The following is a 55,067-nucleotide window of genomic DNA, read 5'->3' as shown; positions in this document are numbered from 1 at the left end:
CCACCGCGCCGCGCGGCGAGATCTACACCTCGGCGACGCCGATGGAGCCACCAGCCCGGCGCGGCGGCGGCCGACTGTGGCAGGTGCTGATCGGCGGCGCAGCCGTCCTGGTGCTGCTCGCCCTCTGCGGCCTGGGTGCCGCCGCGCTACTCGCCGAACGCGACCCGCAACCGCAGTCCACCCCGACGTTCCAACCGAACGCCGCACCGACGTCCGCCCCGGCGGAACGGCTGACGCTGGACTCCCGGGACACCGACCAGGCCCCGCTCACCGCCAAGGAACTCTTCCCCGGCAAGGAGTTGAAGCTCGGCGACGGCCAGCCGACCTACCAGGTCCTCAAGACCCAGTCCAGTGGCAGTTGCGCCGTCGCCGCCACCGGCGAGGTCGCCGACCTGCTGGTCCGACTCGGCTGCAACCAGGTCGTCCGGGCCACACTGCGGACACCCGACGGGAACCACCTGGTCACCGCCGGGCTGTTCAACCTCACCGACAAGGTCAGTGCGGAACGAGCCCGGGACCGGATCCGACAGCTGCTCGACGAGCGGCAGGGTCGGTTCCGTGGCCTCACCGGCAACGAAGGCGACAACACCGGCGTGCTGGCCAGCGCCCCGGCACGGGTCGGCTGGCAGGTACGAGGGCACTACCTGGCGTACGCCCTGGTGGTCCGCGAGGACGGAACAGCGATCAAGGCGGGTGACGCCAAGGTCGGTGAGATCCTGTTCGACATGATCGAGCTGCACCTCAGCCGTGGAGTGCTGCAACAACGCGCCGACGGTGGCACCGCCGCACAGCCGACGGCAGGGCCGACCGACAACGGCACCCAGGGCGACAGCAGCGGCGAGGGCGACCTGCCGGGCAACTGACCCGACGGTCAGTCCTCGATCGGGACCCGCAGCCGGCGGGTGAGGTCGGCGCGGCGGGCGTAGTCCGCCGGATCGGCCGGGTAGCCGACCGCGACCAGCGTCAACCCCCGCGCCGGCGCCACTGTCACCTCGCTGGAGCGGGCCGCACGGGTGAGCAGGCTGCCCGGCCACTCGACCGGGCGGCGACCGTCGCCCGCCACCAGCATCGCCCCCACCAGGCTGCGCACCATCGCCTGGCAGAACGCGTCGGCCTGCACGGTGGCGACCAGGATGCCGTCCGGGTCGCGGCGCCAGTCCAGCCGGGTCACCTCGCGTAGCGTCGTCGCGTTCTCCTTGCGCCGGCAGTACGCGGCGAAGTCGTGCTCCCCGACCAGGCCGCCCGCGGCGGCGTTCAGCGCGGCCAGGTCCAGCGGCTTCGGCCAGGCCAACACCTCGTGCCGGCGCAGCGGCTCCGCACCGAAGGGCGCGTCGGTGACCCGGTACTCGTAACGTCGGAAGGTCGCCGAGAACCGGGCGTCGAAGTCGGCCGGCACCTCGGTCATCGCGCGTACCCGCACGTCGGTGGGGAGCAGCCGGGCCAGCCGCCGCAGCAGCCGCCCCTCGTGCTCCCGCCACACCTCGGCGGGCAGGTCCAGGTGACACACCTGCCCGGTGGCGTGCACACCCGCGTCGGTCCGCCCGGCCACCGTCAGCCCGGTGACCGTGCCGGCGCCGAGGACGAGGTCCAGGGTCTCGACCAGCACCCCCGCGACCGTGCGCCGGGTCGGCTGGGCGGCCCAGCCGGAGAAGTCCGTGCCGTCGTACGAGACGTCCAGCCGCAGCCGGATCCGCTCGTCCACCTCGTACCTCCTGTAACGGGTCGGGCCCGACACCCCGATGGGGTGCCGGGCCCGACAATGCCCTTGATCAGGCCTTGTTCTCGGTGGCCTCGTCGCTGTCCTCGCGGGCGGCGTCGGTGTCACCGGACGCCGACACCGGCGCCTCGGAGTCCTGGTCGGCCTGGGCCGACTTCGGGGCCTCGTCGGCCGGCGCGAGCGCCTCGACCTTGTCCTGCTGCGCGGCCTTGCGGGCGGCGGTCTTCTTGTTCACCTTCGGCTCGGCGACCTGAAGCTCTTCCACCAGCTCGATGATCGCCATCGGCGCGTTGTCACCCTTGCGCGGACCGGTCTTCACGATCCGGGTGTAACCGCCGGGGCGGTTGGAGTACCGGGGCGCGATCTGGTCGAACAGGGCGTAGACGACGTCCTTGTCCTTGACGACACCCAGCACCCGCCGACGCGAGGCGAGGTCACCGCGCTTGGCCTTGGTGATGAGCTGCTCGGCCAGCGGACGCAGCCGCCGAGCCTTCGTCTCGGTGGTCTGGATCTTGCCGTGCTGGAACAGCGCAGTGGCCAGGTTGGCCAGCATCAGCCGCTCGTGCGAGGGGCTGCCGCCGAGGCGGGGGCCCTTGGTGGGCGTGGGCATTTTTGGTGCTCCTCAGTTGTGGCGGCAGCGCGGACTAGAGCTGCTCGGTCTCGCGGTAGTCGTCGGTGTCGTAGTCGGCCTCGCCGAAGGTGTCCACGACGTGCGCCGGGTCGAAGTTCGGAGCCGAGTCCTTCAGCCCGAGACCCATCCCGGCGAGCTTCATCTTGACCTCGTCGATCGACTTCTGACCGAAGTTGCGAATGTCGAGGAGGTCGGCCTCGGTACGCCCGATGAGCTCACCAACGGAGTTGATGCCCTCGCGCTTGAGGCAGTTGTAGGAGCGGACGGTGAGGTCCAGCTCCTCGATCGGCAGAGCGAGGTCCGCCGCCAGCTGGGCGTCCTGCGGGGACGGCCCGATGTCGATGCCCTCGGCGGTCTCGTCCAGCTCCCGGGCCAGCCCGAAGAGCTCCACGAGCGTCGAACCGGCGGAGGCCAGCGCGGTACGCGGGCCCATCGACGGCTTGGTCTCGACGTCGATGATCAGCCGGTCGAAGTCGGTGCGCTGCTCCACACGGGTCGCCTCGACGCGGTAGGTCACCTTCAGCACCGGCGAGTAGATCGAGTCGACCGGGATCCGGCCGATCTCGGCACCGGACTGCTTGTTCTGCGCGGCCGTCACGTAACCCCGGCCCCGCTCGACGGTCAGCTCCATGTCGAGCCGGCCCTTGCCGTTGAGGGTGGCGAGCTTCAGATCCGGGTTGTGCACCGAGACACCGGCCGGGGGCTGGATGTCGCCCGCGGTCACGTCGCCCGGGCCCTGCTTACGCAGGTACATGCTGACCGGCTCGTCGTGCTCGGAGCTGACGCACAGCTCCTTGATGTTCATGACGAGCTCGACCACGTCCTCCTTGACACCGGGGATCGTGGTGAACTCGTGCAGCACGCCGTCGATCTTGATCGAGGTGACGGCCGCGCCCGGGATCGACGACAGCAGCGTGCGCCGCAGCGAGTTACCCAGGGTGTAGCCGAAGCCCGGCTCCAGCGGCTCGATGGCGAACCGCGACCGGGTCTCGTTGATCGACTCCTCGGACAGGGAGGGTCGCTGGCTGATGAGCATCTTTTCTCTTCTCTTCCGGGGCGCCCGCTATTTGACGCCCACGACACAAACTGTTCCGGTGGCCCGCCCCGAAGGGCGGGCCACCGAACGAGCTCGGACTACTTGGAGTAGAGCTCGACGATCAGCTGCTCCTGGACCTGCGTGTCGATGACCTGCCGGGCCGGGAGGGAGTGCACGAGCACCTTCATCTGGCTCGGGATGGCCTCAAGCCACGCCGGAACCGTCTTCGAGCCGGCCTGAGCCTGCGCGACGACGAACGGGGTGAGCTCCTTGCTCTTGCCCCGAACCTCGATGATGTCGTGCTCCTTGACGCGGTACGACGGGATGTCGACCTTCTTGCCGTTCACCGTGAAGTGACCGTGCTTGACCAGCTGGCGGGCCATGTCCCGCGAGTGGGCGTAGCCGGCCCGGTAAACGACGTTGTCCAGCCGCGACTCGAGGATCTGCAGGAGGACCTCACCGGTCTTGGCCTGCTTGCCGACGGCTTCCTCGTAGTAACCCCGGAACTGCTTCTCCAGCACGCCGTAAACCCGGCGGGCCTTCTGCTTCTCACGGAGCTGGAGCAGGTACTCCGTCTCCTTGGTGCGGCCGCGGCCGTGCTGCCCGGGCGGGAACGGCCGGGACTCGAACGGGCACTTCGGACCATCGCACTTGCTGCCCTTGAGGAACAGCTTCATCTTCTCCCGCCGGCAACGGCGGCAGTCTGCACCGGTGTAACGAGCCATCTCTCTCTACCTCTCAGACCCGGCGACGCTTCGGCGGACGGCATCCGTTGTGCGGCTGCGGGGTGACGTCGGCGATCTGCCCGACCTCGAGGCCCACGGCCTGCAGCGAACGGATGGCGGTTTCCCGGCCGGAGCCGGGGCCCTTGACGAACACGTCGACCTTGCGCATGCCGTGCTCCATGGCGCGACGCGCGGCAGCCTCGGCGGCCAGCTGCGCAGCGAACGGAGTCGACTTGCGGGAGCCCTTGAAGCCGACCTGGCCAGCGGAGGCCCAGGAGATGACCGCACCGGTCGGGTCCGTGATGGACACGATGGTGTTGTTGAACGTGCTCTTGATGTGCGCCTGCCCGTGGGCGACGTTCTTGCGTTCCTTGCGCCGGACCTTCTTTACAGCGGCTCCGGCACGAGCCTTCGGTGGCATAAGTCTGTGCGCTCCTAGTTGACTTTCCGGATTGGGTTGCGGCCTGACCCACCTCGGTGGCGGCCGACCCCGTCATCCGGTTAAGAACTACTTCTTGCCGGGCTTCTTCTTGCCGGCGACGGTCCGCTTCGGGCCCTTGCGGGTCCGGGCATTGGTCTTGGTCCGCTGGCCACGCACGGGCAGGCCCCGGCGGTGCCGGATGCCGGCGTAGCAGCCGATCTCAACCTTGCGGCGGATGTCAGCGGCGACCTCGCGGCGCAGGTCGCCTTCAACCTTGTAGTTGCCCTCGATGTGGTCGCGGAGCTGCACGAGCTCCTCGTCCGTGAGGTCCCGAGCGCGCTTGTCCGGCGAGATGCCGGTGGCGGCGAGCGTCTCCAGGGCGCGGGTGCGACCGACCCCGAAGATGTAGGTGAGCGCGATCTCCAACCGCTTTTCGCGGGGGAGATCCACGCCGACTAGACGTGCCATGTGCGGGCGTACTCCTTGTGATGTGTGGCGGAGGTGTGGACCCGTCCCACCCCGCTACCGGCCGTCCCGTCTTTCCGACGCGATAAGCGCCGGCGACCGGGATCGGTCGCTGCCCAAGCGGGCCCCGGCCTCCGACCGGGGGTCAGCCACGAAGGGAGTACGTCTCGCGTACCGCTCGCGGCTGGGACGAGCATGTGTGATGTGTGGGCTGACTCAGCCCTGGCGCTGCTTGTGGCGCGGGTCGCTGCAGATGACCATGACCCGGCCGTGCCGGCGGATAACCCGGCACTTCTGGCAGATCCTCTTGACGCTCGGCTTGACCTTCACGGTTGCCTTACTTCCCATCTGGCCCGGAGACGCGCGATGCGCGACGCCGGACGTCGAAGACGGACACGGGACTTCCCGGCCGCCGTCAGGACTACTTGTAGCGGTAGACGATGCGCCCGCGGGTCAGGTCGTACGGCGAGAGTTCGACGACGACCCGGTCCTCCGGAAGAATGCGGATGTAGTGCTGCCGCATCTTGCCGCTGATGTGAGCCAACACCTTGTGACCGTTCGCGAGCTCCACCCGGAACATGGCGTTCGGCAGGGGCTCGATGACCCGACCCTCGATCTCAATGGCTCCGTCTTTTTTCGGCATGTCCTCCGCTGTCCTGACGTCGATTGCTCCGGGCGGCCCACAACGTCTTACACGGAAATCTGACCATGATCAGAAGCCCGCGCCAGCCGCGGCTCCAGGTCCCACCGAAGCGCAGGGTGGGCATGCCGGAGTGGACGCTGTGCGCCGATCTGAAAGTGTACGCCCGCCCGCAGTCCCCCGCCAAACCGGCCACCCACAACACACCACCCCACCTGGTTGATCATGAGGTTACCCGCCGTCACGCCGCCGATTCGACAGGACAACCTCATGATCGACAGTGTGGGTGAGGGTCGGGCGCGGGTGGGATGGGGTGTGGTCCGGGCGGGCGGGGTCGGGCTGGGCCCAGCCGGGCTGGGCCGAGCGGGGCCGAGTCGGGCTGGGCCGAGCGGGGCCGAGTCGGGCTGGGCCGGGAGGGTCGGGAGGGTCGGCCGGTGGCTCGCTGGGTCGCCTTGATCCACTCGGCTTTGAGGAAACCGGGGTCTCGAACAGCCCCGGACACCACGATTTCAAGCAACCCGAGTCGATCAAGGATGTGGCCGGGTGCCGCGCGGCTCCGGTCTGGGCCAGGCCAACCCGCCGCCCCGCCGGGTGCCGTGCGGCTGCAGACCCAGGCGAGCCAACCCACTGCCCCGCCGGGTGCCGCGCGGCTGCAGACCCAGGCGAGCCAACCCACTGCCCCGCCGGGTGCCGCGCGGCTGCAGACCCAGGCCAGGTGACCGGCCGCCCGCCCGACGCCGCGCGGCTGCGGACCCAGGCCCGGCCAGCCCACTGCCCCGCCGGACGCCGGCGGAGTGCGGTTGGGTGAGGTCAGTCAGTTGCGGTGGGGTTGTTCGGTTCGTCTGATTCGGCGGCTCGCAATTCGCGCCTGCGCTCTCGCTTGGCCCGCTTGCGCTGCCGCCGGCGCTCCCGCTCAATGGCCTGACGCCGAGGCTCTCCCCCCGTCAGCCCCGTGAACGTGCGTACCACCAACACCGCCCCCCACGGCCCGGCCACCCAGACCGGCCAGAAGTAGAGCAGCTCCCCGCTGAGCAGGGAGGTGACCGCCCAGATGGTCACCACGATGGCGATCACGCGCAGGTACGGCAGCCAGACCTCGGTCAACCATCGAGCGGTCACGCCACGCGCTGCGGCGACGGGTTGGTCGCCGGGAAGGCCGGCCGGCACACCGGCGGCCGCCGCCGGGTCCAGGGCCGACCGCTGCATCGGCGTCACCGACGGCAGGTCGGTGAGCAGGGCGTCCAACTCGGCGTACGTGCGTGCGGCATACGCCCGCTGCAACCGCTCGTCGTACTCGTGCAGGTCCAGACGGCCCTCGTTGAGAGCTACCCGCAACCGTTCGGCCGCCGCCTCCCGGTCCGCGTCTGCCGCCCGCATCCCGTCGCGCCCCTCCATGCCGGCAAGCATGCCACCGCCACGCCAGTCACGCCGACCCCCGTGATCCACGCCGCGACGCTCATGATCCACACCAGGTAGCCGACCCGGCGGTATCAATTCAGCCGAATTTCGCCACATCGGCGACATGGAGTCGATCAACGGCATGCACCCGCCCGACAGGTCACGACCACGGCCCAGCCGGACCGACGCGGTCACGCACAGCCCACCCGGCCCGAGCGGTCACGACACAGCCCAGCCGGCCCAGCTGGCCGACCAGTCACGGCACAGGCCAGCCGACCCACCGGTCACGGATGACCGGCCGGGCTCGGCCGATCAGGGGGTCGTCGAGGCGGCTGACTGGCGTGCGGTGACCAGGTCGCCCAGCCGGGCGCGGCCCCCGTCGAACGCGGTCAACACCCAGACGCCGTCGGGGAGCAGAGCCATCGAGTGTTCCACGTGCGCCGCCACCGAGCCGTCCCGGGTGACCACCGTCCACCCGTCGGACAACTCGACCGTACGCGGGGACGCCATCGTGATCATCGGCTCGATGGCCAGCGCCATGCCCGGGACCAGACGGGGACCCTTGCCCGGCCGCCCGTGGTTGAGCACGTGCGGGTCCTGGTGCATCTCGGTGCCGATGCCGTGCCCGCCGTAACCGTCGACGATGCCGTACCGGCCGCCCTTGCGAACGGCGGTCTCCACCGCGTGCGAGATGTCCGTGAGCCGGCCCTTGCCGCTCGCCGCGCCACGGGCAGCGGCGGCGATGCCGGCCCACATGGCGTCCTCGGCGACCGCAGCCATCTTCAGCAGTGCCGGGTCGACGTCGCCGACCCCGACAGTGATAGCGGAGTCGCCGTGCCACCCGTCCAGCACCGCGCCGCAGTCGATGGAGATGAGGTCGCCCTCGGCAAGCACCTGCTTCGGCGAGGGTATGGCGTGCACGATCTGCTCGTTGACCGAGGAGCAGATCGACGCCGGGAAGCCGTGGTAGCCCTTGAACGACGGAACGCCGCCCGCCTCGCGGATGGTCGACTCGGCGATGGCGTCCAGATCGGCAGTGCTCACGCCGGGGGCGACGGCCTCCCGCATCCGGCGAAGCGCCTCGGCCACCACCAACCCGGCGGCCCGCATCTTCTCGATCTGGTCAGGGGTCTTCAGCTGGATGTCCAGCTGGGGACGACGCATGGAGCGATTACCTTTCGTTGCCGAACAGCGGGGCACGTCTCGCGTACCCCGCTGTTCGCACTCTATCCGCCGTGGCTCGGCCGGACCTCAGCCGCCGTACGACCGAAGGGCGTCGATGGCCCGGGTGGTGACGTCCTCCACCGGGCCGGTGGCGTCGATCCCGACCAGCTTGCCCTGGGCGCCGTAGTAGTCGACCAGGGGCGCGGTCTTCTCGCTGTATTCCCGGAGCCGGGTCGCGATCGTCTCCGGCTTGTCGTCGTCGCGCTGGAACAGCTCCGCGCCGCACCGGTCACAGATGCCGGGCCGGGTGGTGGCGTCGAACTCGACGTGCCAGATCTTTCCGCAACCTCGGCAGGTACGCCGGCCGGAGAGCCGCCGGATCACCTCGTCGTCGTCGACCACCAGCTCCAGGACCAGATCCAGGGCGGTGCCCAGGTCCGCGAGGAGCTTGTCCAGAGCAGCCGCCTGCGGAGTGGTCCGCGGGAAGCCGTCGAGCAGGAACCCCTCGCTGGCGTCGGGCTCGGCCAGCCGGTCCCGGACCATGTTGATGGTGACCTCGTCCGGAACCAGCTCGCCCGCGTCCATGTACCGCTTCGCCTCGACACCGAGCGGGGTGCCCTGGGTGACGTTCGACCGGAAGATATCCCCGGTCGAAATCTTCGGCACCGAGAGGTGCGCGGCGATGAACTCGGCCTGAGTGCCCTTGCCCGCCCCCGGCGGGCCAACCAGAACGAGTCTCATCTACCGCAGGAACCCTTCGTAGTTCCGCTGCATGAGTTGGCTCTCGATCTGCTTCACGGTCTCCAGACCGACGCCGACCATGATGAGCACAGCGGTGCCGCCGAACGGGAAGTTCTGGTACTGCTGGTTGTCCAGCCAGATGAAGAAGAAGTTCGGCAGGATCGAGATGACGCCCAGGTAGAGCGCGCCCGGCAGGGTGATCCGGCTGAGGATGAAGTCCAGGTAGTCGGCGGTCGGCTTGCCCGGGCGGATGCCCGGCACGAACCCGCCGTACTTCTTCATGTTGTCCGCGACCTCGGTCGGGTTGAACGTGATCGAGACGTAGAAGTACGTGAAGAAGATGATCAGCAGGAAGTAGACCGAGATGTAGATCGGGCTGCTCGGGTTGACCAGGTTGTTCTGGATCCACGCCTGGGTCTTGCCCGGGTCGGTCTGGTCGAAGAACTGCAGGGCCAGCTGCGGCAGGTAGAGCAGCGACGAGCCGAAGATGACCGGGATGACACCCGCCTGGTTGACCTTCAGCGGGATGTAGGTCGAGGTGCCGCCGTACATCCGCCGGCCGATCATCCGCTTGGCGTACTGCACCGGGATGCGGCGCTGCGCCTGCTCGATGAAGGTGACCGCGGTGATGACCACCAGGACCAGCACGATGACCAGGGCGAACATGTCCCAGCCCTTGCTGGTCTTGATCTGCCAACCCTCGCTGGGCAGCCGGGCCGCGATCGAGGTGAAGATCAGGACGGACATGCCGTTGCCGACGCCGCGGTCGGTGATCAGCTCACCGAGCCACATGACCATGCCGGTGCCGGCGGTCATCGTCATCACCAGGATGGACAGCGTCAGCCAGTCCGGGATGCCGGTGCCGGTGGGGATGATCGGGAACTGGTCGCACTTGTTCTGGAACAGCTGCCCAGAGCGGGCCAGGGCCACGAACGCCGAGGCCTGCAGCACACCGAGACCGAGGGTCAGGTAGCGGGTGTACTGGGTGATCTTCGCCTGGCCGGCCTGGCCCTCCTTGCGGAGCTGCTCGAGCCGGGGGATCACGACGGTCAGCAGCTGCAGGATGATCGACGCGGTGATGTAGGGCATGATGCCCAGCGCGAAGACCGAGAGCTGCAGCAGCGCTCCGCCGGAGAAGAGGTTGAGCAGGTTCACCACCCCGGTGGTGTCCCCCTGGATGGTGTCGAGGCACTTCTGCACGTTGCCGTACGAGACGCCTGGGCTGGGGAGCGTCGCACCCAGCCGGTAGACCGCGATGATGCCTACTGTGAACAGCAGCTTCTTGCGCAGGTCAGGCGTACGGAACGCACTGAGAAAGGCGGACAGCAACTTCTTCCTCCTGCGCGAGGCGGGCCGCCGGTGATCCCTGGCGGGTCGGGGTGGATCACGGGCGAGCGCCCGCAATCCATGACTGGGATGGGACTCTAACAGCCCTACCCCGCTCCGGGCAGATGCGCCCGACTACATAAATCGATTCCGATATTACCGGGCGCTAGGGCCCCAGGTAGACCATGGCGCCCGCCAGTTGCTCACAACTGGACGGGCGCCATGGGTTCTACGCCTTACAGCTCGGTGACGGAGCCACCGGCGGCAGCGATCTTCTCCTTGGCCGACGCACTGAACGCGTGCGCAGACACCTGGAGCGCCACACCGCCGAGGTCCCCGGTGCCGAGAACCTTGACCGGGTGACCCTTGCGGACCGCGCCGGCCTCGACGAGCTCCAGCGGGCCGACCTGACCACCGTTCGGGAACAGCTCAGCGAGTCGGTCCAGGTTGACCACCTGGAAGACCACCTTGAACTTGTTCTTGAAGCCCTTCATCTTCGGAAGGCGCATGTGGATGGGCATCTGCCCACCCTCGAACGCCGCCGAGATGTTCTTGCGGGCCTTGGAGCCCTTGGTACCGCGACCGGCGGTCTTGCCCTTGGAACCCTCACCGCGACCCACACGGGTCTTCGCGGTCTTGGAACCGGGCGCCGGGCGCAGGTGATGCACCTTGATCGTCATTACTCGACCTCCTCGACCTTCACGAGGTGGTTGACCGTGAAGATCATGCCGCGGATCTCGGGCCGGTCCTCCTTGACCACCACGTCGTTGATCCGCTTGAGACCGAGCGAACGCAGCGAGTCACGCTGGTTCTGCTTGGTCCCGATACCGGACCGGAGCTGGGTGACCTTCAGGCGTGCCATCAGCGCGCCACCCCCGCCCGCGACGCCAGCATGGCGGCCGGCGCGACGTCCTCCACCGGCAGACCACGACGCGCCGCGACCTGCTCGGGGGACTCAAGCCCCTTCAGGGCCGCCACGGTGGCGTGCACGATGTTGATCGGGTTCGACGAGCCGAGGCTCTTGGAGAGCACGTCGTGGATACCGGCGCACTCCAGCACGGCACGCACCGGACCACCGGCGATGACACCCGTACCGGCCGAGGCCGGCTTGAGCAGCACCACGCCGGCAGCGTCCTCACCCGTCACCGGGTGCGGGATCGACTGGCCGATACGCGGAACCTTGAAGAAGTGCTTCTTGGCCTCCTCGACACCCTTGGCGATGGCCGCGGGCACCTCCTTGGCCTTTCCGTAGCCCACGCCGACCGTGCCGTCGCCGTCGCCCACGATCACCAGGGCGGTGAAGCTGAAGCGACGACCACCCTTCACGACCTTGGCGACGCGGTTGATCGCGACGACCCGCTCAAGGTGCGGGGTCTTCTCGACGGGCGCGTTTCCGCGGCCGCCCTCACGGCGGTTGTCGCGGCGACCACCCTCGTTGCCACCGGACCCGCCGCCACGGCGCTGTTGACCTGGCATCAGCAGCCTTCCTTATCTCTCGTGACGGGGTTGTTAGAACTCGAGCCCGGCTTCGCGGGCGGCGTCGGCAAGCGCGGCGACACGCCCCGCGTACCGGTTGCCACCGCGGTCGAAGACGACCTTGGAGACGCCAGCGGCCTTGGCCCGCTCGGCGAGCAGAGCGCCCACCTTGCCGGCGAGGGCGCTCTTGTCGCCCTCCGCACCGCGCAGCGAGGCGTCCAGGGTCGACGCCGACGCCAGGGTGTGACCCTTGGAGTCGTCGACGACCTGGGCGACCATGTGCCGCAGCGAACGGGTGACGACCAGGCGCGGACGCTCGGCCGTACCGGTGACGTTCTTGCGGACGCGGAAGTGTCGACGCGCACGCCCGACGGCGCGCTTGGCGGCGACACCGCGGCGGCGCTTGAGCAGCGTGGCGCTCACTTCTTACCTGCCTTTCCGGCCTTGCGGCGGATGACCTCGCCCTGGTACTTCACGCCCTTGCCCTTGTAGGGCTCCGGCGGGCGGATCTTCCGGATGTTGGCGGCGACCTCACCGACCTGCTGCTTGTCGATGCCAGCAACGTGGAACAGGGTCGGCCGCTCCACCGTGAAGGTGATGCCCGCCGGGGCGGCGACGACCACCGGGTGCGAGAACCCGAGCGCGAACTCGAGGTCCGAACCCTTGGCGGTGACCCGGTAACCGGTGCCGGCGATCTCCAGGCTCTTGCGGTAGCCCTCGGTGACCCCGACGATCATGTTGGCAACCAGCGTACGGCTCAGGCCGTGGAGTTCCTTGGCCTTGCGCTCGTCGTTCGGCCGGTTGACGCTCAGCTGCCCGTCCTCGGCCCGCTCGATCGTGATCGGCTCGGCGAGGGTGTGCTCAAGCTGGCCCTTGGGCCCCTTGACCTTGACGGTCTGCCCGTCGATCGTGATGTCGACGCCGGTCGGTACCGGGATCGACTTACGTCCAATTCGCGACATTTCTACCTGTCTCCCGTTACCAGACGAAGGCGAGGACTTCCCCGCCAACACTCCGCTTGCGGGCCTGCCGGTCGGTCAGCAGCCCCTGGGACGTCGAAATGATCGCCACGCCCAGCCCACCGAGCACCCGCGGGAGCCCGTCCGACTTGGCGTACACCCGGAGACCGGGCTTGGACACGCGCTTGATGCCGGCCAGGCTCCGCTCGCGGTTCTGGCCGTACTTCAGCTCGACGACCAGTCGCTTGCCGACGGCGCCCTCCTCGGGCTCCTCGACCGACCAGGTGGCGATGTAACCCTCGGCCTTCAGGACCTCGGCGATGTTCGCCTTGATCTTGGAGTAGGGCATCTTCACCTGATCGTGGTACGCCTGGTTGGCGTTACGCAGACGCGTGAGCATGTCTGCGATCGGGTCGGTCATCGTCATGGATTTCGTCAGCCTTTCTCGCCGGGGTTCCCGGGGCATCAGCCCCGGGCCTACGGCGAAGAGCAATACCTAATCGGTGCAGGAGTTCCCGGCCGTCGGCCGGGACGCGGTCGCCCTTACCAGGAAGCCTTGGACACGCCCGGCAGCTCACCGCGGTGAGCCATCTCCCGGATGCAGACCCGGCAGAGCCCGAACTTGCGGTAGACCGCCTTCGGACGCCCGCACCGCTGGCAGCGGGTGTACGCGCGAACCGAGAACTTCGGCTTCGCGGCCGCCTTGATGATCAGCGCCTTCTTGGCCATCTCAGTTCTCCTTGAACGGGAAGCCCAGGAGCTTGAGCAGCGCCCGGCCCTCGTCGTCGGTCGTGGCGGTCGTGACCACCGTGATGTCCATGCCCCGCTGGCGATCGATCTTGTCCTGATCGATCTCGTGGAACACCGACTGCTCGGTCAGACCGAACGTGTAGTTGCCGTGCCCGTCCAGCTTGCGCCCGTCGAGACCGCGGAAGTCGCGGATACGCGGAAGCGCGATGGAGAGCAGCCGGTCCAGGAACTCCCACATCCGGTCGCCGCGAAGGGTGACCTTCGCGCCGATCGGCATGCCCTCGCGGAGCTTGAACTGCGCGATGGACTTGGTCGCCCGCCGCACCTGCGGCTTCTGGCCGGTGATCGTGGCGAGGTCACGGACCGCACCGTCGATCAGCTTGGCGTCACGAGCAGCCTCGCCGACACCCATGTTGACGACGATCTTGACCAGCCGCGGCACCTGCATGGGGTTGCCGTAGCTGTGCTGCTCGCGCAGCTGGGCCACGATCTCGTTGCGGTACCGCTCCTTGAGGCGCGGCATGGTCTTTTCGGTAGCCGTGGTCATCACAGGTCCTTACCGGTGCTACGCGCGATGCGGACCTTCTGGCCGTTGTCGTCGATCCGGTAACCGACGCGGGTCGGCTTGCCGTCGGAGTCCAGGACCTGCACGTTCGAGACGTGGATCGGGGCCTCCTGGGTGACGATGCCGCCGGTCTTGGCGCCACGCTGGGTGGTGCTGATGCGGGTGTGCTTCTTGACCCGGTTCACGCCCTCGACCAGGACCTTGTCCTGCCGCGGGTAGGCCTGAATGACCTTGCCCTTGGCACCCTTGTCCTTGCCGGCGATGACGACGACCGTGTCGCCCTTCTTGACCTTCACGGTCACAACACCTCCGGCGCGAGGGAAATAATCTTCATGAACCGCTTGTCCCGCAGCTCCCGGCCCACCGGGCCGAAGATACGGGTACCACGCGGGTCCCCACCGTCCTTGATGATGACGGCGGCGTTCTCGTCGAAGCGGATGTACGAGCCGTCCGGCCGCCGCTTCTCCTTGGCCGTGCGAACGACGACAGCCTTGACGACGTCGCCCTTCTTCACACCGGCACCCGGGATCGCGTCCTTGACCGTGGCCACGATGACGTCGCCGATGCTCGCGTAGCGCCGACCCGAGCCACCGAGAACCCGGATGCACAGGATCTCCCGAGCACCCGTGTTGTCGGCGACGCGCAGTCGCGACTCCTGCTGAATCACGTCTATCTCCTATGTCTGCCGGTTCTCCGGCCGCCGTAGCGGCCGGAGCCTGGCGGAACCTACGCCCGACGCAACGCCGGGCGAGCTCGAGCCTTCGCTACTTGGCCTTTTCCAGGATCTCCACGATCCGCCAACGCTTGGTGGCGCTCAGCGGCCGGGTCTCCATGATGAGAACCCGGTCACCGGTGCCAGCGGCGTTCTGCTCGTCGTGCACCTTCAGCTTGCTCGTACGACGCATGATCTTGCCGTACAACGCGTGCCGAACCCGGTCCTCGACCTCGACCACGACGGTCTTGTCCATCTTGTCGCTGACCACCAGGCCCTCACGGACCTTGCGGCGGGACCGCGCGGTGGCGGTGGCGGTGTCTTCGGTCATGATGCAGTCACCTCAGTCGGCGCGGCCGAGAGCCCCAGCTCGCGCTCGCGCATGATCGTGTAGATCCGGGCGATCTCCCGACGGATGACCTGCAACCGCCGGTTGTTGTCCAGCTGCCCGGTTGCGGCCTGCACGCGGAGGTTGAACAGCTCCGCCTTGGCCTCCCGCAGCTTCGTGACCAGCTCCTCCTCGGAGAGCTCACGCAGCTCGGTCGCCTTAACGCCCGCTGCCATCAGGATTCACCCACTTCGCGCGTAACAATGCGGCACTTCATCGGGAGCTTGTGGATCGCGCGACGCATGGCCTCTCGCGCGGTCTGCTCGTTGGGGAAGGACATCTCGAAGAGAACCCGCCCCGGCTTGACGTTGGCGACCCACCACTCGGGCGAACCCTTACCGGAACCCATCCGGGTCTCGGCAGGCTTCTTGGTGAGGGCCTGGTCCGGGAAGATCGTGATCCAGACCTTGCCACCACGCTTGATGTGGCGAGTCATCGCGATACGTGCCGACTCGATCTGCCGGTTCGTCACGTACGCCGGCTCGAGAGCCTGGATCCCGAACTCGCCGAACACCACCCGGTTACCACCCTTGGACGCGCCACTGCGGTCCGGGTGGTGCGGCTTGCGGAAGCCCTTCGGGGGCTTGCGCGGCATCAGCATCTGTCAGCCCTCCTGCTGCGTTTCTGCCGGAGCAGCCGCGGCGGCGACAGCTGCGCTGTCGACCGGCTCGCCGCTCGGCGTCTCGGCCTGCTGCGCGATGGTGGTCGCAGCAGCCCGACCGGCCTCGGTGCCACCAGCCGTGGTGCCGGACGAACCCGACCGGCCACGGCGCGGACGCTCGGGACGGTCGCCGCGCTCACCACGACGCGGGCGGGACGGACCGGCCTCGGCCGGAGCCTCCCGGCCCGGGACGGCGTCGCCCTTGTAGATCCAGACCTTCACACCGATCCGGCCGAACGTGGTACGGGCCTCGAAGAAGCCGTACTCGATGTTGGCCCGCAGCGTGTGCAGCGGAACCCGGCCCTCGCGGTAGAACTCGGTCCGGCTCATCTCGGCGCCGCCGAGGCGACCCGAGACCTGAACCCGGATGCCCTTGCAGACCGGGTTCTTCATCGCCGACTGCATGGCCTTGCGCATCGCCCGACGGAAGCTGACCCGGCTGGACAGCTGCTCGGCCACGCCCTGCGCGACCAGCTGAGCGTCCGACTCGGGGTTCTTCACCTCGATGATGTTCAGCTGAACCTGCTTGCCGGTGAGCTTCTCCAGCTCGCCGCGGATCCGGTCGGCCTCCGCACCCTTACGGCCGATGACGATGCCCGGCCGTGCGGTGTGGATGTCGACCCGGACCCGGTCGCGGGTGCGCTCGATGTCGACCTTGGAAATCCCGGCACGCTCGAGGCCCTTGGACATCATGCGGCGGATCTTGACATCCTCGCCGATGTAGTCCTTGTAGAGCTTGTCCGCGAACCAGCGGGACTTCCAGTCGGTCGAGATGCCGAGCCGGAACCCAGTGGGGTGAACCTTCTGACCCATTACTCGGCGTCCTCCGTCTTGCTCTGCGCTTCGGCCGGTGCGGCCTCCGTGGCCGGGGCGGCCTTCTTAGCCGCGGCCTTCCTCGGCGCTGCCGGCGCGACCGCTTCGACCGCCACGGTGATGTGGCACGTGCGCTTGCGGATGCGGTAGGCCCGACCCTGCGCCCGCGGCTGGAACCGCTTCATCGTCGGGCCCTCGTCCACGAAGGCCTCGCTGACGAGCAGCGCGTCGGGGTCCAGCCGCTCGTTGTTCTCCGCGTTGGCGATCGCGCTAGCGAGCACCTTGTACACCTGCTCGCTCGCAGCCTGCGGCGCGAACTGCAGCACCGTGAGCGCCTCCTTCGCGGGCAGGCCGCGGACGAGGTTGACCACCCGGCGCGCCTTCATCGGCGAGATGCGCACGTGCCGCGCAACCGCCCGCGCGCCCGGAAGCACCGGAGCGTCGCCCTTTCCTGGCATCGCTGTAACCCCTTGTTCCCTCTATCCGTATGCCTGGCGGCGTCAGCGCCGACGGCTCTTCCGGTCGTCCTTCTCGTGACCCTTGAACGTGCGGGTCAGCGCGAACTCGCCGAGCTTGTGCCCGACCATCGCCTCGGTCACGAACACCGGGACGTGCTTGCGTCCGTCGTGCACGGCGATCGTGTGCCCCAGCATCTCGGGGATGATCGTCGAGCGCCGCGACCAGGTCTTGATCACGTTCTTGGAGCCCTTGTCGTTCTGAACTTCCACCTTCTTGAGCAGGTGGTCGTCTACGAACGGGCCCTTCTTCAGGCTGCGAGGCATGTCTTATCTCCCTCAGCCGCGCTTACGCGTGGCGTAGCGACGGCGGACGATCAGCCGGTCACTCGGCTGGCCCTTACGGCGGGTGCGGCCCTCGGGCTTACCCTGCGGGTTGACCGGGTGGCGACCACCGGAGGTCTTACCCTCACCACCACCGTGCGGGTGGTCGACCGGGTTCATGGCGACACCACGGACGGTCGGGCGCTTGCCCTTCCACCGCATACGGCCGGCCTTGCCCCAGTTGATGTTCGACTGATCGGCGTTGCCGATCTCGCCGACGCTGGCGCGGCAGCGCACGTCCACCCGCCGGATTTCGCCGGACGGCATACGCAGGGTCGCGTACGCGCCCTCACGGCCGAGCAGCTGGATGCCGACGCCGGCGGAACGGGCCAGCTTGGCCCCGCCACCCGGACGCAGCTCCACGTTGTGGATCGTGGTACCGACCGGGATGTTGCGCAGCGGCAGGTTGTTGCCGGGCTTGATGTCGGCGCCCGGACCGGACTCGACGCGGTCGCCCTGCTTCATGTCCTTCGGCGCGATGATGTACCGCTTCTCGCCGTCGGCGTAGTGCAGCAGCGCGATGCGCGCCGTGCGGTTCGGGTCGTACTCGATGTGAGCGACCTTCGCCGGCACGCCGTCCTTGTCGACCCGCTTGAAGTCGATCAGACGGTACTGGCGCTTGTGACCGCCGCCGTGGTGCCGCGTGGTGATCCGGCCGTGGGCGTTACGCCCGCCCTTCTTCGGCAGCGGAGCCAGCAGCGACTTCTCCGGCGTGGACCGGGTGATCTCGGCGAAGTCAGCGACACTGGAGCCACGTCGGCCCGGCGTCGTCGGCTTGTACTTACGGATAGCCATTGTCTACACCCCTCAGCTGACCGGGCCGCCGAAGGCCTCGATGCGGTCACCGTCAGCCAGCTTCACGATCGCCCGCTTGGTCGCCTTGCGCTGACCGAAGCCGGTCTTGGTGCGCTTGCGCTTACCCTGGCGGTTGAGCGTGTTGACCGTCAGGACGCGGACGTTGAAGATCTGCTGGATAGCGATCTTGATCTCGGTCTTGTTCGCGTCCGGGTGCACCAGGAAGGTGTACCAGTTCCGGTTCAGCTCGCTGTAGCTCTTCTCCGAGACGACCGGCGCCACAATGATGTCGCGCGGGTCGGCGATCGTGCTCACTTGCCACCCTCCTCGGTGGTCTCGGCGGGCACGCCCAGGAACTCGTCCAGGGCGTCCTTGGTGAAGACCACGTCGTCGGCCACGAGCACGTCGTACGTGTTCAGCTGGCCGGACTCGATCAGGTGCACCCGCGGCTCGTTGCGCAGCGACACCCAGTTCAGCTCGTCGGTGCTGCTCAGCACGACCAGGACCCGACGGGCCTCGGTGAGCTTGGCCAGCGTGGCCAGGGCCGCCTTGGTCGACGGCTTCTCGCCCGAGACGAACGCCTCGACGACGTGCACCTGCCCGGCGCGGGCCCGGTCGGAGAGGGCACCCCGCAGAGCGGCGGCCTTCATCTTCTTCGGGGTCCGCTGGCTGTAGTCACGCGGCACGGGACCGTGCACGACGCCACCGCCGGCGAACTGCGGCGCGCGGATCGAGCCCTGCCGGGCGCGACCGGTGCCCTTCTGCTTGTACGGCTTCTTGCCGCCACCGGCGACCTCGCCGCGGGTCTTGGCCTTGTGCGTGCCCTGTCGGGCCGCCGCGAGCTGGGCCACCACGACCTGGTGCATCAGCGCGACGTTGGCCTGCACGTCGAAGATGTCCGCCGGCAGCTCGACCGAGCTGCTGGTGGTGCCTTCGACGGTGCGCACGTCAACGGTGGTCACTTGGCCGCACCGCCCTTCTTCACCTTGCTCTTCGCCGCGGTACGGACCAGAACGAGCGCGCCCTTCGGACCAGGGATGGCACCCCGGACGAGCAGCAGGTTGTTCTCGGTGTCGACCGCCTGGACGGTGAGGTTCTGCACGGTGTACCGCACGCCACCCATCCGGCCGGCCATCCGGGTGCCCTTGAAGACACGACCCGGAGTGGCGCAGGCGCCGATGGAGCCGGGCGAGCGGTGCTTGCGCTCGACACCGTGGCCGGCACCCAGACCGTGGAAGCCGTGCCGCTTCATCGGGCCGGCGTAGCCCTTGCCCTTGGTCTTGCCGGTGACGTCGATGGTGACGCCGGCCGGGAACTCCTCGACCGTGACTTCCTGGCCGAGCGAGTATTCCCCGGCGTCCGTGGTGCGCAGCTCGACGATGTGCCGGCGCGGCGCCACGTCCGCCTTGGCGTAGTGCCCGCTGATCGGCTTCTTGACCTTGCGCGGGTCGATGGTGCCGTAGGCCAGCTGGACCGCGGAGTAACCGTCCTTCTCGGCGCTACGAACCTGGCTGATGACGCACGGGCCGGCCTCGACCACGGTCACGGGAACAACGCGGTTGTTGTCCCAGACCTGGGTCATGCCGAGCTTGGCGCCCAGGATCCCCTTGACTTGCCTGTCCATTTGTCCGGTCCCTACAGCTTGATCTCGATGTCGACGCCAGCCGGCAGGTCGAGGCGCATGAGCGAGTCGACCGTCTTCGGGGTCGGGTCGATGATGTCGATCAGCCGCTTGTGCGTGCGCATCTCGAAGTGCTCGCGCGAGTCCTTGTACTTGTGCGGCGAGCGGATAACGCAGAAACGGTTGATCTCCGTGGGCAGCGGCACCGGGCCCGCGACCTGCGCCCCGGTGCGCGTCACCGTCTCGACGATCTTCCGAGCCGAGGAGTCGACGACCTCGTGGTCATAGGCCTTGAGCCGGATGCGGATCTTCTGTCCCGCCATGGTGGCTTCTGTTCCTTCTCTCGATGCCGCTGTGTTGCGGGCGCCTGTACCGGCTGGTACAGGCCCACTTCGCCGACCCCCGCGGTCGGGCGTGTCGCGCCCTCGGATCGGGCTCCGCCCCGTGGTTCCGGAGCGGTGCTGACCGCGCGGTGGGTCAAGGCGCCGATCGCATTACCGCGACCTGAACGCCGTGCGAGGGTGGTTGGCGACTGGGCCGCCAACCACCCCACGCTCGACTGCCTCGCCACCCGGAGGTTCAGCGGAAGCCGAACACAGGCGACGAACTGTCGTTACGCAACCTGACTAGTATGCCGCACGACCGGCGGCGGGTCTAATCGGGGTTACCTAGTTCACTTGACGATCTTGGTGACGAACCCGGCGCCGACGGTGCGGCCACCCTCGCGGATCGCGAACTTGAGGTTCTCCTCCATGGCGATGGGCTGGATCAGCTTCACCGACATGGTGGTGTTGTCACCAGGCATGACCATCTCGGTGCCCTCGGGGAGGGTGACGACACCGGTGACGTCCGTGGTCCGGAAGTAGAACTGCGGACGGTAGTTCTGGAAGAACGGGGTGTGGCGGCCACCCTCCTCCTTGGAGAGGATGTAGACCGTCGCCTCGAACTCCGTGTGCGGAGTCGTGGTGCCCGGCTTCACGACGACCATGCCGCGCTCGACGTCCTCGCGCTTGGTACCACGCAGCAGCAGGCCGACGTTCTCACCTGCGCGGGCGTCGTCCAGGGTCTTCCGGAACATCTCGATCGCGGTGACCTTGGTCTTGAAGCCCTTCTCGCGGATGCCGACGACCTCGACGTCCTCGTTCGGCAGCAGCACGCCGCGCTCCACACGACCGGTGACGACGGTGCCACGACCGGTGATCGTGAACACGTCCTCGACGGGCATGAGGAACGGCTTCTCGGTCTCGCGCTCCGGCTGCGGGATCGCGGTGTCGACCGCGCTCATCAGCTCGAGCAGCTTCGCGGTCCACACCGGGTCGCCCTCGAGCGCCTTCAGCGCGGAGACCTGGACGACCGGCAGGTCGTCACCCGGGTACTCCTGCGAGGAGAGCAGCTCGCGCACCTCGAGCTCGACGAGCTCCAGGAGCTCCTCGTCGTCGACCATGTCGCTCTTGTTGAGCGCCACGACGATGTACGGCACACCCACCTGACGGGCCAGCAGCACGTGCTCGCGGGTCTGCGGCATCGGGCCGTCGGTCGCCGCGACCACCAGGATCGCGCCGTCCATCTGCGCGGCACCGGTGATCATGTTCTTGATGTAGTCCGCGTGACCGGGGCAGTCGACGTGCGCGTAGTGCCGCGCCTCGGTCTGGTACTCGACGTGCGCGATCGAGATCGTGATGCCGCGGGCCTTCTCCTCCGGCGCCTTGTCGATCTCGTCGAACGGCGTGTAGGGGTTCAGGTCCGGGTACTGGTCGTGCAGGACCTTGGTGATGGCCGCCGTCAGCGTCGTCTTACCGTGGTCGATGTGACCAATGGTGCCGATGTTGACGTGCGGCTTAGTCCGCTCGAACTTAGCCTTCGCCACTGGTGTCCTCCTGTGGACTTCTTGGTTCGTACGCCCGGCGCGCCGGTCGGCGCTTAGGACTCTGTCGACAGCCTTTCCGGCCAGACGGCCGGAGAGCCTTTGTGGGTTCTGCGGCGATGAAGCCTACAGGCCCGGTCTCACGCGATCCGATCGTGGTGGCCGCGGGCGGGTTGAACCTCCCGCGACCAACCACGAATCACCTGCTCAGGGCGTTACTCGCCCGTTGCCTTGGCGATGATCTCCTTCGCGACGCTCTGCGGAACCTCGGCGTAGGAGTCGAACTGCATGCTGTAGCTAGCCCGGCCCTGGGTCTTCGACCGCAGGTCGCCGACGTAGCCGAACATCTCCGACAACGGCACCAGAGCCCGGACGATGCGGGCGCCGCTGCGCTCCTCCATCGCCTGGATGATGCCGCGGCGGGAGTTGAGGTCACCGATGACGTCACCCATGTTCTCCTCAGGAGTGGTGACTTCAACGGCCATCATCGGCTCGAGCAGTGCCGGATCGGCCTTGCGGGCCGCGTCCTTCATCACCATCGAGCCGGCGATCTTGAATGCCATTTCCGACGAGTCGACCTCGTGGTACTGGCCGTCCAGCAGCGTCAGCTTCACACCGACCAGCGGGAAGCCCGCCAGGATGCCGTACTGCATGGCGTCCTGGGCACCGGCGTCCACCGACGGGATGAACTCCCGGGGGATGCGGCCGCCGCTGACGGCGTTGGCGAACTCGTAGGTCGGCGAGTCGTTGTCCAGCGGCAGCGGCTCGACGCTCACGATCACGCGGGCGTACTGGCCGGAACCACCGGTCTGCTTCTTGTGGGTGTACTCGACCTTCTCCACCTTGCGGCGGATGGTCTCGCGGTACGCCACCTGCGGCTTGCCGACGTTGGCCTCGACGTTGAACTCGCGGCGCATCCGGTCGACCAGGATGTCCAGGTGCAGCTCACCCATGCCGGAGATGACCGTCTGACCGGTCTCCTCGTCCAGCTGGACGCGGAAGGTCGGGTCCTCCTCGGCCAGGCGCTGGATCGCGGTGCCCAGCTTCTCCTGGTCGGACTTGGTCTTCGGCTCGATCGCCACCGAGATGACCGGCTCCGGGAACGTCATCGACTCCAGGATGACCGGGTTCGCCGGGTCGGAGAGAGTGTCGCCGGTGGTGGTCTGCTTGAGACCCTGCACGGCGATGATGTCGCCGGCCTGCGCCGACGGACGCTCTTCCCGCTTGTTGGCGTGCATCTGGTAGATCTTGCCGATCCGCTCCTTGCGGTCCTTGGTGGAGTTGACCACCTGCGAACCGGAATCGAGCGTGCCGGAGTAGACCCGCACGTAGGTGAGCTTGCCCAGGTGCTTGTCCGTCTGGATCTTGAAGGCCAGACCGGAGAAGGGCTCCGAGTTCGACGGCTTCCGCAGCAGCGGGGTCTCACCGTCGGTGGCCGTACCCTCGATCGCGGGGACGTCCAGCGGCGACGGCAGGAAGTCGACCACGGCGTCGAGCATGGGCTGGACGCCCTTGTTCTTGAACGCCGAGCCGCAGAGCACCGGGTTGGCCTTGCCGGCGATGGTGGCACGCCGGATGGCGGCCTTGATCTCCTCGACGGAGACCTCTTCGCCTTCCAGGTACTTCTCCATCACCGAGTCGTCGACGTCGGCGAGGGTCTCCATCAGCTTCTCGCGCCACTCGGCCGCGGAGTCGGCCAGCTCGGCCGGGATCTCCTCGACCGCGTAGTCCTCACCCTTCTGGGTCTCCCCGCGCCAGGTGAGGGCGCGCATGCCGATCAGGTCGACGACACCGATGTGGTCGCCCTCGAGCCCGATCGGGATCTGGAGCACCAGCGGGGTGGCGTTCAGCCGGTCGATCATCATCTGCACGCAGCGGAAGAAGTCGGCACCGGTGCGGTCGAGCTTGTTGACGAAGCACATGCGCGGGACGTTGTACTTGTCGGCCTGCCGCCAGACGTTCTCCGTCTGCGGCTCCACGCCGGCGACACCGTCGTAAACCGCGACCGCACCATCCAGGACCCGCAGCGACCGCTCGACCTCGACCGTGAAGTCGACGTGGCCAGGCGTGTCGATGATCTGGATCGTGTGGCCCTTCCACTCACACTTGGTAGCAGCGGAGGTGATGGTGATACCACGCTCCTGCTCCTGCTCCATCCAGTCCATGACGGCAGCGCCCTCGTGGACCTCACCGATCTTGTACGTGATACCGGTGTAGAACAGGATTCGCTCGGTGGTCGTGGTCTTACCGGCATCGATGTGCGCCATGATGCCGATGTTGCGTACGTTGGCGAGCGCGTCTGCGGCGGCCACTTCAATCCCTACTTATCGTCGTCTCGACTCAACTGGTGGCGGTTCCGGCGCCCGTGGGCGCCGGAACCAGGGTGTTACCAGCGGTAGTGCGCGAAGGCCTTGTTCGACTCGGCCATCTTGTGCGTGTCCTCGCGCCGCTTGACGGCGGCACCGAGGCCGTTGCTCGCGTCCAACAGCTCGTTCATCAGCCGCTCGACCATGGTCTTCTCGCGCCGGGCGCGGGAGTAGGTGACCAGCCAGCGCAGGCCCAGGGTGGTCGCCCGGGTCGGGCGGACCTCGACCGGAACCTGGTAGGTGGCGCCACCGACACGACGGCTGCGCACCTCGAGGGTCGGCTTGACGTTGTCCATCGCCCGCTTCAGGGTGACGACCGGGTCGGTGCCGGACTTCTCGCGGCAGCCCTCGAGGGCCGCGTACACGATGGACTCGGCGAGCTGACGCTTGCCGCGGAGCAGGATCTTGTTCACCAGCTGGGTGACCAGCGGCGAGTTGTACACCGGGTCAGCGACCAGTGGCCGCCGCGGAGCGGGTCCCTTACGCGGCATGTCAGCTCTTCTCCTTCTTCGCGCCGTAACGGCTGCGCGCCTGCTTGCGGTTACGGACACCCTGGGTGTCCAGCGAGCCGCGAACGATCTTGTAACGCACGCCGGGGAGGTCCTTCACCCGGCCACCGCGGACGAGCACGATCGAGTGCTCCTGCAGGTTGTGACCGACGCCGGGGATGTAGGCGGTCACCTCGATCTGGCTGCTGAGCTTCACGCGAGCGACCTTGCGCAGCGCCGAGTTCGGCTTCTTAGGGGTGGTGGTGTACACGCGGGTGCACACGCCGCGCCGCTGAGGAGAACCCTTCAGCGCCGGGGTCTTGGTCTTGGTCGTCTTCGCCTGGCGGCCCTTTCGGACCAGCTGCTGGATCGTGGGCACCGGGTTTCTCCGCTCCCTTCGGCCGCATCCGCGGCCGCGCCGTCTGCTCGTTAGCCGGCCTGATGACCGGCTCTCCTACATTCCGACCAGGGTCGCCTTGCGGAGACCCCGGCACCCGCGGTCGGGCGTGTCGCCCTCGTCACGGCTCCGTTGCGACGCTTTCGCGTGCGGACCGGAGTTTGTCACCGGTGTGCGGGTCGCCCCGCCCCGGATCTTTGGCTTGTCGTGCCGCCGCCCGAACTCCGGAAACAGCGCACGCACGAGTTGCCCGGGCAGGCCCGGGCACAAGGGGAAAGAGTACCTACCACAACCGCCCAGGTCAAAACGGAATGGCCCGGCGACTGTCTCACATCCGCCGGCCGGATCTCGTCCTGCCCCGTCGCCCGCGATGGGCACCTACGAGCACAAGTGTACCGGCTTCCCCACGAGGCCACCCGTCGGCCCCGGGCCAGCACCGGGAAGCCACCGCCGGAGCGGCGACGGCAGGCGAAGCAGACGTGACCGGCCTCAGGCCAGGGCGAGGAGCAACGCCAGGCCCAGTCCCAGGAGACTGAGCACCCCACCCGCCACGCCACAGCTGATCCCGGCCACCGCCAACCCGCGGCCGGTGAAACGGACCGCGGAAGGCGCGACCGGGCGGCGGATCTGCCGCTGACCGAGCAGGCCGATGACGACCGCCGCCACGCCCGTGAGCACTCCGAGCACCGCGAACGCCCCGGAGGCCCACGCCCCGCCGTCGTCCACGAAGCTCACCCCGAAGCAGATCACCAGCAGGGAGACCACTGCCGACGCGATTCCGGCCACCAACGCCCCGATGGCCAGCCCGGACGTGACCGGCGCCACGTCCAGGTGCACGACACCGAACGGCGTACCCGGCACGGTCTCGACCCGCTTCGGCGGTCGGCGCTGGTCATCGGTGGGAGGCGGCACCGGATGCCCGACCATGCCGCCCCAACCGGGCGCGCGACCCGGCGGCGGCGGACCCCACCCGGCCGGCACACCAGGCCCAGACGACGACGGACCCCACCCCGCCGGCACACCAGGCCCAGACGACGACGGACCCCACCCCGCCGGCACACCAGGCCCAGACGACGGCGGACCCCAACCTGGAGGTGCCGGGGTCGGCGCACCGGAGACCGGGTACGGCTGGTGGAAGCCAGTCGGCGTGGTCGGACCCCAACCGGGGTGCGGCATGGGAGACGGCGGCGCACCCCAACCCGGCGTGGGCACCGGGGGGTGCGGTGCGCCACTCGGCTCAGGTCGCTCCCAGCCACTCAGCTCCGACGGAACCGGCTCAGAGGGGGCCGGCTCGGAAGAGGCCGGCTCAGAAGAGGCCAGCGCGTCCGGAGGGCCGGCCGGTTCGTCCGCAGGGGGCCGCGCCGGTTCCGTCACGAGGTCCTCCTGTCGAAAGGGCACCACCGCCGCACGGTGGACACCGGCCAGGCTACCGCCGAGGGCGCCGCCGCCGGGGCGCGGCCACCGGCGGGCTCAGTCCATGTTCGTCGGGTAGTCGTGGCCGAACGGCGCACCGGCCAACCGGACCACGCCGATCACCACAGCGATCACCACGGTGACCGCGACCAGCACCAGACCGGTCCAGGCCATCCGCTCCCCTCGCCGCAGCCAGACACCGCCGGTGAGGAAACCCCCCGAGGTGTACGCCTCACGGCGCGCCTGCCGGGCCAGTTGCAGTGCCACCGTCGCGGGCACCACCCCGCCGATGAAGAGCCCGGTCAGCATGCCGAGCAGCCCCAGCGCGAAAACCGCCCGCGCCTTCGTGGCACGGGCCGGGTCCGGGTCCAGCGGGTGACGCGGGTCCTGTTGCGCGACGGGCACCTGCCCGGGTGCGGTCGTCATCCCCCCATCATGCCGAACTCGCAGCCGGGGTGGGTGGGTCCGGACACGACGAGGCCCCCGGCGGAAACCGGGGGCCTCGTCGTGTGATCGATGCTTAGCGGTACGACCCGAAGTCGAAGTCGTCCAGCGGCACAGCCTGCCCGCCGGCCGGCCCGAACCCGTAGTCGGTCTCCGGGTACCCGGTCATCGAGTAGACCTTGGCCTTGGCCTCCTCGGTCGGCTCCACCCGGACGTTGCGGTACTTGCTGATGCCGGTACCGGCCGGGATGAGCTTTCCGATGATCACGTTCTCCTTGAGGCCGACCAGCGAGTCGCTACGCGAGTTGATCGCAGCGTCGGTCAGCACCCGGGTGGTCTCCTGGAAGGAGGCCGCCGAGAGCCAGGAGTCGGTGGCCAGCGAGGCCTTGGTGATACCCATCAGCACCGGACGACCGGCGGCGGGCTCGCCGCCCTCCGAGACGAGTCGGCGGTTCTCCGACTCGAACAGCGCCCGGTCGACCAGCACGCCCGGCAGGAACTCGGTCGAGCCGGAGTCGATGACCGTCACCCGCTTGAGCATCTGGCGGATGATGATCTCGATGTGCTTGTCGTGGATGAGCACACCCTGCGAGCGGTAGACCTCCTGGACCTCACTGGTCAGGTGGACCTGGACCGCCCGCGGACCCATGATCCGCAGAAGCTCGTGCGGGTCGATGGTGCCCTCGGTCAGCTTCTCGCCGACCGCGACGTGGCCGCCGTCGTGGGTCCGGAGCTTGACCCGCTTCGAGATCTTGTCGTAGACGATCTCGTCGCTGCCGTCGTCCGGCACCACGATGATCTTCCGCGAACGCTCGCCGTCCTCGATCCGGATCCGGCCGGGGGTGTCGGCGATGGGCGCCTTACCCTTCGGGACCCGAGCCTCGAAGATTTCCTGAACACGCGGCAGACCCTGGGTGATGTCCTCACCCGCGACACCACCGGTGTGGAAGGTACGCATCGTCAGCTGCGTACCGGGCTCACCGATGGACTGGGCGGCGATGATGCCGACCGCCTCGCCGATGTCGACCGACTTACCGGTCGGCAGCGACCGGCCGTAGCAGGCCGCGCAGACACCCAGCTTCGACTCGCAGGTGAGCACGCTGCGCACCCGGACCGTCTCCACGCCGGCGGCGACGATCTTGTCGACCCCGATGGAGTTGATGTCCTGGCCGCGCTCGGCCACCACGGTGCCGTCCGGGCCCTTGATGTCGTCGGCCAGCGTCCGGGCGTGCACGCTGGTCTCGGCGTGGGTGTGGACGACGAGCTTGCCGTCCAGCTTCTCGCCGATCTGCATCGGGATCGCCCGGTCGGTGCCGCAGTCCTCCTCACGGATGATGACGTCCTGCGAGACGTCCACCAGACGACGGGTCAGGTAACCCGAGTCGGCGGTCCGCAGCGCGGTGTCGGCGAGACCCTTACGGGCACCGTGCGTGGAGATGAAGTACTCCAGCACGGACAGACCCTCCCGGTAGCTGGCCTTGATCGGCCGCGGGATGATCTCGCCCTTCGGGTTGGCCACCAGACCACGGATCGCCGCGATCTGCCGGAGCTGGAGCAGGTTACCGCGGGCACCCGAGTTGATCATCTTCCACAGTGGGTTCTCCTGCGGCAGCGCGGTGTCCATCTCCTTGGCGACCTCGTTGGTCGCCTTGGTCCAGATCTCGATGAGTTCGCCGCGACGCTCCTCGGCAGTCATCAGACCACGCTGGTACTGCTTGTCGATCCGGTCGGCTTCCTTCTCGTACCGCGCCAGGATCTCCGCCTTGCGCGGCGGAGCGATGACGTCCTCCATGCCGATCGTCACGCCGGACCAGGTGGCCCAGTGGAAACCGGCCTCCTTGAGCCCGTCCAGGGTGGCGGCCAGGGCCACCTTGGGGAAGCGCTCGGCGAGGTCGTTGACGATCGCGGAGAGCTGACCCTTGCGGATCTCGTAGTTCACGAAGCGGTAGCCCTGCGGCAGCGTCTCGTTGAACAGCACCCGACCCAGGGTCGTCTCCACGGTCAGCGGCTCACCCTCGACCCAGCCCTCCGGGGCGGTCCACGCCTCGGAGCCAGCGCCGTTGTCGACACCGATCACGCCACGCAGGCGGATCCGCACCGGTGCCTGCAGGTGCAGCTCACCGTTGTCGAAGGCCATCCGCGCCTCGGCGTCCGAGCTGAACGCCCGGCCCTCGCCCTTCTCACCGGTGGTGCGGTGGGTGAGGTGGTACAGACCGATGACCATGTCCTGGGTGGGCATGGTGACCGGCTTACCGTCGGCCGGCTTGAGGATGTTGTTCGACGACAGCATCAGGATCCGCGCCTCGGCCTGAGCCTCGGCGGACAGCGGCACGTGCACCGCCATCTGGTCACCGTCGAAGTCGGCGTTGAACGCGGTGCAGACCAGCGGGTGGATCTGGATCGCCTTGCCCTCGACCAGCTGCGGCTCGAAGGCCTGGATGCCCAGGCGGTGCAGGGTCGGTGCACGGTTGAGCAGCACCGGGTGCTCGCCGATGACCTCTTCCAGCACGTCCCACACGACCGGGCGCTGACGCTCGACCATCCGCTTGGCGGACTTGATGTTCTGGGCGTGGTTGAGGTCGACCAGCCGCTTCATCACGAACGGCTTGAACAGCTCCAGCGCCATCTGCTTGGGCAGACCGCACTGGTGCAGCTTGAGCTTCGGGCCGACCACGATGACCGAACGGCCGGAGTAGTCGACGCGCTTGCCCAGCAGGTTCTGGCGGAACCGGCCCTGCTTGCCCTTGAGCATGTCGGACAGCGACTTGAGCGGGCGGTTACCCGGACCGGTGACCGGCCGGCCGCGGCGGCCGTTGTCGAACAGCGCGTCGACGGCCTCCTGGAGCATCCGCTTCTCGTTGTTGACGATGATCTCGGGAGCACCGAGGTCGATCAGCCGCTTGAGGCGGTTGTTCCGGTTGATCACGCGGCGGTACAGGTCGTTCAGGTCCGAGGTCGCGAAGCGACCACCGTCGAGCTGCACCATCGGGCGCAGGTCCGGCGGGATGACCGGGACGCAGTCCAGCACCATGCCGAGCGGCGAGTTGCGGGTGTTCAGGAACGCCGCGACGACCTTGAGTCGCTTGAGCGCCCGGATCTTCCGCTGGCCCTTGCCGGACCGGATGGTCTCCCGCAGGCTCTCGGCCTCGGCGTCGAGGTCCATGTTCTGGACCAACGCCTTGATCGCCTCGGCGCCCATGGAACCGGTGAAGTACTCACCGAACCGGTCGCGCAGCTCGCGGTAGAGCAGCTCGTCGGTGACCAGCTGCTTCGGCTCCAGCTTGCGGAAGGTGTCCAGCACCTCGTCCAGGCGGTCGATCTCGCGCTGGGCCCGGTCGCGGATCTGGCGCATCTCGCGCTCTCCGCCCTCCTTGACCTTGCGCCGAACGTCCGCCTTGGCACCCTCGGCCTCCAGCTCGGCCAGGTCGGCCTCGAGCTTGGCGGCCCGCTTCTCGATCTCCGAGTCGCGGCTGTTCTCGGACTGCCGCTTCTCGGCCAGGATCTCGTTCTCGATCGTCGAGAGGTCACGGTGACGCGACTCCGCGTCCACGCTCGTCACGACGTACGAGGCGAAGTAGATGATCTTCTCGAGATCCTTGGGGGCGAGGTCCAGCAGGTAGCCCAGCCGGCTCGGAACGCCCTTGAAGTACCAGATGTGGGTCACCGGAGCGGCGAGCTCGATGTGCCCCATCCGCTCACGGCGGACCTTGGAGCGAGTCACCTCGACGCCGCAGCGCTCACAGATGATGCCCTTGAACCGGACCCGCTTGTACTTACCGCAGTAGCACTCCCAGTCCCGCTGCGGACCGAAGATCTTCTCGCAGAAGAGCCCGTCCTTTTCCGGCTTCAGGGTGCGGTAGTTGATCGTCTCAGGCTTCTTGACCTCGCCGTGCGACCACTGACGGATGTCGTCGGCGGTGGCGAGACCAATGCGCAGCTCGTCGAAGAAGTTGACGTCGAGCACTATGTCCCCTATGTCGTCGTCTGTACTGCTAATGGGGGGGGGGGCGGGCCCCCCGCCCCCCCCCCCCCCGACCGCTCACCTCAGACCTCTTCGACCGAGCTCGGCTCGCGCCGGGACAGGTCGATGCCCAGCTCCTCAGCGGCCCGGAACACCTCGTCGTCGGTCTCGCGCATTTCCAGGGCCACACCGTCGCTGGAGAGCACCTCAACGTTGAGGCACAGCGACTGCAGCTCCTTGAGCAGCACCTTGAACGACTCCGGGATGCCCGGCTCCGGGATGTTCTCGCCCTTGACGATGGCCTCGTAGACCTTCACCCGGCCGAGCACGTCGTCGGACTTGATCGTGAGCAGCTCCTGCAGGGCGTAGGCAGCGCCATACGCCTGCATCGCCCAGCACTCCATCTCACCGAAACGCTGACCACCGAACTGCGCCTTACCACCCAGCGGCTGCTGCGTGATCATCGAGTACGGGCCGGTCGACCGAGCGTGGATCTTGTCGTCGACCAGGTGGTTGAGCTTCAGGATGTAGACGTAGCCGACCGCGATCGGGTCCGGCAGAGGCTCGCCGGAACGACCGTCGAACAGCTGCGCCTTACCGGTACGCCCGATCAGCTGCTTGCCGTCCCGGTTGGGCAGGGTCGACTCGAGCAGGCCCGAGATCTCCTCCTCGCGGGCACCGTCGAAGACCGGGGTGGCCACGTTGGTGTCGCCCTCGGACTCGTGAGCGTCGATCGAGCGCAGCTGGCGCTTCCAGTCGGCGTCGTCACCCTCGACCTTCCAACCGGTCTTGGCGACCCAACCGAGGTGGGTCTCCAGAACCTGGCCGATGTTCATCCGGCTCGGCACACCGAGCGGGTTGAGCACAATGTCGACCGGGGTGCCGTCCTCGAGGAACGGCATGTCCTCGATCGGCAGGATCTTCGAGATGACGCCCTTGTTGCCGTGCCGGCCGGCGAGCTTGTCGCCGTCCTGGATCTTGCGCTTCTGGGCGACGTAGACCCGGACCAGCTCGTTGACACCCGGCGGCAACTCGTCGCCGTCCTCGCGGGAGAACGTGCGCACACCGATGACCGTGCCGGTCTCGCCGTGCGGCACCTTCAGCGAGGTGTCCCGAACCTCACGCGCCTTCTCACCGAAGATCGCGCGGAGCAGCCGCTCCTCCGGGGTCAGCTCGGTCTCACCCTTGGGCGTGACCTTGCCGACCAGGATGTCGCCGGGGACGACCTCGGCACCGATCCGGATGATGCCGCGCTCGTCGAGGTCAGCGAGCATTTCCTCGCTGACGTTCGGGATGTCGCGGGTGATCTCCTCCGGGCCGAGCTTGGTGTCCCGGGCGTCGACCTCGTGCTCCTCGATGTGGATCGAGGTGAGCACGTCCTGCTGCACGAGGCGCTGCGACAGGATGATCGCGTCCTCGTAGTTGTGGCCCTCCCAGCACATGAACGCCACCAGCAGGTTGCGTCCGAGTGCCATCTCGCCCTCGTCGGTGCACGGACCGTCGGCGATGACCTGACCGGCCTCGACGCGGTCGCCCTCGAAGACCACCGGCTTCTGGTTGACGCAGGAGCCGGCGTTGGAGCGGCGGAACTTGTGCAGCAGGTACGTCCGGCGGTGGCCGTCATCCTGGTGGATGGTGACGTAGTCGGCGCAGAGATCCTCGATCACACCGCCGACCTCGGCGACCACCACGTCGCCAGCGTCGACCGCGGCACGGTACTCCATGCCCGTACCCACGAGCGGCGCCTCGGCCTTGACCAGCGGCACCGCCTGGCGCTGCATGTTCGCGCCCATCAGTGCCCGGTTGGCGTCGTCGTGCTCGAGGAACGGGATCATGGCGGTCGCGACCGAGGTCATCTGCCGGGGCGAGACGTCCATGTAGTCGACGGCACCGGGGACGACGTCCTCGGTCTCGCCGCCCTTACGACGGCAGAGCACCCGGTCTTCGGCGAACGTGCCGTCAGCCTTCAGGCGCGCGTTGGCCTGGGCCTTGACGAACCGGTCCTCCTCGTCCGCGGTCAGGTAGTCGATCTGGTCGGTGACCCGACCCTCGACGACCTTCCGGTACGGCGTCTCGATGAAGCCGAACGGGTTGACCCGGGCGAAGGTGGACAGCGCGCCGATCAGGCCGATGTTCGGGCCTTCCGGCGTCTCGATCGGGCACATCCGGCCGTAGTGGGACGGGTGCACGTCGCGGACCTCGAAGCCGGCCCGCTCCCGGGACAGACCACCCGGGCCGAGCGCGCTCAGCCGACGCCGGTGGGTCAGGCCCGCCAGCGGGTTGGTCTGGTCCATGAACTGGGACAGCTGCGACGTCCCGAAGAACTCCTTGATCGCCGCCACCACCGGGCGGATGTTGATCAGGGTCTGCGGGGTGATCGCCTCGACGTCCTGCGTGGTCATCCGCTCGCGGACGACCCGCTCCATGCGGGACAGGCCGACCCGAACCTGGTTCTGGATCAGCTCACCCACGGTGCGCAGGCGACGGTTGCCGAAGTGGTCGATGTCGTCGGCCTCGTAGCCCTCCTCACCGGCGTGCAGCCGGCAGAGGTATTCCACGGTGGCGACGATGTCGTCCTCGGTCAGCGTGCCAGTGGTGATCGGCACGTTGACTTCGAGCTTCTTGTTGAACTTGTAGCGCCCGACCTTGGCGACGTCGTACCTCTTCGGGTTGAAGAAGAGGTTGTCGAGCAGGGTCTGGGCGTTCTCGCGCGTCGGCGGCTCGCCAGGGCGCAGCTTGCGGTAGATGTCGAGCAGCGCCTCGTCGGCGCCGGCGATGTGGTCCTTCTCGAGCGTGGTCATCATCAGCTCGGACCAGCCGAACCGCTCACGGATCCGCTCGGCCGACCATCCGATGGCCTTGAGCAGGACCGTGACGGCCTGCCGGCGCTTGCGGTCGATGCGTACGCCGACCGTGTCGCGCTTGTCGATGTCGAACTCCAGCCAGGCACCCCGACTCGGGATGACCTTGACGCTGGAGAGGTCGCGGTCGGAGGTCTTGTCCGGCTGCTTGTCGAAGTACACGCCCGGAGACCGGACGAGCTGGCTGACCACGACGCGCTCGGTGCCGTTGATGACGAAGGTGCCCTTGGGCGTCATCATCGGGAAGTCACCCATGAACACCGTCTGGCTCTTGATCTCGCCAGTGGTGTTGTTGGTGAACTCCGCGGTCACGAAGAGCGGAGCGCAGTAGGTCAGGTCCTTCTCCTTGCACTCCTCGATCGAGGCCTTGACCTCGTCGAAGCGCGGCGCCGAGAAGGAAAGTGACATGGTGCCGGAGAAGTCCTCAATGGGACTGATCTCTTCAAGGATCTCCGCGAGACCCGAGCGTGCGTGCGGGTCGTCCGCCGACCGGCCCTGCCAAGCCTCGTTGCCGACGAGCCAGTCGAAGGACTCGTTCTGGATGGCAAGGAGGTTGGGGACCTCGAGGTGTTCGGTGATCCTGCCGAATGAAACTCGGCGGGGAGCGAATGCGCTCGACGTACGACTGGTCTTCGCAGGGCGGGAAGCTGCCAAGATGCGTCCTTCCGAGGACCGGTGCTGCAGAACGGCTGGTACGCGTGCACTCCAATGACCCCACCAGAAATATCCGTAACCGGACATTTCCGAGCAGGGGTCAAGTCGGAAGGCAGCGCAAACTAGCAGTGTAGCCGAGAGGCTAACCGCTGTCCAGCCCACCCCGCAGGTTGTTTGCGGAACGCGCCTCGGCCCCCTCAACCGGGGTGTGCCGGGCCGCTCAGAACGCAACGTCCCCACTGGGCCGCTCGGGTCGACACGGCCGTTGGTGCCGCCGTTGTCATACCCACGTCGTGGCCGTCGCAAGCGCGGTGTCTTGCTGGTGTCAGCGTGCCTGGCTGGCCGGGGCCGCGTCAAGGGCCGGTATCCGGGTCGCCCGTTCTTTCCCACTGCAGGGCGACCCGCCACGCTCGTTCGGGTCAGCCTCGCCGGTCGTCCGAGCCCAGCTCACGGCCGGTCGACACCAGATCCACCAACACGGCGGGCGGCGATCCTGTCGGATCACCGCCCGCCGCAACGCGATTCGTGTCCCGGCTCACGAGCCGGGTACGCGCTGATGGAGCTCAGGTCACTTGAGGGTGACCTTGGCGCCCTCACCCTCGAGCTTGGCCTTCGCCTTCTCGGCGGTCTCCTTGTTGACCTTCTCCAGGATGGCCTTCGGCGCGGACTCGACCGCGTCCTTGGCCTCCTTGAGGCCCAGGCCGGTCAGCTCACGCACGACCTTGATGACCTGGATCTTCTTGCCACCGTCAGCCTCGAGGATGACGTCGAACTCGTCCTGCTCCTCCTCGGCCGGGGCAGCGGCGGCACCGCCGGCACCGCCGGCAGCGGCAACCGCGACCGGAGCGGCAGCGGTGACCTCGAAGGTGGTCTCGAACTGCTTCACGAACTCAGAGAGCTCGATCAGCGTCATCTCCTTGAACGCGTCGAGCAGCTCGTCGGTGCTGAGCTTCGCCATATCTGGCGTCCTTTCCTGATTCTGTTAAGTAAGAACTGGTGCGCCGTGGGGGCCTCAGGCCGCCTCGGCGCCCTCCTTCTCGCGCTTGTCCTGCAGTGCAGCCGCCAGACGGGCGGTCTTCGACAGCGGGGCCTGGAACAGGGCCGCGGCCTTGCTCAGGTTGCCCTTCATCGCGCCGGCCAGCTTGGCCAGCAGCACCTCGCGGGACTCCAGGTCGGCGAGCTTCGTGACCTCGGCCGCAGTGATGGCCTTGCCCTCGAAGACACCGCCCTTGATGACGAGCTTCGGGTTGGCCTTCGCGAAGTCGCGAAGCCCCTTCGCCGCCTCGACGACGTCGCCCGAAACGAAAGTCAGCGCGGTAGGACCGGTGAACAGCTCGTCGAGGCCGGTGATGCCCGCGTCCGTCGCAGCACGCTTCGCCAGCGTGTTCTTCGCGACCATGTAGCTGGTATCGGCGCCGAGCGTGCGCCGAAGCTGGGTGAGCTGGGAAACCGTCAGACCGCGGTACTCGGTCAGCACGGTGGCGCCCGAGCTACGGAAGCTCTCGGTCAGCTCAGCGACGGCCGTGGCCTTGTCGGCCCGGATCGGCTTGTCCGCCATGTCCCTCCTCTCTCGTTACTCGAGGCTGGTCCCCGTCACAGCCGAAGCCGGAGCGGGGGCGGAGGCAGCGCGACAACGAAAAAGCCCCGGCGCAGGGCGCACGGGGCGAGGGCCGGAAGATCGTCACGGTCGGCGGACCATGCTCACTGCCGAGTTACGCTTGCCGCCCTACGCGGGTCGCCCGATGTCGCGGGACCTTCGACCGTGCCGAAGCACGGTGACCAGCGGTCTCTGGGTGGTTCCTCATCCATGAGAACACGGATGACGGTTGAAGAGTACGCGCCCTGGCCACCAGCGCCAAATCGCGCCCGGTGAGCCACGTCACGACGCCGACGCCGGTCAGCCCTGGGCCCGCCGCCGCCACAGATAGCCGCCGACGACCGCAGCGCTCCAGGCCAACGCCCACCCGCTCAGCCCCAGCAGGGTGAGCGCGGCGGCGTTGCCTCCGGTGGTGCGGGCGGCGGCCATGATCGGCGGTGCCAGCCAGGGGACCACCGAACCGCTCAGGCCGAGCACCACCGCGCCGACGCCGCCGAGGGCCAGCACCGCGACGCCGTACCCGGCCCCGCCCACCGAGGCCCGACTGGCCAGGGCACCGAGGGCAACCGCAGCGGGTACGGCGAGCAGGTGCGCCCACAACCCCAGTGCCAACCCCACCGGGATCGACCGGTCCCCCGGGTCGACCGGGCCGGAGACCCCGCCGACCAGCCACGGAAAGAGCAGCGCGACGGCCACCGTCACCAGGGCCGCCACGCCGGCGGCGAGGAGCCCGGCCAACCGCTCGCGGGCCACCCCGACCGCCACCTGCGCAAGCCGGCGCTGCACGTCCGGCTCCACATCCAGGAGGATCTTGGTTTGCCAGGCGACAACCGGGAAGAGGACCACGGCCGAGACGCCGTACGCCTCCGCCGGCTGGGCACGGCCACCGCCGTAGAGGATGCCGAGGGTGACGAGGCCGGCGAGCAACGGCGCGACCGCGCGCCCGGTCCGCAGGAAACCCGCCAGCCGCATCCGGATCAGGGCATTCACCGGGCCTCCCCCACTGCCGGCTCGATCCCCGCGCCGGTGGCCTCCGGTCGCTCCGCTGTCGGTTCGCCGGCGACCTGGAGCGGCGGCTCGGCGGGTCGGGCGGCACCGGCCTCCCGGAGCGGATCGGCGGGTCGCGCCGGTGGTGCGGCGGTGGAGGCGTCGACGCGTACCCGCAGAATCTGATGCCCCTCGGCGCGCAACCGGGCGACGGTGCCGGCGACCCGCGCCGCCGGGACCGCGACCTCGACCACCGCGAGCGTCTCGTCCGCGGCGGGCGTCTCCTCGGTCAGCGAACCGTCGGCCACCGACCAGCGGCGCGCGGCCGGCAGCCGGACCGTCTCCCCCCGGTGGTCGCTGACCAGGACAGCACCCTCGCCAGCGAGCACCTCGTCGATCAGCTCGGGCACCAGTTCACGGGTGGCGGCGTCCAGCCCCTCCCACGGCTCGTCGAGCACCAGCAGGCCCGGAGGGCGCAGCATCGCCTGGGCGAGGCCCACCTTCTGTGCGGTGCCCTTGGACAGCTCCGGCAGCCGGACCGAGCGGAACGCGGACAGCCCGAGCCGGTCGGTCCAGGAGGCCACCGCCTCGTCGGCAGCGGCGCGGCCCAGCCCCGCCACCCGGGCCATCCCGGTCAGGTAGCGGGCGACGGTGAACGGCTGGTCGGCCGGGAAACGCTCCGGCACCCAGCCCACCCGGGCGGGCCGGTCGGTGACCCGGCCCCGGCCCGGCCGGAGCACCCCGGCCGCCACCTGGAGCAGGGTCGACTTGCCCACCCCGTTGCGGCCGAGCACGACCGCCACCTCGCCCGGACCGATCCGCACGTCGACGCCCCGCAGCACCCACGGCCCCCGCCGGTGGTACCGCAACCAGACGTTCTCCAGCCGCATGGCGTCGAGCCTGCCACACCATGAACGCGCCGGGGCGCCGCCACAGTCGTGGCGGCGCCCCGGCGGAGCGAACTGTCGGCTCAGGCCTCGGCCGAGTCCTCACGGAGGTTCTTCACCAGGTTCGGGTCGACCGGGACACCCGGGCCCATCGTGGTGGTGAGGATGACCTTGCGGAGGTACTTGCCCTTGGCCGCGGACGGCTTGGCACGCAGCACCTCGTCGAGCACCGCGGCGTAGTTGTCCACCAGCTGGGTCTCCGTGAAGGAGGCCTTGCCGATGATCAGGTGCAGGTTGGAGTGCTTGTCCACCCGGAAGGTGATCTTGCCGCCCTTGATGTCCTGCACCGCCTTGGTGACGTCCATGGTCACCGTGCCGGTCTTCGGGTTCGGCATGAGACCGCGCGGGCCCAGGATCCGCGCGATCCGGCCGATCTTGGCCATCTGGTCCGGCGTGGCGATCGCCGCGTCGAAGTCGAGCCATCCACCCTGGATCCGGGCGACCAACTCGTCGGTGCCCACCTCGTCCGCACCCGCCGCAGCGGCCTCTTCGGCCTTCGCGCCGCTGGCGAACACGATCACGCGGGCGGTCTTACCGGTGCCGTGCGGCAGGTTGACCGTGCCGCGGACCATCTGGTCCGCCTTGCGGGGGTCGACGCCGAGGCGCATGGCGACCTCGACCGTGGCGTCGAACTTGACGTTGGTGGTCTCCTTGGCCAGCTTCACGGCCTCGGAGGGGGTGTAGAGCTTCGACCGGTCGATGACGTCGGCGGCCTTGCGGTAGCTCTTGCTGCGCTGCATTGCTGATTACTCCTGTGGTCTCTGGCGGGCCGCTCGGCGCGGGCCCTCCCACGGTCGGGTCGACGGCCTGGGCCGACGTCAGTCGTTGACGGTGATGCCCATCGACCGGGCGGTGCCGGCGATGATCTTCTCGGCCTGCTCGAGGTTGTTGGCGTTGAGGTCGGCCATCTTCTTCTCGGCGATCTCACGCAGCTGGGCACGGCTGACCGAGCCGACCTTCTCGGACTGCGGGACACCCGAGCCCTTCTGCACACCGGCGGCCTTGATCAGCAGCCGGGCGGCGGGCGGGGTCTTCAGCACGAAGGTGAAGGACCGGTCCTCGTAGACGCTGATCTCGGCGGGGACGATGTCGCCCCGCTGGGACTCGGTCTGCGAGTTGTAGGACTTGCAGAACTCCATGATGTTCACGCCGTGCTGGCCGAGCGCGGGGCCGACCGGCGGGGCCGGCGTGGCCTGGCCCGCCGGCAGCTGAAGCGTGAACGTCTTGACGAGCTTCTTCTTCGGAGGCATGTCACTTCCTGGGGCTTGGAGCTGGGAAAATGCGGCTGTCGCCGCCCTCGGAGCGCGCACGGTCAGCGCGGTGCGACAGCGGCGACATTCAAGAGTAGCGCAGGCCGCAGCCCACTCGTCCGCCGAGGTCGAGCGGGAGGGCTACGCCGACGTCGGGGGCGGGCCGGGCCCGCCGCCGACGACCAGTCAGATCTTGGCGACCTGGTTGAAGTTGAGCTCCACCGGGGTCTCACGACCGAAGATCGACACCAGCACCTTGAGCTTCTGCTGGTCGGCGTTGATCTCGCTGATCGTGGCCGGCAGCGAGGCGAAGGCACCGTCGGTGACAGTGACGGAGTCGCCCACCTCGAAGTCGAGGACCTTGATCTCCGGCTTCGCCTTCTTCTGCTCGGTCTCGACGGCCGGTGCCAGCCACTTCAGCACCTCGTCGAGGGAGAGCGGGGCGGGCCGGTCGGCCCGGTCGGTCGCGCCGACGAAGCCGGTCACGCCCGGGGTGTTCCGGACACACGAGTAGGACTCGGCGGTCAGCTCCATCCGGACCAGGATGTAGCCCGGGAAGACCTTGGCCTGGATCTGGGAACGCTTACCGTTCTTGACCTCGACCTCTTCCCGGGTCGGCACCTCGACCTGGTAGATGAAGTCCTCCATGTCGAGGCTCGTGATCCGGGTCTCGAGGTTGGTCTTGACCTTGTTCTCGTAGCCGGCGTACGAATGCACCACATACCAGTCACCCGGCGCGTAACGCAGCTTCTGCCTCAGCTCGGCGACCGCGTCGTAATCCTCGTCCGGTGCGGGCTCGGTCGTTGGGAACTCCGGCTCGCTGGCGGCCTCAACCGACTCGTCACCAGCCGCCGTCGCGACCGTGGACTGCTCGTCCACCGGTCCGGCGGTCTCGTCGTACTCAGGCACGCTCGCTCACTTCCGTCACTATCGGCTGGAGGCAGCCGGTCAGTCCGAGTTGCCGAAGACAAACAGCACGACCTTGGCGAAGCCGTAGTCCAGCACGCCGACGATCGTCAGCATCACCGCGACGAACGCCACCACCACGGCGGTGTAGGTCAGCAACTCCTTGCGGGTCGGCCAGATGACCTTACGCAGTTCGGCTACGACCTCGCGGAAGAACCGGGCGATGCGGCCGAACACGCCCACCCGCCCCGTTTCCGACCGGGTGGTCGGCCGGCTGTCCGCCGACTCTGCCCGGGCGCGCGACCGCGTGGCGGTGCCGCCCCGGGAAACCGGCTCGTCCGCGCCGGAGGCGTCGTCGTCGGCCACGTCGTCGACGATCTCGTCGTCCAGACGATCGTCGCCGTCGTCGTCGCGCCGCTTGTTGTCGGCCACTTCGCCCTCCGTCGCGGAATCTCGGGTCGCACGCCGAGCGGCGTACGCGGCGCTGGTCACGCCGGCCGGGCCTAACCGTCCCGCGACGGGCCGCGGCCGGTGGATCATCCGGAGGGCCCCGATTGCCTCGGAACCACCCCGCCGATGCCACCACCACGGGCCGGACGCCGCCATGTTGGCGACGCGACCCACGGGAACGGTCAGGCCTGAGGCGCAGGGGTGACAGGACTTGAACCTGCAGCCTGCGGTTTTGGAGACCGCTGCTCTGCCAATTGAGCTACACCCCTATGCGGCAACACTCGCCCCACGCGGTCACAGACGACCGAGCAGGGGTCACTTGCCCCACGGCGGACCAGTGTACGGGTAGCCCCCCGACTTTCCCAACCGGTCTCCTCACCACGCGTGGCGAGGAGGGTTCAGCGTGCCGTACGGATGGTTGCCCGAGCCTGCGAGAGCACCTTCTCGCCCAGGCAGGTCGCGGTCACGTCAAGTCGGGTCAAGCCGTCCTCGGTCACCTCGCGGACCCGCGCGGTGACCTCGATCTCGGTGCCCTGCTCGTCGTCGGGAACCACCACCGGTCGGGTGAAACGAACGCCGTACTCGACCACCGCGTCCGGCGCCCCGGCCCACTCGGTGACCGCCCGGCCGACCAGCGCCATGGTGAACATGCCGTGGGCGATCACCCCGGGCAGACCCACCTTGGTGGCGACCCGGTCACTCCAGTGGATCGGGTTGAAGTCACCCGAGGCGCCGGCGTACTGCACCAGGTCGGCGCGGGTCACCCGGAACGTCTTGGCTGGCAACTCCATCTCAGGCCTCCCCGCGAATCACGTACCTGGCCCAGACGGCCACCACCGGCTCCCCGCCGACGGTGCTCACGTCCGTGCGGGTGGTGAGGAAGCCGTGCCCGCCCCGGGTGCTGACGTCCTCGATCGTGTTGGTGCAGACCAGCTCGTCACCCGCGACCACCGGCCGGGTGTACGCGAACCGCTGGTCGCCGTGCACCAGGCGGCTGTAGTCGACGCCCAGGTCCGGGTCCTCGATGATCTGACGGCTGGCCGCCATCGTGACGATCACCGGGAAGGTCGGCGGGGCCACCACGTCGCCGTGCCCCAGCGCCCGAGCGGCCTCCGGGTCATGATGAGCCGGGTCCGTGGCACCGATGGCGCTGGCGAACTCACGGATCTTTTCTCGGCCCACCTGGTAGGGGGCGGTCGGCGGATAGGTCCGGCCGACGAAGGAAGGGTCCAGAGACATGCCGCGAACCTACACGGAAAGCGCAATCGCCGATCCGATCGGCAGGCGGCGGCAGAGCCGCGCCAAACCGGTCAGATCGGCGATTGGAAAGCTTCGACAGGGGCCGGCACGAAGCCGGCCACGAGTCAGCGGGTCTCGCGGTGGACCGTGTGCCGGCCGTCGCGCGGGCAGAACTTCTTCAGCTCGATGCGGTCGGGGTCGTTGCGCCGGTTCTTGCGCGTGATGTAGTTGCGCTCCTTGCACTCCACACACGCCAAAGTGATCTTCGGCCGGACATCGGTAGCCTTCGCCACGGCGGAGTGCCTTCCTCGCTAACGGAAACAACTACGACGCGCCAGCCTAGACGCTGACAGCGCGGACATGCAAAGTGGGCGCCAGAAGCGCCCATTCTTACGACCACCGGCAACTAGCCCGGAAGACGAGAGTAGCGGTGGCCGGACTTGAACCGGCGACACAGCGATTATGAGCCGCTTGCTCTACCATCTGAGCTACACCGCTGCGATGGGTCCAGCTGAACCCTCGAGCCCCCTTACGGAATCGAACCGTAGACCTTCTCCTTACCATGGAGACGCTCTGCCGACTGAGCTAAGGGGGCCTGCGCGATCTCCCCGTGGGGCGCGCAGGAGTAAGAGTACACGGCCCGGCTCGACAGGTGAAATCGGATCCCCGGTGATCGTCTGCGCCCTGCTCAGGGCACGACTCGAAGGCGCGGAAGCTCCCCGTCGGTGATCGTCTCCGGCTCGACCTGAGCACCGAACCAGGCGGCCAACCGCTCGTACGGCAGCGGCCTGCTGAACAGGAAGCCCTGCCCGATCTCACAGCCGATGTCCTGGAGAAGCTCCAACGTCAGCTCACTCTCCACACCCTCGGCGACCACGGCCAGGCCGAACTGCTGTGAGAGGGTCACCACGGCGTTGACGATGGCCAGGTCCCCCGGGTCCGTCGCCATGCCCTGCACGAAGGAGCGATCCACCTTCACCTCGTGCACCGGCAGCCGGCGCAGGTGCGCCAGAGACGAGTCACCCGTGCCGAAGTCGTCCACCGACAGCCGGACGCCGAGGTCGCGCAGCCGTTGCAGGGTCGGGATGGGCCGGTCCGTGCCGTCCAGCACCCCCGCCTCGGTGATCTCAAGGGTGAGACGCTGCGCCGGCACCCCGTACTCGCTCAACAGCTCCTGCACCCGGTCCGGGAAATGCTGGTCGGTGAGCGTACGGGCCGCGAGGTTGACCGCGATGGGCAGCGGCTGATCGGCCAACGCCCAGTCCCGGCTGCGGCGTAGCCCCTCGCGGAGCACCACCTCCGTGAGCCGGCTCAGCTGGCCGGTGTGCTCGGCCACCGCCACGAAGTCCTCGGGAGCGACAGTGCCGTGCGCCGGGTGCTCCCACCGCGCCAGGCACTCGACACCCACCAGACGCCGGTCCCGCAGAGTCACCTTGGGCTGGAAGTAGACCTCCAGCGCGTTGTCGTCCAACGCTCGGCGCAGATCGCCGGCCAGACCGAGCCGGCGCAGCGACCGGGACTCCAGCGCCGGGTTGAAGAGCTGCACGCTGCCCGGCACCGACTTTGCGGCCGTGGCCGCCAGGTCGACCCGCAGGAGCAGGGTCGCCGCGTCGCTGCCGTGATCAGGGTGTACGGCCACCCCGACAGCGGTGTTCACGTCCAGGGTGAGCGCGTCGAAGACCATCTCGTCGCGGATCTGGTCGCGCAGTTGGGCGGCCAACTCAAGTGCCGCCTCGGCACTCTCCAACCGCAGCGTCACCAGGAACTCGTCTCCACCCGCCCGGCCGACCAGGGCCGACGACGGCGCGCTGGCCCGCAACCGGCTCGCGACCTCGGCGAGGACCTTGTCCCCGGCCGCGTGACCGAGCGACTCGTTGACCTGGCGCAACCCGTCGACGTCGAAGAGCAGCAGCGCCACCACCTCACCGGGGGCGGCGATCGTGAAGGACTCCTCGAGCGCGCCGGTGATCCGCCGCCGGTTGGGCAACCCGGTCAACGTGTCGTGGTACGCGTCGTGCCGTAACCGGTCGACCAGCCGCGAGTTCTCCAACGCAACGGCGACGTGGGCGGCCACGGTTTCGAAGACCGGGATGTCAGCGGCCGTGAAATGGCCGACGTCACTGAGCCGGTTGACCACCTCGAGGGTGCCGATCACCGCCTGGCCAGACCGCAGTGGAACCACGATGACGTCTTTGACCTGGTGCTTACCGAGCGCCCTACGGACGTCGTCGTCATCGTCGAAGGCTCGTCCGGCGGCCAGTGTGCGGCCGGACTGCCGGACCCGTTCGCGGACGATCGAGGGAGTGAGCGCGACATCGAGCAGGCCACGGTCATCGAGCCGGGCGCTCAGCAGGACCTCAGGGTGGCGACCCTGGGCCGGCAGCCAGAGCGTGGCGTACTCGGCCTGCATCAGCGCGCGGACCCGGTCCAGCAGCGCGTCGACCAGGCCGCCCTCCTGACCACTCTCGCTGATCGCCCGGGTCAGCTCGTACATGCTTCCGAGCGTGCGGTGCTGGCGAAGGAACTGAGCGTACGAGCGGTAGACCAGAACGACCGCGATCGCCAACACCGCGATCAGGAGCACGGACCACACGTTGGACTCGATCGCCATCAGGATCACCAGCCCGACGACGCTGTTGATCGCGCAGATTATCTGTGGGGCCACGCCGTTGCGGATCAGCTCCCACCCTGCCTGCCAGCCGTGCAGCAGAGTGACGACCGCGCTGATGGCCGCCAACGAAACCAGACTGTTGACACTGACCACCGCGAAGAGGACAGCCCACGTCTTCGGGCCCACCTCGTCGCCGATGGGAGGCAGCGCCACCAGGACGACTCCTGCCAGCGAGGCGGCTACGGCGGCTCTGGCGAGATTGAACCAGACCTTCGGGGCGCTGAGGCGTCGACGAAGCTGGCCGATCAGAGCGGCCAGGACAGCAATCAGCACGACCGTCAGGGGCGGCAGGTAGAAGAAGGCGAGCAGCAGTGGAATCTCGGTGACGATGACTTCGAGCGCCTGCCGGCGCACCACGATCTGGAGCACCTGGGTGCTGGCAGCCACCATGACGACGAAGAGGACCGCCGCCCCGAAGAGATTGCCCGGAGGTGGGGGCCCGGCCAGCGCGAGAACGAACGAGCAGACGATGGCCAGCACCGCCAAAGGCCCGGTGATCAGCCAAGCCTGCTCGTTGGATCTACGGGCTGGGGGCGAGCCAGGCTTCATTCCGCTCCCTCAGTGGGTGGTGCGGAGCGGGCCTATCGGGCGACAGCAGCACCCTTGTCAGAGGCCGGAGCACCCCACGAGAAATCGAACTGCTGGAAGTCGGTGGTCGCGCCGAGGAAGGAACCCGCGAACGCGACCGCGGCCGCGAACGCGAGGGCGGCGCGAAGGCGGCGAGGCGTCCGTCCATACATCAGCGTGCTCCTGTCGGGGGCAGAACAAGAATCAGTGCCCCTGATCGTGCCACAGTCGAAACCACCCGCAAAGCCCACGTACGGCCGAGCGACGTGGCCGACCGGTCGAGCTGGCACGCCAAGTGACCGCCGCGTAATAAGGCGCAGACAGAGCGTCTACTGAGCGCGATCTCCAACTTCCCGTCGTCACATAGTGCTGCTTCCAGCTAAGACGGCGATTCGGAACTTTGCCCTTGCTAGCCCAGAGGCGACAAATCGCTCACCTGCTGACTCTTTGGACCCGAGAAGAAAGCCCGCAGTGCTGTGCGGACTGCTGAGCTTCCAGCTCTGGGTGTGCGGCGCGTGCTTCGCGGACGGGGCACCGCTGACTTTCTAGGTGCCATCGAAGGGTGAGAGTAACTGGTATCTCCCAGGCCGTGGGTCACAGGCGCAGAGCAATCCTTCGATGCGGTGACCCGGAAGCTCGTCGACGCATTCGAGAAGCGCCGTTAGTGGCTCGGCCAAGGAGAGTCCCGCCGCCGCACCCCGGTACCCACCCACCCGCCCGCGCCCCCGGACGCCGCCCAGTCGCCGTCACGCTCAACCGTCTCGGAGGAGGGGATCGCACACCCGCTCAGCACCACGGTGCGTACGGCGAATTCTTGGAGAGCGCGCGACGGGGTGTACCGCGACCGACGTCAGGATGTTCGCAGCGGGCGGAACGCGGCCCGCACCTCGGCGGAGAAGAGCTCCGGCTCCTCCCAGGCCGCGAAGTGGCCGCCGCTGTCGGCTTCGTTGAAGTACGCGACGCCGGGGTAGACCGCCTCGACCCAACTGCGCGGCGCGGCCCAGATCTCCCCGGGGAACGTCGTGAAGCCCACCGGAACCGTGACCGGCGGAGGAGCCTGGCCCGATGCCTGGGCCGCCGCCATGAACCGGCCGAACTCCCAGTACCAGCGGGCCGACGAAGCACCGGTACCGGTCAACCAGTACAGCGTGATGTTGTCGACGATGGTGTCCCTGGTGAGTTTCCCAGCCGGCTCGCCGCCGACGAACGCGCGGGAGATCTTGTAGTAGCTGTCCGTGTCGTGGTCGAGCATCCACGCGGCCAGCCCGACGGGTGAGTCCAGCAGGGAGTAGCCGATCGTCTGCGGCCGGGTGGACTGCTCAAGGAAGTAGCCGAACCCATCCATCGTGAACAGGTTGAGCGCGTCGCGCGCCGCACGTTCCTGCTCAGAATCGGCCGGCAACTGGTCCTTGATACCGATCGCCCCGGCGAGCAGGTTGACGTGGATGCCGAGCAGCCCCTCTGGCCCCTGCCGGCCCATCGCATCCGTGACCGCGGCACCCACGTCACCACCCTGGGCGACGTAACGCGCGTAGCCGAGGCGATCCATCAACGTCGCCCACGCCCGGGCCATCCGGGCAGAGTCCCAGCCGGGATCGGTCGGCTCACCCGAGAACCCGTACCCCGGCAGGGACGGCAACACCAGGTGGAACGCGTCCTCGGGCGTGCCACCGTGAGCGGTCGGGTCGGTGAGCGGACCGACGACCCCCAGCAACTCGACGACCGAGCCCGGCCATCCGTGCGTCATGATCAGCGGCAGGGCGTCCTCGTGCCGGGAACGGACGTGGATGAAATGGATCTCAACCCCGTCGATGATGGTCGTGTACTGCGGAAGAGCGTTCAGCTTCGCCTCGCACGCACGCCAGTCGTGCTCGGCAGCCCAGTAGCGGGCCAACTCCTGGATCGTGGCCAACTGCACGCCCTGCGAGCGGTCGGAGACGAGCTCGCGGGTCGGCCAACGGGTGGCCGCGATCCGGCGGCGTAGATCGGCGAGAGCCTCCTCCGGCGTGTCGAGCCGGAAGGGACGGATTTCGTTGTCGTCGGACATTTCCCACCTACCGGGTCGAGTCAGCCGGCGCCGATCGCCGGCGGTGCTGGCACCCGCCCAGTTTCGCAGCGGCCGACGGCAGCCCGGGCCGTTTTCCGATCACCGACCCACGAAGCAGGGCGTCAGTCGGTCGGCCCGCTTCGTCGGCGGGTCAAGGTCACCGTGATGGGGGTCAGCGCCTCGACGATCGAGCGCCGGATCTTGGCCGCCGCCCGGGGCCACTTCATCTCGCCGTACGAGCGGCTGTGCGCGTACCAGGTGGTGTGGTTCTTGGTCCTCGCCTCGGTGGCCGGGTCGAAGGGCTCCCCCGCGTTGGCCTCCTGGACCAGCTCGGCGCGGAACGAGTGCGCCAGGGCTTGGTACGGAACAGGTCCTCGAATCACTGGCCGCTCACCGCCCAGCGGACCCGCCACGGTCGAACCTTCCGGTCAGCGCGCTTACCGATCTCCCCGATCTGCATTGCGTAGCTCTTCATGCGGCGTCCTGCCCCGGGTCGCCGAGCCACCGCCCCTACGGCGAGTCGAATGCGGTGGTCCGGGATGCAGGGCCGCCGGTACTGTCCGGCTCACCATGAACCCGAACGGCGAGGTCGACATGAACAGCGACGACGGTACGACGGTGCTGTGGCGCCCGACCGGGCCGGAAGAGCTGGATCTCGTCCGCGAGTCCGGATGGCGGACGTGGCCGCCGCGCCTGCCGGATCAGCCGATCTTCTACCCGGTCCTGAACGAGGACTACGCGGTGATGATCGCCCGGGACTGGAACGTGCCCGCGTCCGGCGTCGGCTACGTAACCCGCTTCCGGCTGGAGTCGGAGTTCCTGCGCCGATACCCGGTTCGCCAAGCAGGCGGGAAGACCATCCTGGAGCTGTGGGTACCGGCCGAGGAGCTGGACGAGTTCAACGCTCACATCGTCGGACTGATCGAGGTCGTGCACGAGTTTCGGTGAGCCGGCCGGCGGCAAGCGCGCCAGGCCGCCTCCGACGCCGGGGCGGCGAGCCAACGGCTGCCGCCGGAGCGCCGCCCAAGTCGACTGGTCTAGAACCACGGCCAGCCCTACGAGAGTCGACGGAGCAATCCGACCAGGGGTAAAGGCTTCCGACTGCAGCGCCAGTCCAAACCCCAGCCCGCCTCCCGCAGCCAAACAAGCCCTATAGACGGACCTCAACCGCAGGCGACAGCTGCGGCTCATGTCAGCCCGGCAAGACTCATAGCGCCAGCGTCACAGCCCAGAATCGGTCGTCATCTGCTGGACCGCGCCGGACCTGGTCTGATAAACGACAACGGCCCCCGATCAGCATCTCTGCTGGTCAGGGGCCGTGTCTGCACCTGGTGGCGGGTAGAGGATTCGAACCTCTGAAGCTTTCGCGACGGATTTACAGGGCGTCGGCGATCATGATTCGCGCAGCCCGACGACCTGCCATTTCTTCCGAACAGAGCCAGACTGACCGCCCAACCGCCCACTATCTGCCCATGCCCCCTGCAGCCGGGAGTACCCCGGCGAAATACCTCATGATCGACCGGCTTCGCCCGCTCTTGGTCCTGGCAATAAGGACCAAGCTGGTTATGGGAGGTTTGCCGTCCCGACCGCAGATGCGCCGCCTACGCGCCCAGGGTTCTGATCGATCCGGCCAGGTCCAACTTTGCACATCTAACCTTCGGCGGTTCTTGGAGAACAGGCAGTCCGCCAGCCAGCACGTCAACGACGGTCCAAACCACGTCAGTCCCGGTCACGTCCGGCCGGTAGGGCAGTCGACCTTGCCCGGTCCGGGGAGGCTGGACGGTCTGGCGACTGCCCGACGACGAGATCCGCCCCGCTCAGCTGCGGCGTTGTCCCCCGCGACGCACCAGTGCCTCGTGGACCAGTCTCCTCTGAAAGGCGATCGTCTCACCGCATCTGGCGTTCGCTCGCTCGGCTTCCACAGTCCATAGCGGCAGTTCCTCCCGATCGAGAAGCCCCTCGTAACAGAAGGAGAGGACACCGTAGAGAACTTCACCCGTTAGGCCCTCGGGCGCGTCGGCACAGGCCAATAGAGCCGACAACATGTGCGAGGTACCCGGCTCGTCTGCGAGGTCCAGGACACCCTCATACTCGTCGAGCGCCTCTTCGGAAAGCTCAATCTTGTCCCAGCCAGCGGACACTGCTTCACGTCCGGCAGTCATTCCGCGATCCAGGTAATCGCGGACTTCCTTTGTCTCAATCTGACCCATCTCATCGAACGTCCGCTCAATCACCGCCATCGCGAGGGCCAGCCGCTCCGGTGGCTGAATGTTCTGCAGCTCCTCCCGCAAGGGCTGCATCTCATGGTCCCAAAGAAGCAACTGATCCTCCAGTTCCTATCGCCCGGGCTGGCCACCAACCGCAGGCATTCCGGGCATCACGACCGGTTGAGCACGCTCTACCAACCGGCGTTCCCTGCCTGCGGCTTCGCCACTCAAGCCCCGACACCATCTGGAGCCGCCCACCACGTGCAGACGCCCCACGCCAGGAAGCACCTTCTCTGCGGAGGCTACGCCTCACCCGGTAAATCGTGTACCTCACGGGTTTTTTTAAAGGGCTCGCGTACCGCCAGCGCCCGACTCGCAGCCTGTCCACTCAGCGCGCCAAGGCCACCCGCCAAGGCCACCATCCAGAGCTGAAACGATCCCGAAGTAGCTGTCGGTGCCGCGAGCGCCATCGCCACCGACGAGCCGCCAGCGAGGGCCGATCGATACCCCGCCGATGACTAGCGGACGAGATTTGCGCACGGTTCGACTGTGCCACAAAGCACCCACCCAGCCGGTCATCCCAACGCGTCGCCGATCTTGTCGTTCATGGTGTCGTCGCCGCCGTCGATGCAGTTGGCGTAGACGCGGAGCAGGACGGCGACACCGTGACCCAGGCGCCGGGCTACTTCAGTCGGTGGGACGCCGGCATTCAGCCAGAGCGAGGCCGCCGCGTGCCGTAGGTCGTAGGGCCGGCGGACGAGCGGCGAGGCGACCTGCGATTCGGTGAGCGCCTTCTCGCGGGCGAGCTTCCACCACCGGTCGTAGACCGACTCCGACAGCGGCCCACCGTGAAGGCCCCGGAAGAACCGACCGTCCGGGCCGACCCCGTGATTCTCGGTGTGCGCAAACAGCAGCTCGACAAGCCGGGGCGGGATCGGGATCGTACGAGTCTCGGCCCTCCCCCGGTGCTTGAGTCCGCGCCGCTCGTGGGAGCCGCCATCATCGGTCCAGTGCGACCCGGCGCGCGGCGACGTGCCGGCGAGCACCAGGCGGCCCCAGCGATGTTCGATCTTCTCGTGCTCGCAAGACCGGGAAGGCTCGATGGCCGCCAGGTCGTCGAAGTCGGCCCCGCAGTCGGCGCACCGGGCGGCAAGGTCACAGTCCTCCCGCCGGAGGTCCGCGGCTTCCGAGGGCCGCATCCCCGCGTAGTAGAGGCAGCCGAAGAACGCGGTGACCTTGTCGGCCCGTTTGCCGAGAGATTTCACCGCCTCCAGCAGCGTGGCGACCTGGGCCGGGTTCGCCACCACCCGCCGGTCGATGGACTGTGCGACCTCGGGTGCGGTCCATTGGACCCGGTCGACCGGGTTGGAGGCGATCAGCTCCAGCTCGACGGCGTACCCGAGCACGTTGTAGAAGGTGGCCCGCTTTCGCTGGACGGTGGAGGCAGCCGCGGGCTTGCCGTCGAGGCGTACGCAGAGGCTGTCGAGGACTCGGCGGATCATTGCGGGTGAGTCCAGTTCGACTACCGGGAGGGACGCGGTTTCCAGCCAGGCGAGGGCCGCCGCGTGGTCGGGCGGGATCTCGTCGGCCCAGCGGCGGGGGTTGAGGCCGTAGAGGTACAGCGCCTCACGGAGCAGGGCGTCAGTCGGTCGACCCCGCTTCGCCGGACGGGTCAGGGTCACCGTGATCGAGGTCAGCGCTTCGACGATCGAGCGCCGGGTCTTGGCCGCCGCCCGAGGCCACTTCATCTCGACATACGCGCGGCTGTGCGCGTACCAGGTGGTGGGGTTCTTGGTTCTCGCCTCGGAGACCGGGCGGCCGGTGGCCGGGTCGAAGGGCTCCCCCGCGTTGGCCGCCTGGACCAGCTCGGCGCGGAACGAGTGCGCCAGGGCCTTGGTACGGAACATGTCCTCGAAGCGCTGGCCGCTCACCGCCCAGCGGACCCGCCACGGCCGAGCCTTCCGGTCAGCGCGCTTGCCAATCTCCCAGATCTGGACCTCGTAGCTCTTCACGCGGCGTCCTGCTCCAGGTCGCCGAGCCACCGACCGAGCGCCGACCGGCGGACCCGCAGCTGCCCGTTCGGGAGCTTGATCACCCGCGGTCCCTTGCCGGTCTGCCGCCAGTAGAACCAGGTCGAGCGCGGCACGCGCAGTTCGGCGAGAACTTCCGGCACGGTCAACAACTCCTCGTTCACTGCGTTTCCTCCCCGTCGTGCTGTGCGCTGTGCTGAGTTGCCGAAAGATCTGAAGACCCCTGCGCGGCCCGGTCCTTGGCTGCGAGCAGTTCGGATCGCCAGCGGGCCCGTTCGCTGATCGAGCGCATGAGCCGGTGGGTCATCGGGCCGACATCGGGGTCGTCGGGTCGGGCGAGTTCCCAGGCGTGCCGGACCCGTTCGGTGGTGTCGCCCTGGTCGTCGACGAGCTGCGTGCCGTCGGTGGTGACGCCGAGCAGTGCCCGCACCCAGGCCCGCGCGTCGTGCTTGTGGTCGGCGAGGGTCTTGCCGGACCAATCACGGGAGATGAGGATGCGCCGGCCGCCGATGCCGAGAGTGTCGCGCTGGTGGACCTTGCCCTTGCAGCGGCCGGGCTTGAGCTTGGCGTGCGCCTTCTTGGGCTGGACGCCGTAGAGCAGCCAGTTGGCGCAGCGATCGGTGCACGGGGTCAGCTGGAGTTGTTGCCAGAGCCGGTCGAGGTGCTTTCGTTGCCGGTCGGTGGTGGCCTTGTGGCAGTCGCCGGTGTGCTTGGTGATGTATTTCGTGACGTACCGGATGGTCCGTTCGGCGTCCTCAGTGCCGGGCATGACGCCGCGGGCGTCGACCTGGGCACCGAAGCGCACGACGTGTACCGGTTCCGCGTCCGGGTCGTCGTCGATGGCGTCGAGTGCTTCCGCCCATGTGGTCAGCGGCTCACGGGTGTCCGGGTCGACCCATGCCGCCGCCTGCTCGTCCCAGATCGGGAGCCGGTCGAGGGTGTAGCGCTGGACGGCGACCGAGGGCCACCACACCTGGTGGTAGGTCGCCGCCGCGACGGTGCGGAGCACGTCGCGAGGAATGGTGCCCCGGATGGCGAAGTGCGCGTGCGGGGCAAGTCGGCGTTGCGGCTCGACGCAGCCGGCGTACTGGACGTTCCAGCCCTCGCACCGTCGGAGGTTCTGCCAGAACCGGTCGAGCAGCCGGGGGAAATGCACGGCGTCCCAGGCGGCGCGGCGGTAGTCGTACCTGGCCGGGTTGACGGGGGTGCCGTCGGGGCGAACCGGGCCGTACGAGTCGAGGGTGAGGGTGAGCCACATCGACGGTTGGTAGGTCGAGCCGTCCGGGGCGGTGTAGGTCTTGCCGACGGTGCGCCGCTCGACCTTGCGCCGAGGCAGTTCGGGGGCATCCTGGCGCCGCTTGGTGGAGCGCTTGCGCCGTGGGCCGGGCTCGTCGTCCTGGTCCTCGTCGTCGCTGGCGTGAGGTGGTCCGACGCGCCCGCGCAGGCCCTCAGCGGCGATGGCTTCCTCTACCTCGCGGATTGCCTCGTCGAGGTCGGTCACCTGGTCCCACTGGGCGACGCGTACGGCCTCGTCGCGGGAGAACTCCAGGTGTGCGCGGAACAGGATCAGGGACTTCTGCGCCTCGGTCGCGGGTTCCGGGCCGGGTAACGGCTCGTCGTCGCGGTGCCAGCCCTCGCGGATCTGGGCTTGGCGTAGCCGGCGGTTCTTCTTGGCGCACGGCGGGCACTTGTCCTCACGGGTCGCGCCGCAGGGCAGGTCGATGACCTCGGTCAAGCCGGTGTCGAGGTCGGTCCGGCGCATGGCGAGCGGGCGGACGCAGACGCCGTACTCGATGGCGATGTCCTTGAGGACGTCGATCGAGCGGGGCAGCGCCATGCGGGCCGCCCGCGACCCCGGCCGAGGAGCAACCGGGGTCGGGGCGGGTTCGAGACCGGGCAGGGTTGGAGCCGTCATCGGATGATCCCGACGACCTGGGGCCGGTTGTGCTGGACGACACCGATCGGAGGCAGCACCGCAGCTGATGCCGGCGGCATCACCGGAGCCGGCGGCGCGGGTTCGACCGGCTGCGGCTCGTCGTACCAATCGCTCTGCGGCTGATCGGGCTCCGATGCCGGCGGGGCGGCGGGTTCGCTGGATAGGACGACCTTCACCAGGGCGAGGAAGGCCAGCGACGGCACCGCCGCGACGATCCAGCCCCAGACGGACGGTTCGGCTTCGGCGACCTGGGCGGCGAGGGAAAGCAGCGCGAACGCGATCAGGAGGACGCCGACCAGGCCGACGGGTCGACCGTCGCGGCGGCGGGCGCGGATCTCCAGGCCGAGGTAAATGGCCATCAGCTCGACCGCTACGGCGTTGGCCCAGCCAATCCAGTCGGGTTGGCCGTGGGCAACGGTCAAGTCGTGGACGTGGGTGAAGGCAGCAGCGCCGGCCATGGTGCCGATGGCGAGCAGGATCAGCACCCGGACGGCGGACTCGGCGCGTTCGCGGATCATCGGCCGCCCCTGTTGTCACGGACGGTCAGGACGATGCAGATCTGCTGGCCGTTGAGGTCACGGCGGCGGTTGACCATGTGCGCCAGGCCGTGCAGGGCACCGGCGAGCCGGTCCGGGGAGCCGTTGAGTTCGATGTGCAGTGGCTTGATTCGGTGGGTGCCGAGGAAGAAGCTCTTGAGGGACATCGGTTACCTCCGGGCCGGGGCGACGCGGGTACGGATGTGGTCGGGTGGCTCGCCGAGGGAGGCCACCGCTTCGGAGAGGCAGCGCCACAGCGCCCACGCCTCGTCGGGGGTCAGGTACATGCGGCGTCGACCGCCACCGACCGCGAGATAGACCGGGTACGCATCGGGCCGTGCGGGGTCGACGCGCACGGACACGGCCGTGCTGGTGGCACCGTCGGTGCCGGGGGCGCGGAGCCGGTAGAAGGTTCGGCCGTCGGTCGGGGCGGTCACCGCGGCTCACCCCCGTCGGTGTCCCGGTCGAGGATGTTCAGCAGCGAGTCGGGCAGCAGTGGTCCGCGACGCTGCCGGGGCAGAGGTGGCCGGGCCGGTTCGGTGGCGGTTTCGCGGCCGACCTGGGCGAGGATGTCCGCCGCGTCGGCCGGTGCCGGGTACTCGGCGGCCAACTCCCGGATGTGGTCGTCGGAGATGTAGGAGAAGCGCACCCGGGCGGGCTCTGGGGTGCCGTCGAGGATCACGTAGCCGACGCCCTTGGCCCAGCGGGGCATCTGGTCGGCGAGGGCACCCCGGTTGCGGGCGCCGTCGCCCAACACGAGGTCGACCTGAGCGGCCTCGGTCAGGCCGAGCGCGATGCGGGTCGGGAACAGGTCCCGGAACGGCAGCACCTCCTTACGGGGGTCCTGCAACGCGGCCACCACCAGGACGCCGACGCCGGCACCCTGCGACAGCAGCAACCCGAGCGACCCGGCGATGCGCTTGCGCAGGTCGACATCTTGGAGGTACGCGGTTAATGCCGCCATCTCGTCGATGACGACCACGACCAGGGGGTCAGCCAGGGTCGGCGTGTGAACCCGCACCGCACCGGCAAGCCGGGTCTGCCGTTCCCGCATCACCGTCACGGCCTCGTCGAGCAGGTCGGCCATGGCCTCGAACGACTTGCAGGCGAACCGGGCGAACAGCGGCCGGCCCATGGCGAACTCCATGCCGCCCTTGGGGTCGATCACCCAGAGCCGGACCAGTCCGGAGGAGATCCCGCCGGCCAGGACGCGGACCAGTGACCATAGGACCGAGCCCTTGCCGGAGCGGGTGGCACCGCCGATAAGTACGTGGGTGGCGAGCAGGTGCAGGCACCAGTGCCGCAGGTCTTCCCGCCGCGCCAGCGGTAGAGCGGTGAAGTCCGGGATCGACGGGACGTCGAACGGGTCGACCAGGGTGCGCAGCGCATCCGTGCGGACCACCACC

The 55,067-nt window shown here is 68.4% G+C and carries 66 protein-coding genes and 3 tRNA genes (2 of these 69 running past the window's edge); 2 read left to right on the top strand and 67 right to left on the bottom strand.

The genetic code is table 11. From position 1 onward, the window contains the following. On the top strand, positions 1–863 hold the 3' portion of the coding sequence (locus tag ABGB10_RS15000; protein WP_347661439.1) for a hypothetical protein. Its footprint begins 289 nt before the window's first position; only the last 863 of its 1,152 coding nucleotides appear in the window; its start codon lies beyond the left edge, outside the window; its stop codon occupies positions 861–863. Positions 864–871: 8 nt separating this feature from the next. Here the strand turns inward: ABGB10_RS15000 and truA are convergent, their stop codons facing one another. The 59 genes from truA to ABGB10_RS14705 all read right to left on the bottom strand — a co-directional run bounded on the left by truA (position 872) and on the right by ABGB10_RS14705 (position 47,335). Further along, the gene (truA, locus tag ABGB10_RS14995) at positions 872–1,702 is read right to left on the bottom strand and encodes a tRNA pseudouridine(38-40) synthase TruA (protein WP_347661438.1); all 831 of its coding nucleotides are present in this window, start codon (positions 1,700–1,702) and stop codon (positions 872–874) included. Positions 1,703–1,769: 67 nt separating this feature from the next. Next, complete coding sequence (rplQ, locus tag ABGB10_RS14990; RefSeq protein WP_347661437.1) at positions 1,770–2,327, bottom strand: 50S ribosomal protein L17; 558 nt, start codon at positions 2,325–2,327, stop codon at positions 1,770–1,772. A gap of 34 nt (positions 2,328–2,361) precedes the next feature. Further along, complete coding sequence (locus tag ABGB10_RS14985) at positions 2,362–3,384, bottom strand: DNA-directed RNA polymerase subunit alpha (RefSeq protein WP_007465227.1); 1,023 nt, start codon at positions 3,382–3,384, stop codon at positions 2,362–2,364. Positions 3,385–3,482: 98 nt separating this feature from the next. Beyond that, positions 3,483–4,109, bottom strand: coding sequence for a 30S ribosomal protein S4 (rpsD, locus tag ABGB10_RS14980; protein WP_007465229.1), 627 nt, complete (start codon positions 4,107–4,109; stop codon positions 3,483–3,485). A 13-nt stretch (positions 4,110–4,122) separates the two neighbouring features. Beyond that, on the bottom strand, positions 4,123–4,530 hold the full coding sequence (rpsK, locus tag ABGB10_RS14975) for a 30S ribosomal protein S11 (RefSeq protein WP_030329919.1): 408 nt from the start codon (positions 4,528–4,530) through the stop codon (positions 4,123–4,125). A gap of 87 nt (positions 4,531–4,617) precedes the next feature. Further along, positions 4,618–4,998 carry a 30S ribosomal protein S13 gene (gene rpsM, locus ABGB10_RS14970; protein ID WP_030329917.1) on the bottom strand — a complete coding sequence of 127 codons (381 nt, stop codon included), beginning with the start codon at positions 4,996–4,998 and terminating at the stop codon, positions 4,618–4,620. Between the two features lie 213 nt (positions 4,999–5,211). Then, positions 5,212–5,325 carry a 50S ribosomal protein L36 gene (gene rpmJ / locus ABGB10_RS14965; protein ID WP_088952025.1) on the bottom strand — a complete coding sequence of 38 codons (114 nt, stop codon included), beginning with the start codon at positions 5,323–5,325 and terminating at the stop codon, positions 5,212–5,214. 91 nt (positions 5,326–5,416) lie between these two features. After that, positions 5,417–5,638 (bottom strand): translation initiation factor IF-1, encoded by a 222-nt coding sequence (infA, locus tag ABGB10_RS14960; RefSeq protein WP_007073013.1) that lies wholly within the window; start codon positions 5,636–5,638, stop codon positions 5,417–5,419. Positions 5,639–6,445: 807 nt separating this feature from the next. Then, positions 6,446–7,030 carry a DUF1707 domain-containing protein gene (locus tag ABGB10_RS14955; RefSeq protein WP_347661436.1) on the bottom strand — a complete coding sequence of 195 codons (585 nt, stop codon included), beginning with the start codon at positions 7,028–7,030 and terminating at the stop codon, positions 6,446–6,448. Between the two features lie 315 nt (positions 7,031–7,345). Continuing rightward, a complete protein-coding gene (map, locus tag ABGB10_RS14950) occupies positions 7,346–8,197 on the bottom strand; it encodes a type I methionyl aminopeptidase (RefSeq protein ID WP_347661435.1) in 852 nt (283 codons plus the stop codon). Between the two features lie 87 nt (positions 8,198–8,284). Then, positions 8,285–8,938 carry an adenylate kinase gene (locus tag ABGB10_RS14945; protein WP_088950228.1) on the bottom strand — a complete coding sequence of 218 codons (654 nt, stop codon included), beginning with the start codon at positions 8,936–8,938 and terminating at the stop codon, positions 8,285–8,287. Next, positions 8,939–10,267: a preprotein translocase subunit SecY gene (gene secY / locus ABGB10_RS14940; RefSeq protein ID WP_347661434.1), complete on the bottom strand. Its 1,329-nt coding sequence runs from the start codon at positions 10,265–10,267 to the stop codon at positions 8,939–8,941. A 233-nt stretch (positions 10,268–10,500) separates the two neighbouring features. Next, on the bottom strand, positions 10,501–10,944 hold the full coding sequence (rplO, locus tag ABGB10_RS14935; protein WP_088987584.1) for a 50S ribosomal protein L15: 444 nt from the start codon (positions 10,942–10,944) through the stop codon (positions 10,501–10,503). Then, on the bottom strand, positions 10,944–11,126 hold the full coding sequence (gene rpmD, locus ABGB10_RS14930) for a 50S ribosomal protein L30 (RefSeq protein WP_030329904.1): 183 nt from the start codon (positions 11,124–11,126) through the stop codon (positions 10,944–10,946). Before rpmD ends, rplO begins: the two co-directional genes overlap by 1 nt. Then, positions 11,126–11,740, bottom strand: coding sequence for a 30S ribosomal protein S5 (rpsE, locus tag ABGB10_RS14925; protein ID WP_007465263.1), 615 nt, complete (start codon positions 11,738–11,740; stop codon positions 11,126–11,128). Before rpsE ends, rpmD begins: the two co-directional genes overlap by 1 nt. 33 nt (positions 11,741–11,773) lie before the next feature. Next, positions 11,774–12,151, bottom strand: coding sequence for a 50S ribosomal protein L18 (gene rplR, locus ABGB10_RS14920; protein WP_347403535.1), 378 nt, complete (start codon positions 12,149–12,151; stop codon positions 11,774–11,776). A gap of 8 nt (positions 12,152–12,159) precedes the next feature. Then, positions 12,160–12,702, bottom strand: a complete 543-nt coding sequence (rplF, locus tag ABGB10_RS14915; protein ID WP_145778899.1) for a 50S ribosomal protein L6 — start codon at positions 12,700–12,702, stop codon at positions 12,160–12,162. 16 nt (positions 12,703–12,718) lie between these two features. Next, a complete protein-coding gene (gene rpsH / locus ABGB10_RS14910) occupies positions 12,719–13,126 on the bottom strand; it encodes a 30S ribosomal protein S8 (protein ID WP_007465270.1) in 408 nt (135 codons plus the stop codon). Between the two features lie 116 nt (positions 13,127–13,242). Then, positions 13,243–13,428, bottom strand: a complete 186-nt coding sequence (locus ABGB10_RS14905) for a type Z 30S ribosomal protein S14 (RefSeq protein ID WP_007465272.1) — start codon at positions 13,426–13,428, stop codon at positions 13,243–13,245. A 1-nt stretch (position 13,429) separates the two neighbouring features. Further along, complete coding sequence (gene rplE, locus ABGB10_RS14900) at positions 13,430–13,996, bottom strand: 50S ribosomal protein L5 (RefSeq protein ID WP_088987580.1); 567 nt, start codon at positions 13,994–13,996, stop codon at positions 13,430–13,432. Further along, positions 13,996–14,316 (bottom strand): 50S ribosomal protein L24, encoded by a 321-nt coding sequence (rplX, locus tag ABGB10_RS14895; protein ID WP_172899047.1) that lies wholly within the window; start codon positions 14,314–14,316, stop codon positions 13,996–13,998. Before rplX ends, rplE begins: the two co-directional genes overlap by 1 nt. After that, the gene (rplN, locus tag ABGB10_RS14890) at positions 14,313–14,681 is read right to left on the bottom strand and encodes a 50S ribosomal protein L14 (RefSeq protein ID WP_007073026.1); all 369 of its coding nucleotides are present in this window, start codon (positions 14,679–14,681) and stop codon (positions 14,313–14,315) included. The genes rplX and rplN overlap by 4 nt, the downstream gene beginning before the upstream one ends. Before the next feature lie 97 nt (positions 14,682–14,778). Further along, a complete protein-coding gene (gene rpsQ, locus ABGB10_RS14885; protein ID WP_112584814.1) occupies positions 14,779–15,057 on the bottom strand; it encodes a 30S ribosomal protein S17 in 279 nt (92 codons plus the stop codon). Continuing rightward, positions 15,054–15,290: a 50S ribosomal protein L29 gene (gene rpmC, locus ABGB10_RS14880; RefSeq protein WP_007465283.1), complete on the bottom strand. Its 237-nt coding sequence runs from the start codon at positions 15,288–15,290 to the stop codon at positions 15,054–15,056. The genes rpsQ and rpmC overlap by 4 nt, the downstream gene beginning before the upstream one ends. Continuing rightward, complete coding sequence (rplP, locus tag ABGB10_RS14875; protein ID WP_053653940.1) at positions 15,290–15,715, bottom strand: 50S ribosomal protein L16; 426 nt, start codon at positions 15,713–15,715, stop codon at positions 15,290–15,292. Before rplP ends, rpmC begins: the two co-directional genes overlap by 1 nt. A 3-nt stretch (positions 15,716–15,718) precedes the next feature. Continuing rightward, complete coding sequence (gene rpsC, locus ABGB10_RS14870) at positions 15,719–16,588, bottom strand: 30S ribosomal protein S3 (RefSeq protein ID WP_007465294.1); 870 nt, start codon at positions 16,586–16,588, stop codon at positions 15,719–15,721. Continuing rightward, entirely contained in the window at positions 16,588–17,046 is a 459-nt protein-coding gene (gene rplV, locus ABGB10_RS14865; RefSeq protein WP_007465297.1) for a 50S ribosomal protein L22, read from the bottom strand. Before rplV ends, rpsC begins: the two co-directional genes overlap by 1 nt. Before the next feature lie 42 nt (positions 17,047–17,088). Then, on the bottom strand, positions 17,089–17,370 hold the full coding sequence (gene rpsS, locus ABGB10_RS14860; protein ID WP_007465299.1) for a 30S ribosomal protein S19: 282 nt from the start codon (positions 17,368–17,370) through the stop codon (positions 17,089–17,091). Positions 17,371–17,382: 12 nt separating this feature from the next. Beyond that, on the bottom strand, positions 17,383–18,222 hold the full coding sequence (gene rplB / locus ABGB10_RS14855) for a 50S ribosomal protein L2 (protein ID WP_088950237.1): 840 nt from the start codon (positions 18,220–18,222) through the stop codon (positions 17,383–17,385). A gap of 12 nt (positions 18,223–18,234) precedes the next feature. Beyond that, positions 18,235–18,537, bottom strand: a complete 303-nt coding sequence (gene rplW, locus ABGB10_RS14850; protein WP_007465304.1) for a 50S ribosomal protein L23 — start codon at positions 18,535–18,537, stop codon at positions 18,235–18,237. Further along, positions 18,534–19,184: a 50S ribosomal protein L4 gene (gene rplD, locus ABGB10_RS14845; protein WP_088987575.1), complete on the bottom strand. Its 651-nt coding sequence runs from the start codon at positions 19,182–19,184 to the stop codon at positions 18,534–18,536. The genes rplW and rplD overlap by 4 nt, the downstream gene beginning before the upstream one ends. Beyond that, the gene (gene rplC, locus ABGB10_RS14840; RefSeq protein WP_088987574.1) at positions 19,181–19,846 is read right to left on the bottom strand and encodes a 50S ribosomal protein L3; all 666 of its coding nucleotides are present in this window, start codon (positions 19,844–19,846) and stop codon (positions 19,181–19,183) included. Before rplC ends, rplD begins: the two co-directional genes overlap by 4 nt. Before the next feature lie 11 nt (positions 19,847–19,857). Next, positions 19,858–20,166: a 30S ribosomal protein S10 gene (gene rpsJ, locus ABGB10_RS14835; protein WP_007073037.1), complete on the bottom strand. Its 309-nt coding sequence runs from the start codon at positions 20,164–20,166 to the stop codon at positions 19,858–19,860. Positions 20,167–20,516: 350 nt separating this feature from the next. Continuing rightward, a complete protein-coding gene (tuf, locus tag ABGB10_RS14830) occupies positions 20,517–21,710 on the bottom strand; it encodes an elongation factor Tu (RefSeq protein WP_145778897.1) in 1,194 nt (397 codons plus the stop codon). A 212-nt stretch (positions 21,711–21,922) separates the two neighbouring features. Next, entirely contained in the window at positions 21,923–24,019 is a 2,097-nt protein-coding gene (fusA, locus tag ABGB10_RS14825) for an elongation factor G (RefSeq protein WP_145778896.1), read from the bottom strand. Positions 24,020–24,093: 74 nt separating this feature from the next. Next, positions 24,094–24,564 carry a 30S ribosomal protein S7 gene (gene rpsG / locus ABGB10_RS14820; RefSeq protein WP_007465317.1) on the bottom strand — a complete coding sequence of 157 codons (471 nt, stop codon included), beginning with the start codon at positions 24,562–24,564 and terminating at the stop codon, positions 24,094–24,096. Position 24,565: 1 nt separating this feature from the next. Next, positions 24,566–24,940 carry a 30S ribosomal protein S12 gene (gene rpsL / locus ABGB10_RS14815; RefSeq protein ID WP_007465318.1) on the bottom strand — a complete coding sequence of 125 codons (375 nt, stop codon included), beginning with the start codon at positions 24,938–24,940 and terminating at the stop codon, positions 24,566–24,568. A gap of 507 nt (positions 24,941–25,447) precedes the next feature. Then, complete coding sequence (locus ABGB10_RS14810) at positions 25,448–25,870, bottom strand: hypothetical protein (protein WP_278141722.1); 423 nt, start codon at positions 25,868–25,870, stop codon at positions 25,448–25,450. A 558-nt stretch (positions 25,871–26,428) separates the two neighbouring features. Then, a complete protein-coding gene (locus ABGB10_RS14805) occupies positions 26,429–26,797 on the bottom strand; it encodes a hypothetical protein (protein WP_347661433.1) in 369 nt (122 codons plus the stop codon). 94 nt (positions 26,798–26,891) lie between these two features. After that, positions 26,892–30,779, bottom strand: coding sequence for a DNA-directed RNA polymerase subunit beta' (locus ABGB10_RS14800; protein WP_347661432.1), 3,888 nt, complete (start codon positions 30,777–30,779; stop codon positions 26,892–26,894). Between the two features lie 80 nt (positions 30,780–30,859). Further along, positions 30,860–34,291, bottom strand: coding sequence for a DNA-directed RNA polymerase subunit beta (locus ABGB10_RS14795; protein WP_347661431.1), 3,432 nt, complete (start codon positions 34,289–34,291; stop codon positions 30,860–30,862). A 568-nt stretch (positions 34,292–34,859) separates the two neighbouring features. Continuing rightward, entirely contained in the window at positions 34,860–35,249 is a 390-nt protein-coding gene (gene rplL / locus ABGB10_RS14790; RefSeq protein WP_347661430.1) for a 50S ribosomal protein L7/L12, read from the bottom strand. A 54-nt stretch (positions 35,250–35,303) separates the two neighbouring features. Beyond that, positions 35,304–35,849 carry a 50S ribosomal protein L10 gene (gene rplJ, locus ABGB10_RS14785; protein ID WP_203149820.1) on the bottom strand — a complete coding sequence of 182 codons (546 nt, stop codon included), beginning with the start codon at positions 35,847–35,849 and terminating at the stop codon, positions 35,304–35,306. Between the two features lie 339 nt (positions 35,850–36,188). Then, on the bottom strand, positions 36,189–36,878 hold the full coding sequence (locus ABGB10_RS14780; RefSeq protein WP_347661429.1) for a hypothetical protein: 690 nt from the start codon (positions 36,876–36,878) through the stop codon (positions 36,189–36,191). Then, positions 36,875–37,765 (bottom strand): ABC transporter ATP-binding protein, encoded by an 891-nt coding sequence (locus ABGB10_RS14775; protein WP_347661428.1) that lies wholly within the window; start codon positions 37,763–37,765, stop codon positions 36,875–36,877. Before ABGB10_RS14775 ends, ABGB10_RS14780 begins: the two co-directional genes overlap by 4 nt. A gap of 80 nt (positions 37,766–37,845) precedes the next feature. Next, complete coding sequence (gene rplA / locus ABGB10_RS14770; RefSeq protein ID WP_278142695.1) at positions 37,846–38,562, bottom strand: 50S ribosomal protein L1; 717 nt, start codon at positions 38,560–38,562, stop codon at positions 37,846–37,848. 78 nt (positions 38,563–38,640) lie between these two features. Further along, complete coding sequence (gene rplK, locus ABGB10_RS14765; RefSeq protein ID WP_347661427.1) at positions 38,641–39,072, bottom strand: 50S ribosomal protein L11; 432 nt, start codon at positions 39,070–39,072, stop codon at positions 38,641–38,643. A gap of 186 nt (positions 39,073–39,258) precedes the next feature. Continuing rightward, positions 39,259–39,981, bottom strand: a complete 723-nt coding sequence (gene nusG / locus ABGB10_RS14760) for a transcription termination/antitermination protein NusG (protein WP_088987561.1) — start codon at positions 39,979–39,981, stop codon at positions 39,259–39,261. A 39-nt stretch (positions 39,982–40,020) separates the two neighbouring features. Continuing rightward, positions 40,021–40,410, bottom strand: a complete 390-nt coding sequence (secE, locus tag ABGB10_RS14755; RefSeq protein ID WP_347661426.1) for a preprotein translocase subunit SecE — start codon at positions 40,408–40,410, stop codon at positions 40,021–40,023. Between the two features lie 214 nt (positions 40,411–40,624). Then, a tRNA-Trp gene (locus ABGB10_RS14750) sits at positions 40,625–40,697 on the bottom strand. 129 nt (positions 40,698–40,826) lie between these two features. Continuing rightward, on the bottom strand, positions 40,827–41,219 hold the full coding sequence (locus tag ABGB10_RS14745) for a MaoC family dehydratase (RefSeq protein WP_347661425.1): 393 nt from the start codon (positions 41,217–41,219) through the stop codon (positions 40,827–40,829). A gap of 1 nt (position 41,220) precedes the next feature. Next, positions 41,221–41,667: a MaoC family dehydratase N-terminal domain-containing protein gene (locus ABGB10_RS14740; RefSeq protein ID WP_347661424.1), complete on the bottom strand. Its 447-nt coding sequence runs from the start codon at positions 41,665–41,667 to the stop codon at positions 41,221–41,223. A 125-nt stretch (positions 41,668–41,792) separates the two neighbouring features. Next, on the bottom strand, positions 41,793–41,960 hold the full coding sequence (rpmG, locus tag ABGB10_RS14735) for a 50S ribosomal protein L33 (protein ID WP_007073056.1): 168 nt from the start codon (positions 41,958–41,960) through the stop codon (positions 41,793–41,795). A gap of 132 nt (positions 41,961–42,092) precedes the next feature. Further along, positions 42,093–42,165 (bottom strand) — tRNA-Met (locus ABGB10_RS14730). 24 nt (positions 42,166–42,189) lie between these two features. Further along, positions 42,190–42,262, bottom strand: a tRNA-Thr gene (locus ABGB10_RS14725). 93 nt (positions 42,263–42,355) lie between these two features. Next, positions 42,356–44,887 carry a bifunctional diguanylate cyclase/phosphodiesterase gene (locus ABGB10_RS14720; protein WP_347661423.1) on the bottom strand — a complete coding sequence of 844 codons (2,532 nt, stop codon included), beginning with the start codon at positions 44,885–44,887 and terminating at the stop codon, positions 42,356–42,358. Between the two features lie 32 nt (positions 44,888–44,919). Then, on the bottom strand, positions 44,920–45,078 hold the full coding sequence (locus tag ABGB10_RS14715) for a hypothetical protein (RefSeq protein WP_347661422.1): 159 nt from the start codon (positions 45,076–45,078) through the stop codon (positions 44,920–44,922). Between the two features lie 677 nt (positions 45,079–45,755). Further along, positions 45,756–46,952, bottom strand: coding sequence for an epoxide hydrolase family protein (locus ABGB10_RS14710; RefSeq protein WP_347661421.1), 1,197 nt, complete (start codon positions 46,950–46,952; stop codon positions 45,756–45,758). Between the two features lie 122 nt (positions 46,953–47,074). After that, positions 47,075–47,335 (bottom strand): hypothetical protein, encoded by a 261-nt coding sequence (locus ABGB10_RS14705; protein WP_347661420.1) that lies wholly within the window; start codon positions 47,333–47,335, stop codon positions 47,075–47,077. A gap of 211 nt (positions 47,336–47,546) precedes the next feature. Between ABGB10_RS14705 and ABGB10_RS14700 the strand changes: the two genes are divergently transcribed. Further along, complete coding sequence (locus ABGB10_RS14700) at positions 47,547–47,900, top strand: hypothetical protein (RefSeq protein WP_347661467.1); 354 nt, start codon at positions 47,547–47,549, stop codon at positions 47,898–47,900. Between the two features lie 869 nt (positions 47,901–48,769). Here the strand turns inward: ABGB10_RS14700 and ABGB10_RS14695 are convergent. The 8 genes from ABGB10_RS14695 to ABGB10_RS14660 form a co-directional block, all read right to left on the bottom strand. Beyond that, entirely contained in the window at positions 48,770–49,243 is a 474-nt protein-coding gene (locus ABGB10_RS14695; RefSeq protein ID WP_347661419.1) for a hypothetical protein, read from the bottom strand. Between the two features lie 491 nt (positions 49,244–49,734). Next, positions 49,735–51,171 carry a site-specific integrase gene (locus ABGB10_RS14690; protein WP_347661418.1) on the bottom strand — a complete coding sequence of 479 codons (1,437 nt, stop codon included), beginning with the start codon at positions 51,169–51,171 and terminating at the stop codon, positions 49,735–49,737. Further along, entirely contained in the window at positions 51,168–51,353 is a 186-nt protein-coding gene (locus tag ABGB10_RS14685) for a helix-turn-helix domain-containing protein (protein ID WP_030329852.1), read from the bottom strand. Before ABGB10_RS14685 ends, ABGB10_RS14690 begins: the two co-directional genes overlap by 4 nt. Continuing rightward, positions 51,350–53,104: a replication initiator gene (locus tag ABGB10_RS14680; protein WP_347661417.1), complete on the bottom strand. Its 1,755-nt coding sequence runs from the start codon at positions 53,102–53,104 to the stop codon at positions 51,350–51,352. Before ABGB10_RS14680 ends, ABGB10_RS14685 begins: the two co-directional genes overlap by 4 nt. Beyond that, complete coding sequence (locus ABGB10_RS14675; RefSeq protein ID WP_347661416.1) at positions 53,101–53,643, bottom strand: DUF2637 domain-containing protein; 543 nt, start codon at positions 53,641–53,643, stop codon at positions 53,101–53,103. Before ABGB10_RS14675 ends, ABGB10_RS14680 begins: the two co-directional genes overlap by 4 nt. Further along, a complete protein-coding gene (locus tag ABGB10_RS14670) occupies positions 53,640–53,828 on the bottom strand; it encodes a hypothetical protein (protein ID WP_347661415.1) in 189 nt (62 codons plus the stop codon). The genes ABGB10_RS14675 and ABGB10_RS14670 overlap by 4 nt, the downstream gene beginning before the upstream one ends. Before the next feature lie 3 nt (positions 53,829–53,831). After that, entirely contained in the window at positions 53,832–54,098 is a 267-nt protein-coding gene (locus ABGB10_RS14665; protein ID WP_121676974.1) for a hypothetical protein, read from the bottom strand. Continuing rightward, positions 54,095–55,067, bottom strand: partial view of an FtsK/SpoIIIE domain-containing protein gene (locus ABGB10_RS14660; protein ID WP_347661466.1) — the 3' portion only. The gene runs 623 nt beyond the window's last position; the window shows 973 of its 1,596 coding nt (coding positions 624–1,596); its start codon lies off the right edge, out of view; the stop codon is at positions 54,095–54,097. Before ABGB10_RS14660 ends, ABGB10_RS14665 begins: the two co-directional genes overlap by 4 nt.

The organism is Micromonospora sp. B9E7, from assembly GCF_039871815.1.
Classification (GTDB): Bacteria; Actinomycetota; Actinomycetes; order Mycobacteriales; family Micromonosporaceae; genus Micromonospora.
The sequence above is the reverse complement of the archived record's forward strand: the minus strand, read 5'-3'. Positions and strand labels throughout refer to the sequence as shown.

Bases quoted from the DNA above. Each gene is read 5' to 3' on its own strand.
- rplQ (WP_347661437.1), bottom strand. From the start codon at position 2,327: ATGCCCACGCCCACCAAGGGCCCCCGCCTCGGCGGCAGCCCCTCGCAC.
- ABGB10_RS14985 (WP_007465227.1), bottom strand. From the start codon at position 3,384: ATGCTCATCAGCCAGCGACCCTCCCTGTCCGAGGAGTCGATCAACGAG.
- rpsD (WP_007465229.1), bottom strand. From the start codon at position 4,109: ATGGCTCGTTACACCGGTGCAGACTGCCGCCGTTGCCGGCGGGAGAAG.
- rpsK (WP_030329919.1), bottom strand. From the start codon at position 4,530: ATGCCACCGAAGGCTCGTGCCGGAGCCGCTGTAAAGAAGGTCCGGCGC.
- rpsM (WP_030329917.1), bottom strand. From the start codon at position 4,998: ATGGCACGTCTAGTCGGCGTGGATCTCCCCCGCGAAAAGCGGTTGGAG.
- infA (WP_007073013.1), bottom strand. From the start codon at position 5,638: ATGCCGAAAAAAGACGGAGCCATTGAGATCGAGGGTCGGGTCATCGAG.
- ABGB10_RS14955 (WP_347661436.1), bottom strand. From the start codon at position 7,030: ATGGAGGGGCGCGACGGGATGCGGGCGGCAGACGCGGACCGGGAGGCG.
- map (WP_347661435.1), bottom strand. From the start codon at position 8,197: ATGCGTCGTCCCCAGCTGGACATCCAGCTGAAGACCCCTGACCAGATC.
- ABGB10_RS14945 (WP_088950228.1), bottom strand. From the start codon at position 8,938: ATGAGACTCGTTCTGGTTGGCCCGCCGGGGGCGGGCAAGGGCACTCAG.
- rplO (WP_088987584.1), bottom strand. From the start codon at position 10,944: ATGACGATCAAGGTGCATCACCTGCGCCCGGCGCCCGGTTCCAAGACC.
- rpmD (WP_030329904.1), bottom strand. From the start codon at position 11,126: ATGGCACGCCTGAAGGTCACCCAGCTCCGGTCCGGTATCGGGACCAAG.
- rpsE (WP_007465263.1), bottom strand. From the start codon at position 11,740: ATGCCAGGTCAACAGCGCCGTGGCGGCGGGTCCGGTGGCAACGAGGGT.
- rplF (WP_145778899.1), bottom strand. From the start codon at position 12,702: ATGTCGCGAATTGGACGTAAGTCGATCCCGGTACCGACCGGCGTCGAC.
- rpsH (WP_007465270.1), bottom strand. From the start codon at position 13,126: ATGACGATGACCGACCCGATCGCAGACATGCTCACGCGTCTGCGTAAC.
- ABGB10_RS14905 (WP_007465272.1), bottom strand. From the start codon at position 13,428: ATGGCCAAGAAGGCGCTGATCATCAAGGCGGCCGCGAAGCCGAAGTTC.
- rplE (WP_088987580.1), bottom strand. From the start codon at position 13,996: ATGACCACGGCTACCGAAAAGACCATGCCGCGCCTCAAGGAGCGGTAC.
- rpsQ (WP_112584814.1), bottom strand. From the start codon at position 15,057: ATGACCGAAGACACCGCCACCGCCACCGCGCGGTCCCGCCGCAAGGTC.
- rpmC (WP_007465283.1), bottom strand. From the start codon at position 15,290: ATGGCAGCGGGCGTTAAGGCGACCGAGCTGCGTGAGCTCTCCGAGGAG.
- rplP (WP_053653940.1), bottom strand. From the start codon at position 15,715: ATGCTGATGCCGCGCAAGCCCCCGAAGGGCTTCCGCAAGCCGCACCAC.
- rpsC (WP_007465294.1), bottom strand. From the start codon at position 16,588: ATGGGTCAGAAGGTTCACCCCACTGGGTTCCGGCTCGGCATCTCGACC.
- rplV (WP_007465297.1), bottom strand. From the start codon at position 17,046: ATGCCAGGAAAGGGCGACGCTCCGGTGCTTCCGGGCGCGCGGGCGGTT.
- rpsS (WP_007465299.1), bottom strand. From the start codon at position 17,370: ATGCCTCGCAGCCTGAAGAAGGGCCCGTTCGTAGACGACCACCTGCTC.
- rplB (WP_088950237.1), bottom strand. From the start codon at position 18,222: ATGGCTATCCGTAAGTACAAGCCGACGACGCCGGGCCGACGTGGCTCC.
- rplC (WP_088987574.1), bottom strand. From the start codon at position 19,846: ATGGACAGGCAAGTCAAGGGGATCCTGGGCGCCAAGCTCGGCATGACC.
- rpsJ (WP_007073037.1), bottom strand. From the start codon at position 20,166: ATGGCGGGACAGAAGATCCGCATCCGGCTCAAGGCCTATGACCACGAG.
- rpsG (WP_007465317.1), bottom strand. From the start codon at position 24,564: ATGCCGCGTAAGGGACCCGCTCCGCGGCGGCCACTGGTCGCTGACCCG.
- ABGB10_RS14805 (WP_347661433.1), bottom strand. From the start codon at position 26,797: ATGACGACCGCACCCGGGCAGGTGCCCGTCGCGCAACAGGACCCGCGT.
- rplL (WP_347661430.1), bottom strand. From the start codon at position 35,249: ATGGCGAAGCTCAGCACCGACGAGCTGCTCGACGCGTTCAAGGAGATG.
- rplJ (WP_203149820.1), bottom strand. From the start codon at position 35,849: ATGGCGGACAAGCCGATCCGGGCCGACAAGGCCACGGCCGTCGCTGAG.
- ABGB10_RS14775 (WP_347661428.1), bottom strand. From the start codon at position 37,765: ATGCGGCTGGAGAACGTCTGGTTGCGGTACCACCGGCGGGGGCCGTGG.
- rplA (WP_278142695.1), bottom strand. From the start codon at position 38,562: ATGCAGCGCAGCAAGAGCTACCGCAAGGCCGCCGACGTCATCGACCGG.
- rplK (WP_347661427.1), bottom strand. From the start codon at position 39,072: ATGCCTCCGAAGAAGAAGCTCGTCAAGACGTTCACGCTTCAGCTGCCG.
- ABGB10_RS14745 (WP_347661425.1), bottom strand. From the start codon at position 41,219: ATGGAGTTGCCAGCCAAGACGTTCCGGGTGACCCGCGCCGACCTGGTG.
- ABGB10_RS14740 (WP_347661424.1), bottom strand. From the start codon at position 41,667: ATGTCTCTGGACCCTTCCTTCGTCGGCCGGACCTATCCGCCGACCGCC.
- ABGB10_RS14720 (WP_347661423.1), bottom strand. From the start codon at position 44,887: ATGAAGCCTGGCTCGCCCCCAGCCCGTAGATCCAACGAGCAGGCTTGG.
- ABGB10_RS14715 (WP_347661422.1), bottom strand. From the start codon at position 45,078: ATGTATGGACGGACGCCTCGCCGCCTTCGCGCCGCCCTCGCGTTCGCG.
- ABGB10_RS14710 (WP_347661421.1), bottom strand. From the start codon at position 46,952: ATGTCCGACGACAACGAAATCCGTCCCTTCCGGCTCGACACGCCGGAG.
- ABGB10_RS14700 (WP_347661467.1), top strand. From the start codon at position 47,547: ATGAACAGCGACGACGGTACGACGGTGCTGTGGCGCCCGACCGGGCCG.
- ABGB10_RS14680 (WP_347661417.1), bottom strand. From the start codon at position 53,104: ATGACGGCTCCAACCCTGCCCGGTCTCGAACCCGCCCCGACCCCGGTT.
- ABGB10_RS14675 (WP_347661416.1), bottom strand. From the start codon at position 53,643: ATGATCCGCGAACGCGCCGAGTCCGCCGTCCGGGTGCTGATCCTGCTC.
- ABGB10_RS14670 (WP_347661415.1), bottom strand. From the start codon at position 53,828: ATGTCCCTCAAGAGCTTCTTCCTCGGCACCCACCGAATCAAGCCACTG.